The following is a 56,631-nucleotide window of genomic DNA, read 5'->3' as shown; positions in this document are numbered from 1 at the left end:
AGACTAAAAAAACAGGCGCTGCCCTTTTCAGGTGTAGCGCCTGTTTTTCTTCAATTTGAGTCATTGAGTTGTTCAGCGATTCTCTCGATCAACGGGCGATAATCCACTTGCTCGTAATCTTCCACATTGACTTCGATAAGCGCTCCTAACTGAAAGTCATCGTAACGGCGATCAGTGATGATTTGCCGAAACGCTTCTTTGGTTATATGGTTGGTTGCAGCTTGTCTATCTTCCAGTACATCCCCGTAATGGTACCGTTCCATGATAAAACTCAAATGGCGGTCATCCGCTCGATCACGTAAGTAACGTCTTTCCCATAAGGTTTCAAAAGAAGCTGTCAAACGTATGGTCAAGCAGTCATAGCCATAGCTTTGGGCGAGAAAAGTCAGCAATGGCTTCTGTTTTTCACTAAAAGGGTATTCCGAGACCACCAAGCGTTTTCCTAAAGACATGTACAAGCCCAATGCCTGATAGTAAAAAGGCCAAACATACTGCTTTTCGATCTGGGCTTTTTCTGCCAATGAATCAAAGCCGAGGGATTCGGCATAGCACTCTTTGATTTCATCTGGCGTAAGAGCGAAAAGATCAGGAAAACGTTTCTTCAACAGATTCAGTAAATAACTTTTTCCAGTTCCAGGGCTGCCTGCTAATAAAACAAGCATCTTTTTGCGTACCATCTATTTGCCGATCGCAGTCGGCGCTTTCGTATTCATGAAAAGGCCGATCTTGTGCTTGACGATTTCTTTGATGGCTTCATTGGATGGGATCACGTTGTGGCGCAAAGATTTGTTGACTTCCGTTGCCCCAAAATTTTCTTTCGCAATCTTCGTCCAATTGACCAACAATTCAGTACCTACATTAAACTTGCGAATGCCGTTATTGATCAATTCAGGATAATCTTCTTCTTTGACGCCAGTTCCTCCATGAATGACTAGCGGCACGTCGACGACTGCATGGATCTCCTTCAATAACTCAACATTCACTTCGGTTTTGGAGCGGAATTGACCGTGATTGGTTCCGATAGCGATGGCTAGCGCATCGACGCCAGTAGCAGCGACAAACTCTACCGCATCTTCTGGGCGTGTGAAGACTTTATCGTCTTCTTCCACATGAATGCCTTCTTCTGTGCCGCCGATCGTTCCTAGTTCTCCTTCGACGGACACCCCATGGGCATGAGCGTATTCTACGACTGCGCGCGTTTTCAAAATGTTTTCTTTGAAGGGCAAATGCGAGCCATCATACATCACCGAGCTATAGCCGCTATCAATCGCCGCTTTGATCTCATCGAAATCTCTGGCATGATCCAAATGCAAGACAGCATCTACTAGCTCGTGATCGGCAATCGTTTTGACGACATTGACCAAGACATCATAGCCGATGTATTTCGCCGTATCGATACTTGTTTGAATGATGATGGGTGCCCCCATCTCTTTGGCTGCCCGCAGCATACTTGGCAGCATTTCTAAATTATGGGTATTAAAAGCCCCCACTGTAAAATTCAATGCTTCTGCTGTTTTCGTTACTTCTTTTAATGTTGTATACATCCTTGATTCCACCTCGTCTAGTTTAATTGCCGCTGATCGTAAGTTGTTTGGCGATTTGCCGCATTTCTTCCATTTTGTCCATGTAATAGTCGATCTTTGCATCGTCGCCGTTTCGTGCGGCGGCGGCACGCTGAGCATTGTAAAGGGACATCAGTTTTTTGTAGCCGTCCCCGATCGATTTTTTCGCCTGCAAGCTTTTTTCCAATGCGTCGATCGCTTCTTCTGTGCGGGAAAGTTTTGCCTGCGCCAAGCCTAACGCTTCATACAATTTTGCTTGTTCGTCGATGTCAGTTTCTGCTTGCAACTGACTTTCTAGATTTGCAATAAGCGCTTCTGCCTCTTGGCTTTCTTCAGCGGTCAAAGGAACCGCTGGTGTTTCTGTGGGCTTTTTTTCTTTTTTGAAAAAAGAGAACATAGGTCTTCCTCCTAGCGATTAAAAGTTTTTCAATAAGGGACTGATGATCCAAGCATATAGCAAGGCTGCCGTAACGGTATCCACATCAGTTGCCGTAGCGTTAACAAAGCCCATTTGATTGAAGATCGTTACAAGTAGGGCTGGCAGTAACGTAATGAAGAAGCCGTGAAAGATCCCTCCGATGATCGCCCCTCGACGTCCACCGACCGCATTGCCGAAGATCCCAGCGGTACCGCCTGCAAAGAAGTTCGTCAGCATCCCTGGCAAGATCATCGCCAAGCCAAAGACTGGTAAAACGAACATGGCGATGACTGTCCCAATCGTTGTAGTAATGAAGCCTAAAATAACTGCATTTGGGCTATATGGGAAGAACACTGGGCAATCGAGTGCTGGTTTTGCATCAGGCACCAATTTCATGGCGATCCCACGAAACGCAGGGACGATCTCGCCTAAGAGCAACCGAACGCCTGCTAACAAAACATAGACCCCAACCACGAATTGAATGGCTTGTAAGAAGGCATACATGATGTAATTTTGATCACCAGAGAGCGTAGAAGCAAAGGTTTCTCCAGCAAACAAGACCGTCACGATATACAGTGGAACCATCACGACCATGACAGAAAGATAGGTATCTTGTAAAAATTCAAAAGAACGTGGCAGTTTGATGTCTTCGATCGATTTTTTCTTCTCGCCTCTTTCTCCAAACAGATAGGCAACGCCTGCTTCAAAGAGGTAGCCGATCGTACAGAAATGTCCGAGTGCAATGTCGTCTGACCCAGTGACTTTGCGGATGATGGGCTGAGCCATCGCTGGCATCGCTACGGCAAAGATCGCCCCAATCAACCCACCGACAAGAATCAAGACAACGCCGCGTAAACCAGCGAAATAGCCAAAGACCGTCGTCATGGTCGCCATCCATAAAATGGCTTGACCCGTTAAGAAGATATATTTCCATTTTGTAAAGCGTGCCAATAAAATATTAAAAACAAAGATGGCTAAAAATGTCAGCGCTATGTCCCGACCCAAGCCCAACTCATTCATCGCTTGCCCGTTGATGGCTTCGATGGAAGGAATTATGCCTTGCATGTCGAATCCTTCTGTGAAAATCTCGCCGAAATAGGTCAAACTACCGACGATGATGCTAGAACCAGCGCTTAAAACCTGGAAGCCCAATAGCGTCTTCAAACTTCCTGAAATGACTTGACCTGCTGACTTTTTCTGAAGCAGCAGCCCTAACATCGCGATCAAAGCGATCGTGATCGATGCCTGCGTTAAAATATTATCAATGATAAAATTGATGATGCCCATTTTTTCAAACTCCCTTCGTCATGCCTCTTCCTTACAGTGCGCCTTTTTCCTTTAATACTGGGGTGATTTTTTCTTCGATTTCTGGTTTTGAAACGATGTTGCGTAAATAAATGATTGCGGTTGTCGGGTCCAAGGCAAACTTTTCAAATTGCGTTCGGAAATTCTCTGCCGTAATGATGATGTCTGGTTTCATTGATACCGCTGATGAGATATCGACATGATCCAATTTCGCCTCCACTCCTAATTTCGTTAAGACATCTTCTGTTGACATCTGAGCCGCAAAGCTGCTGCCAAGACCTGCACCGCATACGAATAAGATCGATAATTTGTTCATGATTTTTTCCCCTTTTCTTGTTTTTTATGAAAATAGCAATGATTGAAACGCTTCAATCGTAGAGCAAGCCAGCAACTGCGTGACTTTTTCTTCATCATTGATCAGTTCGATCAATTCCTTCATGATGGCAAGATGAGAGTAGGAGTCCACCGCAGCCAAGCAAAAAATGATTTTGACGGGGTCCATTTCTGGGTTCCCAAATGCGACTGGCGGCGCCAAGGTGAGGACACTCACACCCAACTGCTGGGCGCCATCTTCTGGTCGTGCATGCGCCAACGCCAAATGTTTGCCAATGACGATATAAGGCCCGTATTCCTCCACCGCCGCAACCATTGCCTCGATATAGCGTTTTTCGATGATCTGTTCTTTTACTAGCGGCTGCGCAGAGCGTTCAATGGCTTCTTCCCAATTTTGAACAGGAACGTTTAATTGAATATGATTAGCGGATAAAACATCTTTTAACATTGGCTGAATCTCCCTTGCATTAATGGCTAATTGATTTTGTTCAAACAAGTGTGTCAATTTGCGATAGGCGGCAGCATCGACTGTCCCGCCGCTTTCTTCAATCACTGTAAGCAACTGATTGAAGAACAGCGTGGCATTTTTTTGGTCAAAGGCGATCCGCTTGAATTGTTCATTGTTGTTTAAGAAACGGCGGATCACTTGGTGATTTTCTTCATTGATGATCGGTGGGATCAGTAATACCGGCTTTTCTCGATAATCGATCTCATAGGTTGAAAAAACCAGATCCACATCGAATTTCGTAATCAAATTGACTTCTTGTGAATTCAAGACTGCCGCAACTTCTACTTCTGGAAACTTCTCCTTGAGGCTGGCTGCCAGCAGATTGCCGGTTGCCATTCCATGGTTACAGACGACGACCGCCTTATAGCTCGTAATGAGCTCGTGGTTCAATGAACTTAGGGCTGTAGAAAAATGGATCACGAGAAATGTCAGTTCATCTTCTGATAGTGGTTGACCGACGATCTCTTCGATCGTGGGGGCGAAGCCCTTGACGGCTTGGTAGATTTGTCCATAATTTTTGCGAACAGTCTCTTTGATCGGATTGGGTACTTGAATGCCGCTCTTGGCTCGAACGATCAGCGCTGCCATATGTTTATACAATCCCTCTAACAGCTCTTCTTCCTTTTTACTAAAAGGGATCTTGGTTTGGCATTCGACAAATTGGATCAGCTGCAGCGACAAAAGTTGCGCATGTGCCCATTCGATGGAATTGGACAAATCTTTAAAGTTCAGTGACTCGATGATGAAAGAAAGATAGTTGACTTCGATTTCTGGTGGCTCGATCGAAAAGGTTTCAGCGATCGCCTGGATATAGGCTGATCCTTGGAGCTGATTGCTAGAAGTAGACCAGTTCATGCGAGTGATAAATTCCTTCATTCTGATACGCATCAGCCAAATGGCGGTAAACAATAAGATTTGGCTGCTATACAACTCATTTTGATTTGGCGGCAACACTGCTTGCATCACTAGTTGGATCTGTTTGATTTCTTTTTGCGGCAAATAGCGATAAAGCAATTTCGTAAAGACTAAATCTGGGGTCTGTTTATCAAGTGGCAACCTACCGATCCGCTGATTGATGATGTCAAAAATCATCGTCCGAATCGCTCGTTCCGATCCATTCAACCGCAGTCCTTTTTTTCCTAGGCTGATGATCTCAATGCCATATTTATTGATGTCCGCCCGCAAACGGCGCATGTCTTCATCCATGCTACTTTTCGATATCTGGTACGCTTCTTCTTTTTTATTCAACACCAGGATCTCTTTTGAAAATGTCAGATGCAGCAGCAGATCAAAACGACGCTCTTCACGGGTCATATATTCCGACTGTTGTGCGTGTAATGCCTGCCAAACGATGGCTTGCTGTTTCGAGGTCAGTTTCAAAAGGATGCCCTTTCCTCGAAGAGTTTGGATCGGTCCGATGTGTAAGTCAGCAAGAAACGTGTTGATCTCATTCAAATCATTGCGGATCGTCCGCCCACTGGCTGCAGTCTCTTCTGCCAGTTGCTCGATGGATAGTGGATAATCAGTCACTAACAGGCGATGCAAAACATCTACGATTCGTTTTTTCACAACTTTCTCTCCTTCTCTGATTTGAGTATATGATTTCGCTTACAACAAAAAAAGTAGATGTTTCTGCCACTTTAGTTTGCAAAAATGTAAACGCTTCTATTTCAAAATAGGAACCTTTGCTCGATTATTTCATATTTCCCTTATTTTTCCTATCCGATGGAGATAACGTTTAGATAGAGAATCAAAGGCAAAAAAAGCAAGAGCTACAGCTCTTGCTTATCGATGATGGTGCATTATTCTATTGTGTTTGATCCGTCGTGTCTTCTGGTTTGTTTCCCAGTGCTTGCTCCATTTGCTTTACTGCCCAATCCATTAGAAAGATCAACAGCATTGCCAGCACGCTGCCGATCAATGCCCCTGAAAAACGCAATGGGATCAATTTCAGCGGCGTAAAACTAGTACCGATGGTCATTAACAGCAGGACTTGCGGGTTGGTAAAAAAATTAGCAACGGTATAATTGACTGGCATAAAAAACTCCGTCAATATGTTTAGAATGATCAATACCACTGCGATCGCTTCAAGGGGCATATGCAAGGACATCAATAAGAAACCCAGCAGCAGCCCCACGATTCCTCCCAGTACCCTGCCGATCGTGCGATTTTTGATTTTTTCCATATGTTCTCCTGCCAAGACGGCAGCAGCAGAAATCAAGATCCAATAGCCGTTGCTGTCCCGCAACAGATAGGCAATGTAGGTCGCAATGAACAATATCAAAGAAAAGTGCAGCGCCTTGATGACCATTTCTGGTTGCTGAGATAATGCTAGCGAATATTTCTCGTGCAAGCTCAGTTGTTGAAAGGCCGTTTTTTCTTCTTTCAACGGCAGCTGTTCAGCCAACGAAATCACCAGTCCAGCAAGCAGCGAGCCTGCGATGCCATAAAGCAAATAGGAACTGTGGTGCAAGATCTCTCCAAGGTGCGCTGCGTGAAAATTAAAGCCGGTGGCATAAAGCATCAACACGAAGAAATAGTCGGGCTTGGGGATCCGCATCACTTTTGACAACAAAAACGCCGAAAACGACAACGCACCGATGATAAAAGGCGCGCTCCAAGGAATCAGTGCTGTCCCAGCGCCTAAAATAAATGCCAACAGCAGCGCAGCGCCGTGGGTCAAAATGGCGCGTAGATTATAAAAAAGGGACCGATGTTGAAAAGCCAAGTAGGAAAAAGCCCCCATCGCCCCCACAGAACTTATCAAAGGGTCCTGAACGAGGATCCCTATAAACAAAGGAACCGCCATCGCAAACCCTGATCCTAACGGACGCAAGACTTTTCGTTTGTCTTTCATGCAATTCCTCCTATCAAAAAATATGTACGATGATACAGCCGTTTTATAAGCAACGTCCTAAACTAGTATACGAAGCAAAAGATGAATATGCAAATTTTTTTCAGAAACTTTGTGAAATTCTCGCAACGATGTCCTTGATCAACTCAATCGCTCATAGAAAACCGTTCATTCATAAAAAAGCAGCAAAAAGAGAAGCATTCGCTTGGCAACTGATTGCAAGCGAATGCTTCTAGCGATTCCTTCTCTCCCTTTAGACAACCCTTATTTCACTGAAGCGCTGGTGACCGCATCTGCTGCAGGTGCGTCATGAGTACTGGCACTAGTGACCGCATCGGTCGGTTCTTGGTGCACAGAAGCACTGGAAATGGCGTCTTCATTGCCGACAAGTTTTTGACCGGTTTGTTGCAAATACCATTCGATGATTGGCTTGAAATCAAGGATGTATTCGTTGATCCCCGCATATTCACCGTTTTCATCGTGCATCGCTTGATAATTGTGGACGATGTATTTTTCTGGCACCTGTTTCGGCACATGGACCCGAACCGCGTCGGTCGCCCCACTGCGCAGCTGTTGGATCACCCACTCAACATTTTTGAAGGATTTTTCAGGATGGCATTTTGCTAATGGATTACCGACTTGTCCTGGCACACGTGCTGCCAGCATATTTTGGGCTTCTTCCCGCAGATTGTAATACAAGAATTGGTTGTTGCTATCGGCAAATGTCAATTCCATCGGCATCGAATCTAAGAAGTAATTGATCTGATCGACTGTCAGCAAGCCGCGATTTAGTTTGACGTAGGTATTGCCAGAAACGGCACCGACTGCTTCAGCGGCTTTTTCCAGCCATTGATCATCATACATATCCACTCCTTCCACGGTGGTTGCGATTTTCCCTGTGGCGTAGAGGTCTTCGGGCGGCAATTGTTTGGGACCCGCTAAAGCAGAAACGACTTTGATAAATTGCAAGAAGCTGTTGATCGTCGCATCTAAAAAAGCAACCGTTCGGGCATCGATCAAATCACCGGCTTCATCGAAAGCTTCTTTGGCTTTGCCCAACAAAAACTCATTTCCTGGCATCACTAAAGCATTGACTCCCGGTGCGTCCAAAATCTGGCGCAGATGCAGCTGGGCCCTTGAAGTTCCTTGATCATAGTATGAGGCACCCACGATCATCACTGGTTTGTTTTCCAGAGGATGGATCTTGAATGAAAGCCATTCTAGCAAGCTTTTCAGTCCTGCCGTCACGGTATGGTTGTGCTCAGGTGTAGCAATGATCACACCGTCTGCCATCAATAATTGCCGATTCAAACGCTGGATGGCTGGGCTTTGGGTTTGATCTTCCTCTTGATTAAAGAGAGGAAAGTCTTTGATCTCTACAAGTTCTAACGTGAATTCCTTTTTGTATTGCTTTTTGATAAAGTTCAGCAGCTGACGATTGGTGGAGACTTCAGCGGCTGATCCGACGATTCCGATCAATTTCATTGTCTTTACGCTCCTATCTTTTGCGGTTAGATGGTTTCCCATGAAAATTCAGCAGCTTCTTTTTGATTGGCGGCATGGGCGTGCTGCAACTGGCTGGTAATTTTTACAAATAAAAGAAAATCGTTGAACAGTCCTTGCAGTTTTTGGGTCTGCTCTTCATCGATCAAGTTGCCTTGCTCGTCAAACGCTTGCAGCGAATGACCTAATAGAAATTCAGAGCTAGGCATGATCCGTGCTTTTAACTCTGGAGAATCCAAAATCTGTCTTAGATGGGCTTGCGCACGAGAAGAACCTAACGTCCCATAAGAAGCACCAGTGATCATCACTGGCTTGTCAACAAACGGGAAAATTCCATAGGACAACCAGTTCAGAGCATTGATCAACGCTGCGGGTACGGCATGATCGTATTCTGGTGTGCTGATGATCACACCGTCTGCTGCCGCGATTTTTTCGGCAAGCTGGGTTACTTGTACGGGCAACTCTTTTGATTTTGGTTTGTTGAACATTGGAAGATCTTTGATCTCGACTAGTTCGATCTCTGCCTCATTGGCAAACATTTTTTTCATAAACTGCAACAACGTGCGATTGGTGGAACGAGTGGCATTGGTTCCCACGAATCCGATAAATTTCATCCTGTCTCTTCCTTTCTGGTTGGGCTATCTTAAAAGTCTTGCCTGAATGCCTTTAGAGGCAATGACTTCATTTTCTTTGGTTACGATGATTCCTTCGATTTCTGGCTGCTGCTGAATCTCTTGTAAAACAACTGGAATGGGCTTGCCAAACAAGCGCGAAGTCCAGATTTCCCCCAGTAACGATGTCGCTGCAACGATCGTGATGCTCAAATACCCACATTCGATGGGAAAGCCACTCTGAGGATCAATCAAATGATGATACGTTCCTTCAGCGGTGGTCAAGACCCGCTCATAGATCCCCGAAGTGACGACGGTTTGGTCCTTAATTGGCAAAATGCCCAAGGTGTCTGCCCGACCGCCTTTGGGATCTCGGATCCCGATCCGCCAATGCCCGTCCGAATGATTTGGTGCAGCGCCGAAACAGACAATATTTCCGCCTAAGTTGATCAATCCATACGCTGCTCCACGGGCTTGGCAATGGGTGCGTAACTTATCAGCGATGTAGCCTTTTGCTAATGCTCCGAGGTCGATCCTCATTCCAGCTTTTTTCAAAAAAACCTTGCCTGCTGCCAATTGGATCTGTTGCGGGTCTGTTAGCGCAAGCAATTCTTTGACCTGCGTCTTTGATACGATGCGGGCATCTTCAAACCCGATGCGCCATGCTTGGACCAGTGGACCGATGGCAATATTCAGCTGACTGTGGGGAGCGCAGCTATGATGTTTGCCGATTTCGATCAGCTGGTACAATTCTGGATCAAGCACAAGCCACTTTTGTCCTGCCAACTGATTCAGCTGATTCAATTCCGATCGCGGATCATTGGCACTAAAGCGATGGTCGTATCCTTTCAGCTGGTTCTCCAGCTCGTCCAGTACACTTTCTGGTTTTGTATGAGCGACTTTTAACTCAATGGACGTGCCCATCCGCTGAATCGTGCGAGCGGCTTCTCTCACTGCTGCCTTCATAAAATCCCTTCTCCTCAAAACGATGTATCTCAAATTATGTTAGTTTTTTCACAATTAAAGAATACTCCCGATATATTTTTTTGTCAACACGATTATATATTTTTTTATATAAAGAAAATCAAAAAAAGCAGTCCCTTCGTCAAAAGGACTGCTAGTTATCAAGCATTTGCGCAACAAATCTTTTTTGTCGAAAATATATTTTTATTCGATCGTTTCATCGACCGCTTTTAAATGCGCCAGTAATTTTACATTTTTATTGATTTTGGCATACGCTCGTGCATCGTGTAACATTTCCAAAATCGTTTCTTTCGGCTGTTGTTCACGAATGGCATTTTCGGTCAGTTGGGCTGCCGCGCGAGCCAAGTAGTAGGTCAAATGATTGTCGGAACAAATCGCCAACACATAATTCAACAAGGTATCACTAGTTTCCAAATCATCGACTTTCGCATAAAAGACGCCGCAATGAAAGACGATGTTCAACACCCGCCACGTGTCTTCGATCGTTTTGATCGGATAGGTATAAATTTTCTCAAAGACCTTCGTCACATAAAACTCGGCCTTTGCCCATTCCTCTTCTCTGGCATACACCAAACCGATCCCAGTATACGCTAAGAGATCAAACAATTCCTCCGCCGTTTCATTCATCAATAACTGATCGAATTGAAACAAGACATCGGTAATCGCCGCTTCATTAAAAATCATTTCAAAGCCTTTTAAATAATCATATTGCGCTTTTAATGCTGGTTCATCGATCAGCTTCACTTCGATTTGACTTAGCAATGCAGCCAACTGTTCATACTCGCTCGTGATCAAGTAGAATTCGGCTTTTGCCAATTCTTCCTTGATTTTGGTCGTTGCGACATTCATGGAAGAAAACAAGTCGACCAATGGCAAGCCGATCCGATTACACAATTTGATCAAAATTTTGAGGGACGGTGCCTGCCCGTTGTTTTCAAATTTACTCAAAGTGGCTTGCGTACAGATTCCTTCCGAAAGTTCTTGCTGCGAGAAGCCCGCCTGTTTCCTCGCCTCAATAAATCGTTCAACATTCATCGCCTTGCTCCCTCCCATTGTCGATAAGACACTTGTTTTTTTCGTAAGCTGTCCTCAACTGCTGGGTCAGCTTGTCACAGATGCTGCGTTTTTCTTGGAAAAGTCACCTTTTGCGATGGCTTTGTCCGTACAATAGTGTCCTTTGCCATGGGTCTCACGGACTTCCGCCAATTTTTCTTGGATCATCTCGAGGATCACCATGAGGTTGTCTTCATTGGCAACAAAGTCCAATTGATCCCCATCAATTTGCATTTTCGGACAAACGTCAAAGTTTTCATACCATTCATCGTACCGCTGATTCAACTCTTTGTAATAGTCGTACAATGTCGGATCGTTGGTAATTTGTTCATAGGAACGACCACGTTTGTTGATCCGTTCAATCATTGTATCCAAGGAAACCTTGATATGAACCATTAGATCTGGGTGCTTCAACGGCGCTGATTCTTCCAATTCCCGCAACATCGTGTTCAACAGGTTATCGTATTGTTCGACTTCCATCGGTGCGATTCGACCTAGATCCGCATTTAGATGAAACATCAAACTATCCTCATAGATGGAGCGGTCAATGACATTGTCATCATTGGACAAAGCTTCCCGCATCCCTAAAAAGCTTTTGTTTAAGAAAAAAATCTGCAATAAAAAGGCGTATCGCTCTGGATTGGAATAAAACAATGGCAGAACATCGTTGTCCTCCACGTTTTCATAGAAAGGCTTCGACGCCATTTCCTTCGATAAAAAATCAGTCAAACTGCTTTTTCCTGCCCCGATCGTTCCTGCGATTAATAACACATTCATCATCCTTTATTAAATATAGTCACCGACAAATGCTCGGTGCGCCATCTCTTCAAAATCATACGCTGTTCGTGCCGCCAGATCAGTCAAATACGCTTGCACCGACTCCGTCAACATCAGATTGACCGCCGCGGCTTTTTCCTGAAAAGTGATCACTGGTTTATTTCGTAGGTTTGCTGCGCCGATTTCAAAGGCTGTTCCCGGATCGGTGATCCCTTCATGGTCATCCAAAACGGCAACGACGACATCGGCTCGTGTCAATTCCAGCATGTCTTTTCGAAAATTTCTCTTGCCCGTTCTGGTGTATTGGGTTCAGATGAACCTTCTTGGTACAAGCGCAGCGAATAGACCGCCAAGGGCTGCGGGTTTTCAGCTAAACTGCGTTCTACCTGTTTGAGTCGGGCGACTTGTTCGTTTGAAAAAAACGGTCCCGCTAAATAGACATGCTTCATCCTGCCAAGCACTCCTTTCCTGACCCCTTCGCAGCCAATCGTTGGATCAACGACTCAACGTCAGATAGGAAAAAGAGCGTTTCAGACAGTTCAGCCCAAGCAAAGCTGGAAGCTTCAACCATTTTTAGCAGCGGCTTTAGTCCATCAGTTAAGCTTTCGGTCATCAACACACCGATCGGCTTGCCTGACAATGGCCCAAGAGTCGTAAAAGAGCATACTGATGACAACTCCTCTAGTGTACCAAATCCACCAGGTAATACAAGGTAGGCATCGCTCATTTCCAGCAATTGTTGCGTTTGTTCCTCCCTCGTATCCGTATAGAACTCAGTATAGGTGCTTGATCCAGTGACGATTGGCGGCAAATCTTCTGCAAAGGAACCTGATGGATAGATCCCTGTCACTGCGCCTTCTTTCTCAAAGACCCCTTTCACGATCTCCCTCATCAAGCCAGCTAAAGGGCCGCAATAAACCAACTCGATGTGATTTTTTGCCAAGGCATTGCCGATGGCACGAGCGGTCTTTGCCAACTTTTTCTCATTTTCTAAACGGGTGCCGCAACATACAGTTACTCTCAAAAACAACAGCTCCTTCTTCACTACACCTGCTATTTTACACAATCTCTCAAAAAAGTAAATACTATATATTGTGCTTCATTTAGACAAAAACCGTTATATTCACTATATATTGTATATAGTCGTTAGCGTCTTTTCGCTTTTCCTCAAACGTTACAAACCTTGAAAATAGCAGAAAAGAAAAAGTAGAATCAGCTTTCATCGATTGTCTCAGCCCTCTTTCATCCCACATAAAAAAACACGACGCAGCTAGGCTCGTGTTTTTTTATCCATCACTTTTTTTCTCTTGTTCAAGCAAAATTCAGCAAAATACTGCATAAAAAATTTATTTTTCGTCAGTGGCTGCTTTCAGTTTTTTCAACTCCTCTTGCTCGACAAAAAAGGTCACTTCTCCTGTTTCTAAATCGACGGATGCTTTGACTTCAACCCCTTTTGGGAAAAACTTGCTGGCATCGGTCTCGATTTTCAAACGCATCGTTCCATCTTTCAATCCAGCACCATAGGTCATCGTACGAAAGTTCTTTTTCATTCCTGCTCGCTCCTTTTTTAATAGCTCATCGACACTGCACCCATAAAGGGTACTCAGTTTTAATAAATTCAAACTGTCTGGGACCGTCTTGCCGGTTTCCCAATTTGAGATCGATGTGCGGGTCACTAAAATTTTTGTTGCTACTTCTTCTTGGCTCATTTGCTGTGTGACTCGATGGTTCTTTAGTGCTTCCCCAATCGTCATCTTGGCCTCCTTCTCCTACCTTAACGCAGACCTGCTGTGATTTCTGCTCAAATCCATTGATATTAAAGCATTGTCAAACAGTTTTGACAGGATTTTCTTAAACAAACTCTCCGTGATAGCGGTTTTCTTTCTATCATAGATGAAAAAAGAACAAATGACTAGAAAATGATCTTCTCATTTTTAAGGAAACATTTGGCGAACGACTACGTCTTTTGTGACAGAATGTTTCCAAACTACTTCTTGCCCTTCAACGTGAAGGAATAAAAAGCAGCATCTGCTCTAGTATACGAAATGAATGATCCCCTCATTTCTCTAAGCAAAGAAGATCCGCCAAAGCACAAAGGGCGCTATCGGTCGCTTCATCGTCGATGGCTGCTTGCAGATAAAAAAACAGCTGCAGATTTTCTCTGCAGCTGCTGTCTCTATTTTCTTCCTTTTTCCGATTACTGAGAAACATTGGGGCGGCTCAGTCCATCTCTGGGACAAAGCTTAATTCCCAGTGGATAATGCCCGTATAGCTTGTTGCTTGCGGCGTAGCGTTGACAGGAACTTCCAGCATCACACTTTGATCCATTGTTTCTCCATCACCAAAGCGTTGGATCCATGTCCCGCTGCCTTGTCCCTCTTCTGCTTTTGCCAAGATTTGTCTGCCTGTATTTAATTCACGGCTTTCCCAGTAGGTTGGGGTGCTGGATGTATTCGAACTTGTCGTTGCCATGCGGATGTTGTTGAGTAAGAGTTGTACTCCCCGCAGCTGATGGCCTTCCTCACTGACAAACCCTGCTTCATCTAGCCGTGCGCTCAGTGTCCAGCCGGTGGACTCCTCACGCCGATCCGAGATTTGAACATAATTTGGACGTTCTCCACCAGCAGGATCATCCTCTGCATTCCGCAGTTTTTGTGGCAGTGCTGGATAATAGGCTTGACTCGAACGAATCGGCACGTGTCCGAAATCAAATTGCGAGATAAAGTCGATACTGATCAACCCTTGGTTTTCAGGAAGCGTCGGACGATTATCTGGATCAACATCTACATCAGGATTCAGAGGATCTCGAGGATCGACACCGTCTACGATGACGGAGGTCTCATCGCGTCGTCCATTTAAAAATGCCGTTGCCGTTACAACTTCTTGCCCGCGGAAATAATCAAAGTCATCAAATTGGGAGAGATCAAATTCAAAGGAGCCATCTTCTTCGGCAATGACATGGAACCATTCCGTTTCGCCCTCAGCATTTACAACAGTATCTAAGGTTGGTTCTGGTAAACTCAGATCCCTACTGAAACGAACGTAAGCGCCGGGACTGGTTTCTCCCGTGATCGTATAGGAATTGCGTTGAGAGCGATCATTGGTCAGAGGATCAAGCACGATCTCGACAGGAGGAATATTCTCAAACAAGAGACGTTGCGCTCTTGGCGTAAAGTTCGCTCTAGCATGTTCTGCTATATTGGGATCTAATGCGCTAACCGTATTAGCCGGTATTCCTGCTCCGTTAATATTCGCGTTCAACCTCAAGATATTCTCCCAATCAAAATTAGGATTCTCGTTTGTATTTCCAGGGATCCATTGCTTAATCGACTGATTACTTACATTTAGTATTGCATTTCGAATCACGTGTGCCGTACTTGAGGTGATTGATCTAGTCTTTTGTAAATTTACCCTTGCAGCATCATCTATATTGATCGTTGAGTTATTCGTATTATTATTGGTCGAAAACATAATTAAGCTTTGACTTGCTGAGAGACTGTCTGACTTAATATCTAGGGCAGCATCTTCATCAATATTAATTTGTCCAGATGCGTGAAAAAAAATAGCATGGCTAGCAGAATTATTTTGGTTGACTGCTTCGATATCAAGCGTACTCCCTTTTCTGAGATTAATACTACTACCATGACCAGGTGGCATAGAAATGATATTGGTCGTATCATTGTTAGCAGCAGTATTACGTCCAGAATTGGAAATTTTTAATGTGCTTTCCTCTAGTAGATTGATATGAGTAGTCTGAGCCGGAACCCAACCATTAGTTGAAATAGCAGGAAAATTGCTTTTAGGCGTCAAATCAAGGGTCGCACCTTTACCTACGGTTAAGACAGGACTATATCTAAAGAATATATTTGCCCCCCATGCTTCACCTTGTCCTGTACCATTTGCAATGATTGTAACCTCCGCATCGTCTCCAATCGTAAACGTTGGATTGGGACTATAGCGAAACCAAACATTTCCTGCATTGATTGTCGAAAGGTGAACTTTAGCCCCCTCTAAAACTTCCAAATAACCGACTTCAAAATTCGCTTGGTTGGTCGCATTAATATTCCAATTACCACGTCCTAATCCTGCATCATAAGGATTCCTTTGTACAGAAGAAACATTCCCCGATAAAACAGCTGTCGATTGATACCCATGGAATACTTGATTGCCGACATGATTGACATTATGGTACCGTATCGTCGCTGCTCTTTGATTATCAGCTTGTAAGTCGTTATATTGTATAGGTCCATAGTAATTTCCACTATACATCTCAATATTCTGGAGGGTAATGTCCCAAGGCGTCTCTGGATGTGCTGTAATATTATTAAAACAAACCGACACTGACCGAAAATCGATTGTGTGTCCTTGTCCTTCGATGATTAATGTTCGAGAAATCCTTGGTGAATTGAGATAGAGGTAGGTAGCTATTCCAGAGGGATTTTGATTTCCAAACCAGTCAGTCATTGTAACGTTACTCAATCCTTCTGCAGGGCGATCAGGAGAGTCAAAGTTCTCGGTCAAAGTTATATACTTAACCGTTCGGGTTTGGATTGCTAAGATAAACTCTTGCCAATTAGCGACATATCGCTTAGGATTCTCCGAATCATCGTCATCATTGGGAAGTGCTCCCTCTTTTGGCTCTGTTTGGTCAGGATCGGTTGTATCTTTCTGCTCTTCGTTCTCGGGTTCTGCTTCCTCTCGATCGCTTTCTTGCGCTTCTTCCTGACTTTCCTCACCTTCTGCTGGTGAACCTTGGATTTCTACTGCCAACCGTTCTTCTCCTACCAGTACTTCGTAAGTTCCTTCTTCTTCAAAGATTATCGGCAAAAGCCAATTGCTCTGAGGTGTTTCGCTAAGCAGCTGTCACTGGTCGGCTTCCATCTGTTCAATCGTCATTCCTTCGGGAAACAAGGAGGGCTCGATCACTGCCTCTGGCGGCAGAACCACCGCCACTTCGGTTACTGGCTGATGTGCCACGATTTCGATGGGGATTTCCTCCCCTAAATAGCCTTGCTTGTTGCTTGTTAAAAATTGAAAATCAACATTTTTTAAATCAGCCATTTCTTCCGATGAAGAAAGCTCATCCTCTTCTCGTTCTTGCTCCTGCAGCGCATACAATGGCGCAATAAAAGTATCTCGTAAGAAGGGAAAACTCAACGGAATACTCACTAGCCCAATCACTAGGAGCAGCAATTTTAGCGGCTTCTTTTTCATTTTGTTGATCTCCTCCTTTCTTCCATTTTCTATGGATTCATGGCTTATGCCTTTGATTCTATTAATTGCGTTTGGCTTGTACAGCAATCAAGTATGCCTGCAAAGCAACTAGAACGCACAGCCTGCTCAATACTTGAAGTCAATATAAGGTTTCCTTATTTAGAATACTCAGTCCAGCTCTGGGACAAAGCTTAATTCCCAATGAATGATGCCCGTATAGCTTGTTGCTTGCGGCGCAGCGTTGACAGGAACTTCCAGCATCACGCTTTGATCCATTGTTTCTCGATCCCCAAAGCGTTGGACCCATGTTCCGCTGCCTTGTCCCTCATCTGCTTTTGCCAAGATTTGTCTGCCCGTATTTAATTCACGGCTTTCCCAGTAGGTGGGCGCACGGGAGGTATTCGAACCTGTCGTTGCCATACGAATATTATTGAGTAGGAGCTGGACTCCCCGCAGCTGATGGCCTTCCTCACTGACAAACCCCGCTTCATCCATCCGCGCGCTCAGTGTCCAGCCGGTGGGCTCCTCACGCCGATCCGAGATTTGAACGTAATTTGGGCGTTCTCCACCAGCCAAATCATCCTCTGCATTCCGCAGTTTTTGCGGCAGTGCTGGATAATAGGCTTGACTCGAACGAATCGGCACGTGCCCGAAATCAAATTGCGAGATAAAGTCGATACCGATCAACCCTTGGTTTTCAGGAAGCGTCGGGCGATTTTCTGGATCAACATCTACATCAGGATTCAGAGGGTCTCGAGGATTGATGCCTTCAACGATAATGGAGGTCTCATCGCGTCGTCCATTTAAAAATACCTTTGCCGTTACAACTTCTTGCCCACGGAAATAGTCAAAGTCGTCAAATTGGGAGAGATCAAATTCAAACGTGCCATCTACTCTGGCATTGACATGGAACCATTCTGTATCGCCGCCTCCCGTTTCAATGGGGCCGATCACTGGTTCTGGCATGCTGAAGTCTCTGCTAAAACGTACGTAAGCACCAGGATCAGTTTCTCCTGTGATCGTATAGGAATTTCGTTGAGAGCGATTATTAGATAGAGGATCCAGCGTTACTTCGATAGGAGAAATCTTTTCTAATAAGAGCCGTTGCACTCTTGCCGAAAATCTATCTAAGGCCTCTGCTTCTATAGTGGGATCTAATACGCTAACCGAGATATCGCCTCTATTCGGTACTCCTGCTTCATTAACACGAGCAAACAACGGCACAATATTATCCCATTCAAAATCAGGTTCTTCTATTCGGGTTCTAAGATTCCACCGCTTAATCGACTGATTATTTACAGTTATTGCTGCATTACGGATCAAGGAAGAATTCCCTGTATCAGGACCAATTTTCTCTAAATTCACTCTTGCAGCATCATTAATAGTGATAGTTGAATTAAAGTGCCCGAATGAGATCAAACTATGCGCCAGTGTCCTGCTATCGGAACGAATATCAAAGGTAGCATCTTCATCAATAGTAATATGTCCAGATACAGGAAAATAAATAATATGGCTAGCAGAATGAAGTTGATTGACTGCTTCGATAGCAAGCGTACTCCCTTTTCTGAGATGAATACTACTGCCAGGACCAGGTGGCATAGAAATAATATTGGTCCAATCATTGTTACTATTACTAATACGTCCAGAATTGAAGATTTTTAATGTGCTTTCCTCCAATAGATTGATCTGAGTAGTCTGAGCTGGCAGCAAACCACTAGTTGAAATAGCAGGAGAATTGCTTTTAGGTGCCAAATCAAGGGCCGCACCTTTACCTACGGTTAAGATAGGACTATATCTAAAGAATATATTTGCTCCCCACGCTTCACCTTGTCCTGTACCATTTGCAATGATCGTAACCTCCGCATCGTCTCCAATCGTAAATGTTGGATTTGAACTATGAGGAAACCAAATATTTCCTGAATCGATTGTTGAAAGGTGAACTTTAGCCCCCTCAAGAACGTCCAAATAACCGACTTCAAAATTCGCTTGATCGGTAGCATTAATGAGCCATTCACCACGCCCAAGAGCTGCATCATAAGAATCCTTTTGAATAGAAGAAACACTTCCTGATAAAATAGCTGTCGATTGAAACCCATGAAACAATTGATTGCCGACATGATTGACATTATGGTACCGTATCGTTGCCGCCGCCTGATTGTCCGTTTCTAAGTCGTTATATTGTATAGGTCCAAAGTCATTTCCACTATACAGCTCAATATTCTGGAGGGTAATGTCCCAAGGGGTATCTGGATTGACTGTCATGTCATTAAAACCAACCGATACTGACCGAAAATCGATTGTATGTCCTCGTCCGTCGATAATTAAAGGGCGCGAAATCTCGGCTGAATTGAGATAAAGGTAAGAAGCTTCTCCATTGGGGTTTTGATCCCCAAACCAATCAATCATTTCAACGTTACTCAATCCTTCTGCAGGGCGATCAGGAGAGTCAAAGCTCTCGGTCAAAGCGATATAATTAACCGTTCGGGTTTGGATAGCTAAGAGAAGCTCTTGCCAATTAGTGACCTCTCGGCTTGACTCCTCCGTGACTTCTAACAGGTAGAGATTGCCTGGATCATCGGCATCATAGGGAAATGCTCCTCCTGGCTCTGTTTGATGCGCGTTTCCTTTTTGCTCTTCATTCTCGCGTTCTACTCCCTCTCCCTTGCTTTCTTCGGTTTCTTCCCCACTTTCCTCTGGTGAACCTTGGCTCTCTAGTGCCAGCCGTTCTTCTCCTACCATGACTTCGTGGCTTCCTTCTGCAAAAGTTAACGGCAAGAGCCAATTGCTTTGAGGGGGTTCGCTAAGCAGACGCCACTGGTCAGCTTCCACCTGTTCAACCGTCCTTCCTTCGGGAAACAAGGAGGGCTCGATCGCTGCTTCTGGGGGCAAAACCACAGCCGCTTCAGTTACTGGCTGCTGCGCCACGATTTCGATAGGGATTTCCTCCCCTAAATAGCCTTGCTTACCGCTTGTTAAAAATTGAAAATCAGCGTCTTTCAAATCAGCCATTTCTTCCGTTAATGAGTGCTCGTCTTCTGCTTGCAGCGCATACAAGGGCGCAATAAAAGCATCTCGCAAGAAGGGAAAACGCAACGGAATACTCACTAGCCCGATCACCAGGAGCAGCAATTTTAGCGGCTTCTTTTTCATTACGCTGCTCCCCTCCTTTCTTTCATTTTCTATGGTTTAATGGCTTACGCCTTTGATTCTGTTTGTTGTGTTTAGCTGGTGCGTCAGAGATTCGTTCAAACTAACAAGACAACACACCAACGAAGCGCATAAAGCAGCAAAACAGTGTGTTTCTTAGGTAAAGCGTCAAAGAAACTACGCATTGGCGTCGCTTCGAACATTTGGTTTTAAAAGAAAAAACCAGCGCTTCCTTATTTATAATTGCTGAAAATAAGTCATAATCCACGATTGTCTCTTTAAGTATAAGGGACAGCTCCGCAGAGCAAAAATCAGGATATTCATCAGTCAAGGAAATCCTTGCATGGGCGGCATTCCCTATTTCTAGATCAGGAAGGTTCATTGAAGCGAAAACGTCCCACTGTCGGTTTCAGAAAATCAAAGCGCATACCCTTCGACCTCGTTGCTCCTATACAAAAAAACAACCGTCAAAAGCAGTCAGACTGCCTTTGACGGACGTGTTCTTTCAGTGATTCACTTTTTTTGTGACAACCACCATAGGGGCGAAAAATCGCTTAGCGGTGGATCGTCACCTCTTTTTTGACTTCCACAGTGATGCGGCCATTTTTGATGACCATCAAACGTTCAGGTATATCGATCAGCACATCGGCTTTTCTCTGAGTATCTAAAAGAATCAAATCTGCGCGGTTGCCAACAGCGATTCCATAGTCTTTGATATTTAATGCTTTGGCGGTATTGGTCGTAATCATTGGCAAGACCGTCGGCAAGTCATCGGCGCCGCCTAAGTGTGCCACTGGTACAGCCAACATAGCGATTTGGATCAAATCCCCATTGCCATAGGGCGTAAAGGCGTTTCGGATATTGTTGCTGCCTAAGCAGATATTCACACCAGCATCACGTAATTTGCGAATCGGCGTCACGGCACGGCGAACGTTGTAGGCATCGTTTCTAGCACCTAAGTGCAAGTCGGTCGCAGGCAACGGCATCACATTGATTTGGGCTTTGACCATCAAATCGATGACTTCTGCCAGCTGATCCGGTTCCATGGCGTGCAGCGCAGTCAAATGTCCTACTGATACCCGGCCTTGGTAGCCTTCTGCGATGGTTTTTTCACACAGGTAGACGATCGATGTATCGTCTGCTTCGTCAGCAAAATCTTGATGCAAGTCAATGTCTTTGTCAAATCGTTTGGCGATCTCAAAGATCAAGTCGATGTGTTCATTGGCTGGCGCATCATTGTAAGGAATGCCGCCAACGACATCGGCGCCTTTTTCCATCGCTTCGATCATCATTTTATCCGTCCCTGGGGCTTTAAAAATCCCTTCTTGCGGAAAGGCAACGACCTGAATATCGATCAAGTCGCGGTATTCTTCTTTTAAGCGCATGATGGTGTCAAATCCAGTGAAGCCTTGTGCTGGATCAAATTCGGCATGGGTGCGCACAGCAGTCGTGCCATGTACGATCAGCATTTCTAATGCGCGTTTCGCCCGATCATAAATGTCTTCTTCGGTAAAGGTCGGTTTCAGCTTTGCCGTAACTTGGATCGCTTCTTGCAACGTACCTGAATTATTGGGCTCACGATCGGCGATCAAGGCTTTGTCTAAGTGGATATGGCTTTCGATCAATCCAGGGATCACCACTTTGCCTTTCGCCTCAATCGTTGTTGCTGCTGATTCTTCAATGTTGGGTGCAACTGCGGTGATTTTTCCTTCTGAAATTGCAATGTCTACTAATTCTGCATCGTCTTCAAGACGTGCTTGCTTGATCAATAAATCCATGTTTTCCTCCTATCCATCAGCCAAACACTAAGCCGATGACTAATAATAATACGGCTGCTAAACTCAACCACTTCACGTTTCCTTTGACTACATCCAGAATCGGAATTTGGAAACCAGAAGATAAAGCTTGCATCGTAATGTTGACGAAACTCATTTGACTGCCGAGGCCAACCCCCATCGTTACAAAGCCAAGAGCTAAGACTGGGAAGCCTAATGAAACGGCAACTGGTAGCACGAGTGTTAAAACGGAGCCGACATAGGCACCTGCGGGAATCCCAATCAAGACACCCGTCAAGATCGCCACGGGAACGACGATCGCTGCGGGGGCATTTTGTGCCGCACCGGCAATTACAGCAAACGTCCCCGTTTCAGCGATTACGTTGATGAAGGCTAAAAAGATCCCCACTTGGAACAAGCGGGTCAAAATATACGTGGATCCGTCCACCATCGCTTCCACCGATTGATTCATCGAAAAGTCGGTACAAACAAAAATCAACGCCAACGTGACCACCATATAAACTAGCGGTGTAAAGAGGACAAAGCCGATCAGGTCATTGATCAACGGACCAAAGATGACCGCAAAAAGCAAGAAGATCGCAGGCAGTGTCGTTTTGAACAATTCACCATTGCTTTTGTTTTCATACTCTTGGTTGGCAGATTCTTTGAAGCCCAAATGACGACGCTTGGTTCCGAAGAATGCCAATAAAATCGCCAAACCAACGAATAGCAACCAAAATGGGCGCATTTGATCGACATAAGAAGCGACACTAAAACCGCCTAGTTCAGACACGATACTAGATTCCAAAGAGGCAGGAGACGTCGTAAAGGAGACCGCTGCCGCTAACGACATCGCTGCGATCAATTCGGGTACCACCCCAACTGCCGCAAATGCTAACGGTGCGATCACCATCGCACTCCCGCCGCCGATCCCAGACATATAAGTCGCTGCTGCCAATAAGATGACAATAAAACCAGCCACATATTCCACTTTTCCTTTGGTCCCTCTTTTGGCTAAGGTTAAGGCCGCCGTATAACTGCCCGCTTTGAAGACCGCCATCGCTACAGCGGAATTGATGATTGGCACCGTAATACTCAACATCGTCGGAATAGCTTCCAACAGTTGCGAATTGGCTTCAGCTAAACTGATCCCGCCAATAATCATCGCCAAGATCCCAGCAATCAAGCCAGCAATGATCATATCTACTTTTTTAAAGAGCAAAACCAGCACTAACACTAATGGAATCAGTACTAGAAATGCTTTGACTCCTGTTGGTGCGACGATCTCATTGATCGCTTCTGCCGCAAACACTGTTCTTTCTGAAAAGATAAAAAGAATGAGAGCCATAAACAGTGAGACGAACGTTCCTTTTTTTTTCATCACATTTCTCCTAACTTATATGAACCTTCATATAATAAATGTTGTGTTGCTATGGGGTGTTGCCGATTGATTTTTCCGCTGATTTTTCTCTGGTGTTTCCCACCTTCTTTCCTCGAAGAAAGGAATAAAGCAAAAGACACCTGCTTTTTCGACCTTTTTCGCCACTTTTTCTTTCTCTATTATAATTCTTATTGTTAACGCTTTCTTTGGACATTATTCTAAAATAAATCTACGTTTTTTATCCAATTGGCTAAAAGTGCAGAAAAAAACGCGGCTTGTGAAGAAAAGAGCCTTCATTTGATCCTTTTGCCCTTTTCTCGGAGCCTCGCTTTTTTTAGTGATCTTCTGTTTATGATCGTTTTTTTCCTCGGTTTGTCCAGCGTTTCAGCCGATAAAAAAGCATCAGTTGTTTGCGCGCTCGCTTGATCCGCTGGTAGCGCTTTGGCTGCTTCTTGTAAAATGCTTGATGGTAGTTTTCCGCTGGCCAAAACTGCGTGGCCTTGCGGATCTCGGTCACGATGGGTTGCTGATAATAACCAGATTGGGCTAGCTCCTTTTTGGCTTCTTGCGCAAGCACTTCCTGTTCAGCAGTCGTATAGAAAATGATTGGGCGATAAAAATTGCCGCGATCTTGAAATTGTCCGAAAGCATCTGTCGGGTCAGTCACTTGCCAGTACAACTGCAACAAGTCCTGATAGGTGATGATTTTGGGATCAAAAATGATCTCTACCGCTTCGACATGCCCTGTTGTTCCGCTTAGTACTTGATCATACGTCGGATTCGGGACTGTTCCCCCGGTATACCCCGACAAGACGGAAAGAATGCCCGGCTGGTCTTCAAAAGGCTCTACCATACACCAAAAGCAGCCGCCAGCAAAAATAGCCACTTCTTGTGCTTTTTCACCTGTTTCGTTCGGCTCCACGGAAACTTCTGCTGGTTGGACTTTGCCTGTATCTTCATTCATTGCCTTTTTCGGTGCTGACTGGCTGATTGTTTGATAGAACTCTGCGACATTCGGGGTCAGATTGTTTCTCAGTGCCAAAGGACGCAACGACGCTTCTAGTTTTTCCAAAACCCGCTTGATCTGTTGGTCTTCAAGGCTATTTGACGATTCTTTTTCGTGTTTGCCTGCTTTTTGTTTGGTCGCCAGCTGGGTTTCCAGTGTATTTTTTGCTTGCACCAGTTGTTCTCGTTCCCACTGTCTCGTGCCAGGATGCAAGATCAAATTATAGATTTCTGACAGCCACGCCATCGTTGTTTGCTTCATCACCATTGCCCCTTTGCCTCATGAAGGAGCGGCTCTCGCTCCTTGTTTGGTTGCACTGTACCATAGTTTCGCCGATTCGCCCAATTTGATGCCCAAAAAAACGTTCGAGAGAAATCCTCGAACGTTTTTGGCTTTTGTATGGGTTGGTGCGTAATTGGTTCGCATGCATCCTTTGAGGAACCAGCTCAGTATCATTGGTGGGTACGCAACTGGGCATTCATTTTTTTTAGAAACATTGAAGCGGAATGAGATAGGATCGCCAATTTCAAAGAGTGATCAAGAACCACTCAATGCAAATGAACCTTTGCCTTTGTTAGTAAATACGCAATTTTTCTACAATCCGTTTAAATAGTCAGCGGTTTTCATCACCGTAGAGAAGGTTTCCAACGCCGATAAAAACGCTCGTTGAACAGCTTCCGCAGGAATTTCGTGTGCTTCAAATGTTAATGCTTTCGTTGCCGTGGCATCAGAAATCAGTATGGGCTGATAACCGAGTTCTTTACTAGCTCTTGTGGTTGAATCGATGCACATATGCGTCATCATCCCAGTGATGATAACTTGTTGAACACCTAAAGAGTCTAACGTCTCTTTTAAATTTGTTTCAATGAAGGAGTTAGGAAAGTGCTTTTCGATAATAATAGAAGAATGCGTTGTTTTTAACTGTTCATGCAGCAGCACACCTTTGGTCCCTCGTTCAAAAAAATCAGCTGCTTCTTGATCGTTGATGTGTTGGATATAGATGATCGGGAGTTGCTTTTCGATAAAAGACGCTTCTAGTTTATTTATGTTTGCAAGCGCCTGTTCAGGGGAATGAAGGGCCATTCTTCCTTCTTTAAAATAGTCATTTTGGACATCAATAATTACTAAAGCTTTTTTCATAGAATCACCATTTCTTTTCTTATTTGTTATAATCCAGTATAAATACATATGACCCTACAACAAAGCGTCTCTTGAAAAAGATAAAGTCAATTTACTTTCATTATGAAAGGAGGAACCCTTATGGACATCATCGATGAACAAATCCTAGCTATCCTGAAACACAACAGCAAATTATCGAACAAAGAAATCGGCGAAATGGTCCACCTGACGGGACAAGCCGTGGGCAATCGGATCTTGAAATTGCAAGATGAGGGAATCATTCAACGATTTAGTATTGTAGTAAACTACCCAAGTACGCAATACATCCGGTTTTTTATGGATTCAAATCGCTATACAGCTTTTGAAGCCTTCGTGAATCAATACAAAGAAATTGAGGTCTTTCATAAAGTTTCAGGTCAAGCTTGTTATCTCTTGGTCAGTCATTTTACAGTTGTAACCTTCCCTTTATTTATAGAGAGTCTCTCAAAGTGGGGCAGGTATAGTGTAGAAACCTTTGTGGCTGACAAACTCAATCATGGGGATGTTTGATGTTAGCCGCTGTGGGCTAGTCCTACAGCCATTAGATTCCTTGATAAATTTATCGAAGACTCAATTGTCGAAATTTTTGCAATGATGCCCAGCAGTAGCGTGCCGAATTCAACCATCGCCAAGCATAAAGTATTAAGACTGCTAGTGCAAACACAAAAGCGCCCCCCGTTGCCTTGTTTATAAAAGCATCGTTCAGGATCACGGGAATAGAGCTAGTATCTCAAAGATTGTACGGTGTATAATGTTACGAGACAAAGCGTTTATAGAATAAAAGAAAACAGCATGGTCAACATCGATTAGATGAGCATGCTGTTTTTATTTACTTACTTTTTGAAATACTGTTCTAACTTTCATCAATAACTCATCAACCAAGTGCTCATGCGCTTTTTCCAAAAAAACACACGCTCTGGCTTCATAATCAATTGTCGTTAATTGATCCAACAATACTTTTCCTGTTGTCTTCATTCCATAGTCTGGATCAATACTTACATATAACGGATAGTTTCTACTTGTACTAGAAATCGGAGCAACGGTGGCAACGTTACTATAATCTGCAATCATGTCATGACTTAAAACAATATAGGGTCTTTTTCCCGTTTGTTCATGTCCAGAACGAGGAGCTGTATCCAATAACAAAATATCCCCTTGTCTAGGTTTTCTTACCATTTTTCATTCCCTACTGCTTCACCTAAATGTTGAATTTCCACATGATTTCTCTCAGCAGTGTAATTTTCAAATAACTCTTCAATCGTTAACTCGTTTTCTAAATTTGCTGCTTCGATGATTAGCCGTTTATGTCCGTTTACTTCTTCTTGTATTATCTTCACTTTGTCATCAGTATGAATGCCAAGATACTCCATAATGTACTTTGGCAATCTAAGACCGTTACTATTGCCCCATTTTTTTATAGGTAACATTTCCATGAGCAACACCTCTTTCTGTATATACATAGTATAACATATATCACGACGGAGTATATACATAATTATCCTTTTTGGTCGATTCACCTAAATTCCATTAAAAAGAATCGTTCTCAAAAGTGGACTCTGCTGTGCTAATAAAAATTTGTAGTATGCCGAAATGTCAAATTGCAGGACAATGACTGACATAAACGATTTGATTATAACCACGTTGATACGCTCTTTAGGTATTAACAATATTTAGATGCAAGTAAGTAGTAAACAACAGGGATTGCTGTCCCTCCCCTACTTATTCCCTCATGTGTTCTATATTCGATAGCATAGCTAGTTCGAAAAAATAGTTAACTTTCCCACTAATCAGGAAGCCAATAATTTCTTCAATTGGAATACCTGCAAAACCGTCACCCATGGCTTTATCAGAAAATTCTGGGTCGTTTACTTTATCCGAATTTATCACTTACATGTACACCTAATTTAAATTTTTCTCTAATTAAAAAAAATGAGAAAACAATAACTCCCACTATAGACTATTTTTTTCACGGTAATACCTCAAGTGGGGATTACCATCCATATTTCGGAAAATAGAAGTAGAGGTAATTAAATTTCAAATTTATTAGGTTTTCTTTATTTATTCGAGTGGATATCACGGGTAGTTTTTTATTTTCCCTGTGATATAATAAACTTGCGAAACGATAGAAAGTTTATAGCACTGCAGCACAAAGGCGCTCCCTAACCGCGACGAAAGGGAGCGCCTTGTTTATGCTAGTTGCGACTGCTAGCATGTGAGTTGGATAGCAACTTGCTTAGTTGTCGTCTTTGTCTTTCTCATCCAACCAGTGAGAAAATAGTTCGATGACTATACCAACAATAATTGGTGCGACAACCAACGATAGATAAATCATATACACTACACCCTACACAGGGGGAGTAGAAAGTATTCATGTTACGGAAATTACACACAGTTATTTTTCAAAGACATTAAGTGATGATGACGTTTCTTCCTTTTGCAAGGTCATGATGACTGGACCTTCTTTGGTGATGGCGATCGAATGTTCATATTGGGCACAATAACTGCCGTCGATCGTGCGTGCTGTCCAGCCGTTCGGGTCCATCTTCATGCGCCAAGTGCCGGTCGTGATCATCGGTTCGATAGTGATCGTCATGCCTTCTTTCAACCGAATTCCTTTGCCAGGTAACCCGAAATGAGGAAAGAATGGTTCTTCATGAATGGTTGGGCCAATGCCGTGAGCAATAAAGTCCCGCACGACACCATACCCTTTTTCTTCAGCGAAGCTTTGGATCGCATAACCAATATCGCCAACTCGGTTACCGACCTGTGCTTGCTCGATGCCTCTCATCAAGGCTTCTTTCGTGACTTCCATCAGCGCTCGATGTTCTGGCGAAATCTCTCCTACCGCATACGTCCAACAGCTGTCAGAGATTGCCCCTTTGTAATCGACACAAAAATCGACTTTGACGACATCGCCTGATTTTAAAACATATTCTGAAGGGAAACCATGACAAATCTCTTCATTGACACTGATACACGTCGCAAATTCATAGCCTTCAAACCCGATTTGCGCGGCTGTTGCCCCTGCAGCTTCTATCTGTTGATGGACAAAGGCGTTGATTTGGTTCGTAGTGATACCGGGAACGATTTTTTCCCGTAGCTGTTCGTGAATACTTGCCAAGATACGACCAGAAGTTTTCATTTGTTCGATCTCTCGTGGGGATTTTAATGTGATCAATAGATGATCTCCTTTCCTTAAATAGCCATTACCCTGTTTCTTTTAATAATACACCTCATCTAGAAATAAGCCATGAGAAGGCACTGTTTCACCAGCTGCTTGTCGTACTTTATCGGCTAACACTTGATCGATCACTTCTGGTGGCAGTGTGCCATCGCCAATGGCAATCAGTGTGCCTGTCAAGATTCGGACCATTTTATGCAAAAAGCCGTTGCCTTTGAAGGTAAACCGCAATAGGTCGCCTTCTGGTGTGATGGTGATTTCATCGATCGTGCGCACCGTTGATTTTTTTGATTTTTTCAATGCAGAAAAGCCGATAAAATCATGGGTGCCGATCAACTTCTCAGCCGCTTGCTGCATTTTTTCCAAATCAAGGGGCTGCGGGCAATGAAAACTAGTATTGCGAGCAAAGACCGATGGGATCGCGTTGTTCCAAACATAATAGCTGTATTGCTTGCCTTTGGCGTGATAGCGTGCATGGAAGCGCTCAGGCACTTCTTCAATCTTGTTGACGACGATGTCTTGCGGCAAATAGCGGTTAAAGAACTGCTGCATCTCTGGCAAACTCATTTGATGGGTCGTCTTGAAATTCGCCACTTGTCCTCGAGCATGCGTGCCCGCATCGGTTCTACCAGAACCCACAATCTCAATTTCTTCTCCCGTCAATAATTTGATGACCCCTTCAACTTTTTCTTGGATCGTTTTTTCAGAATCTCCTAGTCGTTGCCACCCTAAGTAGCGCTTGCCGTCATATTCAATCGTTAATTTGATATTTCGCATGGTTGTTGCTCCTTTTTACCGATACTATCGGTGGATAGTTTTTTTCTATTATATTGCTTTAGGTATTTACTTATGATACGGCGCCCCCGTATTGATTCGATACGCACGATAGATTTGCTCCAATAAGATCAGTTTCATGAGTTGGTGCGGATAGGTCATTTTGCCAAAGGAGATTTTGGCATCACTGCGGGTCATGACTTCTTGGCTTAAGCCTAGGGAGCCGCCGATGACGAAGGTCAGTTGGCTTTTTCCTTGGATACCGAGTTGATCGATTTGTTTGGCGAAGGCTTCGCTGGTAGGGTTGGTGCCTTCGATCGCTAAGACAAAGACATATTCGGTGTCTTTGATTTTGGCTAAAATGCGCTGCCCTTCTTTTTCTTTGATCTGCAGTATTTGGGCTTCACTCAAGGTTTCTGGTGCTTTTTCATCCGGTACTTCGACAAACTCAAGCTTTGCGTATGCCCCCAATCGTTTGGCGTACTCGTTGATTCCTTGAACGAGGTACTTTTCTTTTAATTTTCCTACTGTGACGATTTTGATTTTCATAGGTTCCTCCTCGTTATCCCCTTATTTTATGAAAATGTGGACAATGCTATCCACAACCTTTTACACACTTTGACTTTCTTTGAAATCCTTCTATCTTATCTATAAAACAGCGACACTTCAAGGGTTTCTTCATCCACCCAACCAAAGCTTTCAAGTTTGTCCACACACTGTGGATAAACAGACCTTCGCTTCTCCCCAGTTTTGCCTGCTATTTTTATTCAAAAATGAACGGGTTTTGCGAAGAAAATTTCATCGTTTGAAACAGATTCTTACGCAACTTCTTCATATTTTTTTCAAAATCTCTTAGTAGACTAATCTCAGATAGAAGGAATATACTGATTATAACGAATTATTCATTAAGGGGGAAATAGTAATGGCAAGAAAATATGTCACACCAGGCAAGAAAACTTCTCCTGGTTTATTAAAACGATTAGGTATTGGGATTTTAGGCGGTATGGTCGGCGGTTTATTGACCTTCGGCGGTCTGTATCTGGCAATGGGTTCCTCTTTGACTTCAACACCAGAAACCACGACCAACAGCGGGGTCCAAGATTCTAACGGACAAACCCAAGTATCCAATGTAAAACTTGATGTGACTAGCGATGTCACTGAGGCAGTTGAAAAAGTACAAGATTCTGTCGTTTCCATCATTAATCTACAACAAAGTCAAAGCAACGATTGGAACAGCCTCTTTGGTCAGCAAGGCGGACAAAGTGAAGGCGATAGCCAAAGCGATGACGACAGTGCTTTAGAAGCTTCTTCTGAAGGGAGTGGGGTCATCTACAAAATCGATGGCGACGATGCCTATGTTGTAACCAACAACCACGTCGTAGAAGGTCAAGACGGTTTAGAAGTTGTTTTAGCAGACGGTACGAAAGTCAAAGCTGAATTGGTCGGTACTGACGCTTACACAGACTTAGCTGTATTGAAAATCTCTTCAGAGCATGTGAAGACTGCCGCAACATTTGGTGATTCAAGTGCCTTGAAAGTCGGCGAACCAGCCATCGCGATCGGTTCTCCTCTAGGCTCTGACTACGCAAACTCTGTGACACAAGGGATCGTTTCTTCCTTGAATCGTCAAGTAACAAGCCAAAACGAATCTGGTGGTACGATCAGCATCAATGCGATCCAAACGGATGCTGCGATTAACCCAGGGAACTCTGGTGGTCCACTGATCAACGTTGATGGCCAAGTGATTGGGATCAACTCAAGTAAAATCGCCAGCACCTCGGGCTCTGCTTCAGGTGTTAGTGTCGAAGGGATGGGCTTTGCGATCCCAAGTAACGATGTCGTTGAAATCATCAATCAACTAGAAGCAGACGGCAAAGTGGTTCGCCCTGCACTAGGGATCCAAACGATCGATTTAGGTTCCATCACATCACAACAACAAGAACAAATCTTGAAAGTTCCTTCATCCGTAACTTCTGGCGTTGTGATTTACTCAGTCAACAATGCAACACCAGCAGAACAAGCAGGATTGCAACAATATGACGTTATCACGAAGATCGATGATACAGAAGTCAGCACAACAACGGATCTGCAATCTGCGTTGTACAAACACAAAGTCGGTGACACGATCACTGTAACCTTCTATCGTGGCGATGAAGAAAAAACGGCAGAAGTAAAACTTTCCGTTGATACGTCGATCAACGAACAATCAACAGACAGCAGCAACTAATCATCAAAACCAATCGAAACAATCAAAAAATGAACTGCCGCAAAAACAGGAAGCGGCAGTTCATTTTTTTAGGCTTTACCGACTGGAAAAGCTTCACCTACAACGGCATCTTGAGGCAGCTCAAGGATGCCTTTTTTCATTGGTGCACCTTCTAAATGCAGTTCTTTAGCAGAGCAGATCATTCCAAAGCTTTCTACGCCACGAAGCGTCCCCGGCCAAATCATCAAGCCATCTGGCATCATTGCCCCAGGCTTTGCGACAACGACTTTCAAGCCTTTACGGATATTGGCAGCACCACAGACGATTTGCAAGACTTCCCCATCTCCAACTTCTGTTTCCGTGATAGACAGATGGTCGCTGTCTGGATGTTCCACACAAGATTTCACATAGCCAACGACGATTTTTGGTTCTGTATCTTCTGGCAGTTCTTCGCTGAATCCTGCTTCTTTGATCATGGTGTTCAATTGTTGGATTTGTTCTTTCGTCAACGTCACTTGGCCACGGCCTTCGATCGTCATCACTTCTGAGATCGCAAAAAAGTTCCAGCCGACGATCGTGCCTTCTTCATTTTTGATTTGGGCAACATTGCCTTTGCGTTCGACGGTTTGTTCTAATCCTTTATCATCTGCTGTGATGGCAAGCAGTGTATCACTGACATATTCTTTGTTATAAGCAAAAATCACGTTTTTTCCTCCTTAGGTACTTACACATTCCGCCCATAATCTTAACAAATTTTTCGGCATCCGTCATGGAATTTCTTTGTTTTCCTTGAAATTCTACTTATTTTCAAAGACAAAAAACGCCTGAGAACCAACTTCTGCTGGCTGGCTTAGGTTGAGAATTGGCGAAGGAGCAGAACTCGCGGCTTCTCAAGAACTTGCTGGTAGAACTACGCTCTACGAAAGAAGGCAACAACAATAAATTTTCCAAAAAACGGATACAGAAAAAAACTAAGAACCAGCTTCAGCTTATTAGCTAAGACGCTGCTTTGCTAACAAGCCGATAAACGCTAGTTCTAAAAAACTTCTGTTTGGCACTATTACCTAAGAAACAAGACAACAGCGACAGATATCTTCCCTCAAAACGAGCACAAAAAAACCTAAGAACCAGCTGCAACTCATTAGCGAAAGACAATGCTTTGCTAACAAGTGAAACATCGCTGGTTCTCAGGAACTTTCTTTTAACCCTTGTCTTCTTTTGCTGCCATCTTCTTTAAGGAAAAGAACTCGGCAACGACAAGCTTATTTTTTCAAAAATGACCTTACGCTTTGGTTTCTTCAGGTGATACGATCAGCACGTCGCACCGGGCTTCACGGATAACGAAGCTGGCGACACTCCCCATCATGAAGCGTTCCACGGCATTCAGCCCAGTTTGCCCCACCATGATCAAATCGATGTCGTATTGGTCTGGTAATTGAGTGGCAAGAGCGTCTTTGATGGAGCCGTAAGCGACGATGCCTTCTACTAGATCAAAATCTACTGATTTTGCATAAGCTTTGCAGTCGTCGATCAGATTTTTCGCCGTGTCTTTTTCTTGTTCCAAGATGGAACTATCCAAAGGTGCATAGCCCATCATGGTCGGCACTTGCTGATCGATGATCGTTGCGGCATAGACCTTCCCTTGATTTCGACGAGCGACTTCCACTGCTTTTTTGAAGGCAGACATCGCTTGATCTGAACCGTCGATCCCTACTAAAATGTTTTGATATCTTTGTGCTTCCATCTTTTTCCCCTCCTATGCTGATTGTACGCTGGTTAAAAAGGCTTCGATCTCTTCTTTGGTTTTGCGATCCTTGTTGACTAACCGTCCCAGCTCCTTGCCGTCTTCGATAACGACGAGGCTAGGAATCCCAAAAATGTTCCATTCAACCGCTACATCCATGTATTCATCACGGTCGACTTCGATAAATTGAAGCTCTGGAAAGTCCGCTTCGATCTCAGGCAATTGCGGTTTGATGTATCGGCAATCGCCACACCAATCGGCGGTGAAAAAGAAGACATTTTTGCCTTTCTCCACATATGTTGCTAACTCTGCTAAATCTTTTGGAATAATCAAATACTCACCACTTTCTTTTCTTTCAGTATACACCTTTCTTTCAGGGACTACCAACTGACATGCTGATCTTGCAAAGCCCTGCAGAAAAAAAGAGACAACAGATGGCTGTCTCTTTGCTTTCGTTCATTCTCGCTTATTGTCCTGCCAAGATCGTATCAACAGTGGAACGATCCAAACCTTTCAAGACTTGAATCACCATTTCCCGTGCCGCTTCATAATCAGCGATACTGAATAATGTTTGGTGAGTATGGATGTAACGTCCAGGAACACCGATGACTGAACTTGGGATCCCTTCATTTGCCATGTGTGCCGCACCAGCATCGGTACCGCCTTTTGAAACAAAGTATTGGTACGGAATGTTGTTGCTTTCTGCTGTATCCAACAAGAATTCTTTCATCCGTGGCAACATGATCATGCCTGGATCATAGATTCGCATCAAAGTCCCTGCCCCTAGATGACCAAAGGTACCATTTTTGGTGACTGTGTCATCTGCTGGCGAGCAATCGACCGCAAAGAACAAGTCGGGTTTGAATTTCGTCACAGACGGACGAGAACCTCGTAAGCCGACTTCTTCTTGAACATTGGCACCAGCAATCAGCGTATGGCCTAACGTTTCCTCTTTCAAGGCTTCAAGTGCTTCTAATACGACTGCACAGCCGTAACGGTTATCCCAAGCTTTCGAGATGATGTTTTTCCCATTGGCTGTTTTGATGGTTTCCACTTGTGGGACGATCGTATCGCCAGGACGTACACCAAAGCTTTCTGCTTCTTCTTTTGATTCAAACCCAGCATCAAACAAAATATCTGTGACTTCGACATTTTTTTGACCGCTGCTTCCTCGCAACAAATGTGGCGGTACTGAAGAAGAAACACATGGATAATCGCCTTTCGCTGTTTTCAATGTAAAGCGTTGAGCAGAAACCACATAAGGGTTCCATCCGCCTAAAGGAGTGACTTTGAATAAGCCGCGATCGGTGATCGTCGTCAATAAGAAACCAACTTCATCCATGTGAGCAGCTACCATCACTCGTGGTGCATCTGCTTCTTGGTGGTGACGCAAACCGAAGATGCCGCCTAAGCCGTCTTGTTGGATCTCGTCCACCAAGGGGGTCATCGCTTCACGCATATACGCCCGCACGTCGTGTTCAAACCCGCTGGTTCCTTGTAACTCCGTTAGTTCTTTGATGCGTTGAAATGTTTTTTCTTCCATGATCATTCGAGAAACACGTATCGGTTGTTTGCTGCCCTAAAGAAACAAAGCTGCTTTTTTTGAAAAAGCAACGCTTGCTGTTGCTGTGTTTTCCAGCAATTTTTGGGTGAAACAACGGATGTGCTCTCTTCCTCCTTATTCCTACTGATATTCTTTATTATAGCGCAAATTTCTATTGTTGGTTATTTTTCTTATAGAATATTTCTAAACTATGGTAAACTATTGTTAAGAGAACCTGTGCTTTCACCGAGATCAAAACATTCGGGAAAACTTACTTTAGGAGGGACATTAGATGGAGAATGAGCATCCATTGCATTATTTTAAAAATGGACTGACCATCGGTTTAGGTCTTGGCTTTGCAGGAGGGATTTTTTCAACGATCTGGTTGAAGAAAAGGCAAGCCATGAATGCCGATGATGTCTTAGACAATATAAAAGCAGCATTTATCAAAGAAGGACCGATCGAAGGTTCTTGGATCAATTTCGAAAAACAACCTTTGCGCAAATTTGCGATCACTTCCCAAGGTTATACTGGCGGCATCACCCGCACCGAAGACGGGCAGCTTGTCACCTATGAATTTTTGGCAGATGCTCATACAGGTACCGTCTTAGATATCCAACGAGCAATCGTGGAATAATCACTGCACTTACGACCAGCTTCTTAAGAGGCTGGTCTTTTTTCTTTTTAAGCAGCGCTTTTACTGGAGCAAGGTCGCAAGATCCAATACCACGACTTCATCGATGCTGCCGCCTTTTTGCCGATACGCCCATGCCCCACTTTCAAACAAGCAGTACAGCTGTCCTTTTTGTACCACGATCTGTTCAAGGTAATGGGGAAACTTGATGCGCCGCAACGCATGTTTGCGGGTCAGCACCGTTGCATCCTTTGAAAAGACCCATAGCTCCGCCGACCCTGGTCCAAAGGAACGTGCCAGCAACATGTATTCAGTGGTAAAGGCGATACTTTGGACTTTCGTGGTGGTGACCCTTCTCTTACGCGGCTTGATGCGAGGAGGCGTTTTGCGACCGCTGTCTGAAAGAACAGGCAGCGGATAATTCGCCACCACGCCTCCTTGTTTCAAGGCAAAGGTCCCTGAGACAAGTTCACCGCTATCGGCTGCCAAATAGGAGCTGTGAGTGATGCCTGCCAATTCGATGACTTGCTGATAAGCGATAGGCTGATTGGTTGCCAAGGAATCATCTTCCAGCAGTGCTTGTAGAGAAACACACGCCACGCGCCCCATTCCTTTCCCTGTAATGGTTAGCCACAGCATTTGCGTTGCTCGATCAAAGACTAGCCCACCGACATGGGGGCGTTTTGGCAGAACCACCGTTTTCAGATGCCGCCCGCTCGTTCTTTCTATTATATAAAGCTGTGAGTGATGTTCCTGCTGCGAACAATACGCTGAGATGAACAAATAGTCCTCTGAAACGGCCAACCCTTGTGGGGTCATTGCCTGACATTGATCTGCATGCTTGTGCAGCCTCGTTTCTGCTTTCGCCGTTGCCTTCGTTGCCACTGCGGCAGTGGCTTCTTTTAAACCAGGAACAAAAAGGACTGCTTCCCTTTTTGCCCCGGCTGCCAGCCACGCTTGCCGCACGCTGGGATAACGCTTCAGCTGGGCTGCCAGTGCTTGGTTGTGGCGTGTATGTCGTTGCTTTTTCAGCCAGTACACCACAAAAAGGCCAACCGCAAACACGCCCAAAAGCAGCAAGCTCTCTGTTTGTCTCATTGATTGGCCTCCTTGATGAATTCCCTCTTGTCGGTTGATTTACCAACCGCTTATTGTTTGTCTATTCGTAATACTGCTTAGACTACTTGAACTTCAACATCAATGTTGCCGCGAGTGGCCCGAGAATACGGACAAAAATCGTGGGCTTCTTCTGCAATTTTCTCTGCCTCGGCTTTTTCAACGCCTGGTAACGATACCTCTAAAATCACGCCGATTTGGTAACTACCGTCCTCATGCTGATACAAAGACACTCTTGCTTTAACTTCGGATTCGGATTCGATGTTATGCTCTTTCAGCATATGCTGTACGGCACCGTTGAAGCATGAAGCATAGCCAGCGGCAAATAATTGCTCTGGATTGGTCCCTTCACTATGAAGACCTGGCTTGTCGATTTTCAGGTGAAAACTACCGTTTGGTGCTTCGACCTCTCCGACACGTCCGCCTCGATTGATCATCGCTGTTTCATATTGCTTTTTCATTGAACCTCTTCCTTTCTTTTTTTGACCTACTTCAAGTGTAACGACAATTTTCTAATCTGACAAAAGGATTGCTTATGCATCCTTTTAAAAAACAAAAAAGGCAAACCCAGAAACTCTGGATTTGCCTGTCTATTCAAGGTAGTTCCTACCCGAAATAAATGAATGAAAACAATTGCTGAATGGACTAGCCGTTTGAACGTCCTAAGAAGAATGAAACAACAGCAACTACAATAACCGCACCAATAATTGATGGGACGATTGCCATTCCAGCAAGTGATGGACCCCAAGAACCTAAGATCGCTTGTCCAATAGCTGAACCTACTAAACCTGCAACGATGTTGGCGATCCAACCCATTGATCCACCTTTATTTGTGATAGCTCCGGCGATCAAACCGATAATAGCTCCTACGATTAATACCCATAACCAATGCATATTTTTCTCCTTCTTTCTTTTAAGTAGTTATTACACATATTATGTTACGCTTAATCCCCGTTTTAGACAAAAGATTTGCACTCAATTTGCAAAAATAATTTTCAAACCTTGTTATATTAACGTTTATCAGCACTTCTTAATTATCGTTGTAAGAGCTTTAATTCGTTTTTTTTAGTATTGGTGCATTTTTTGAAATCGTTTTATTTTGTATTTTGCATCTTATCCGCTAAACTGAGGGAGAACCACTCTTATTTTGTCAGATAATTGGCACTTTTCACTCCTCGATCAGTCCTAGGACTGCTATCTTTTCAGTACATCAGCTATTTTTCATTGGGGGACGTTTCAATCGTTTTCGATTGGAAACGTTTTTTTGAACAAAATCATTCAATAAAGGAGAGGAACAAAATGAACAAAAAAATAGGGTATTCAATTTTGCCTTTGGCGGCAGTGATGTTAGGGGTCGCTGGCTGCGGCAGTGGTGACAGTGCCAGCGACAGCAAGCAGATTCGTATGTTCGTTTCTGGAGATACCAGTGAAGGCGGCGCTTATTCGAAAATGGCGGAAAAATACAAGGAAGAAACTGGTGTGACTGTCGAAGTCACCGACGTGCCTTATGCAGACTTGCTGACAAAAATCACCAAAGCTGTTCAAGCGGATGATGCGCCAGAGGTCGTGCGGGTTTCAACCGTTCAACCTGACTGGAATGACTATCTGATGGATCTATCGGACATCGCCAGTGAGGCAAAAACATTGGAATCGATGACGATCAAAGATGAAGCAGATGTCGTCAAAGCACTCCCTTCTGATGTCACTGCCACTGGGTTGTTTATCAATACGGATTTGTTTGACGAAGCTGGTGTGACCTACCCCACTTCGGAAGAGGACATTTGGACTTGGGATGAATTTTTAACCGCGATCAATGAAGTCGTTGAAAAAACCGATGCCAAATACGGCATGGTCATGGACGCGTCGGATCACCGTTTACGGGCTTTCACCTATCAATACGGGGGACAAGATTTCTTTTTAGATGACAGCGGTGATTCTTACACGACCGATGATGCTACGAAAGCGGCTTTGCAAAAATTTGTTGATTTGAACAATGACGAAGTGATGCCAAAATCGGTTTGGACCTCTGGAGAAGATGCTTCTGCTATGTTCAAGAGCGGCCGTGTTCCAGCTTACTTTTCTGGCAGCTGGCAGATCGTTGATTTTTCTACCAACATCAGCAACTTTAACTGGCAATCCACCTATTCTCCTTATGAAGAGACCCGCGCGGTCAATATGGGCGGCAACTTCATCACTGGCTTCAACAATAGTAAAAACAGTGAAGAAGGCGAAAAATTCATCAAATGGTTGTACGAAGAAGAAAATTACAAACAGCTTTGTACCTATGCTGGTTACTTACCTGCGGTGGAAGATTTGACGGTCGACTATGAACAAGGCCAGGATGCTTATGAAATCTACAACCAAGAGATCGCAGCCGCTGCTCAACCAATCAGCAGCAAGCAAACTACCGATCAAGTGACGATGAGTATGAAAGGCTACACTGGATTGACAGCGGCTTACCGTGATGCCATCGTGCAAGTATTAAATGATGAAATCACATTAGATGAGGCAATCGACAAGACGATCAAGGATTACAATGATGGGTTTTTGAAGAAATAAACAGACGTTCAACCACAAAGAACCCATAGTCTGGCTTTTTGCAGACTGCGGGTTCTTTGTTGCTGATACGATCGTCGGAGGAGGAATTTTCTGTGAGTACTTTACAAAAAAACAAATGGCCGTTGCTATTCACTGGTGCAAGCATCATTTTGTTCATTATCTTCTTTTTGATTCCAGCACTCTTAGGACTTTATTACTCGTTAACCGACTATAAAGGCTTTGCGACAGCCAATTTTATCGGCTTGGCGAATTATCAAGAATTGTTTCAAGACGCCAGCTTTTATAAAGCACTATTTCGTACATTTCGTTATGTGATCATTCTGGTCCCAAGTATCTATGTCGTTTCTCTCGCCGTCGCTTTGATGTTGAACAGTCAGCTGGCGAAAGGCAAATTTTTCGCAAAGATCATTTTTTTCTTACCATGGACCATCTCTGGGATCATCGCTGGGGTTATCTGGAAATGGCTGTTTGGTGAAAACTTTGGCTTTATCAACTTTATTCTAGAGCAAGCAGGACAACAAACTGTCCCGTGGTTTACCGACTCGAATGCTGCCTTTTCTGTCATTATTTTGGCTGCCATCTGGGGCGGGACTGCCTTTAACATGCTGCAATTTACTGCAGCTTTGAAAAATATCCCTCGCTCATTGTATGAAGCTGCCGAGATCGACGGCGCCAGCTTTGGGCATAAATTACGCTACATCACCTTGCCTATGCTGCGGCCGACTTCCTTTATGGTCATCTTATTGGCTTCGATCGGCGCTATGAAAGAGTTCGCCCTCGTGCAATCGCTGACCAATGGTGGTCCAGGAACCGACAACATGTTGATCGTGCAATATATCTATACGACTGGGTTTGACAAAATGCGGGTCGGCTATGCCAGTGCTGCCTCCATGGTACTTTTTGTGATTCTTTTACTGTTAGGCTTAGCACAAATGAAGATTGGAGGCGGCAAGAATGACATCTAAGACCATCAAAACCAAACGACCTGTCACAAGAAAGTCAGCGATGTTTTTTTTAACGTTGGCACTGATCATCACTTCCCTGCTGTACCTTTTTCCACTGCTTTGGTTCTTATTGAGTGCCTTTAAACCAGGGACCGAACTATTTGCTTATCCCTTGAAAATCATTCCTGAAAATCCAACCATTCAAAACTTTATTGATGCTTGGACAACATTGGATTTCTTTCGTTACTTCAATAATACGTTGATTTCAGCGGTGGTCACCACTTTATTGACGATCCTAGTCAGCGCCGCCTGTGGCTATGCCTTTGCAAAATACGATGCGAAATGGCTGCGTTTTTTCTTCATCTGTATCATCGCCACCACCATGCTGCCGACAGAAGTTATCATGAACCCAACGTTTTCTGTCATTCGTTCACTAGGATTATATGATAACTTGCTGGGGATCATCATCCCTTCCATCAATACAGCAACAGGTATCTTTATGTTTCGGACCTTTTTCGTCTCCGTTCCTGACGATCTGATTGAATCAGCCCGCATCGATGGTGCTTCGGATGGGATGATCTTTTTGAAAATCATGCTGCCGATTGCCCGACCAATCATTATGACACTGGGGATCTTTTCCTTCCAGTGGCGGTGGAATGATTATATCTGGCCCTTGATCGTCTTGAATGATCCGAAAAAATACACCTTGCAAGTGGCGATCCGCAGCTTGGTGGGCGCGGAAAATATCAATTGGACGATTTTGATCGCTGCCTCGGTAATTTCCATTTTGCCTTTGCTGCTGGTCTTCCTCGCCTTTCAGCGCTGGATTCTCGACAGCAATTTAGACAGTGGACTAAAATAAAAAAAGTGCCGACTGCTTCGTCGCACCTTTCTCCTTTTATGGATGAACGGTGCCACAGAGCAGCGGCGCTTTTTATTTTGAAAAGTCTTTTCGTGACAAGTAGACGGCGGTTAAAATGCCGACTAAAATAGCCAAGCCAAAGACGACGATCGTACCGATCGCATTGTCTTTTCCTGGGAGTCCCCCGGTGTTGATCCCCCATAGCCCCGCGATCAAGGACGGCACTGCCACCACTAATGCCGCAGAGTCTAAGTATTTCATCAAATGGTTTAGATTGTTGTCCATCATATCGGAGAACAAGCCACCGATGGTTTCTAGCAAGTCGCGATAGATAGTGACCATTTTCATGGCAAATTTCTGCCGCAGCTTGATGTCATAAACGAGTGCTTCATTATCCAAACGATCCAAAAATTCTTTGCGATCCATCAATCGATCGACAGTATGGTTTTGGTCCCGCAAGGTGTGATCAAGATAGACCATATCTCGTTCGGTATCGGCTAAATTGAACAATTCCTTGTTTTCCGTCGTTTTACGGGCTGCTTGATCCAAATCATCGATTTGCTTCTTCATCTCCTGCAAACCTTTGATGTAATGGGTGTAGATCATCAACGTGGCGTAAGCAACAATATCTTCATACCGCTGGATATCTTGCTCATGCTTTTCGATCAATCGTTTGATCAGATTGGATTGTTCAGATACGTAGGTGATCAACAGATCCTTGGTGTAGATAAAAGTCACAGGCTCAAGTCGGTCTTCGATCCGATCCTCAGTCGCTTCCGATAAATCGATCAAGGTATAAAGAATCGGATGATGAAACTTGGTATTACGGAGGTATTCCAACCGTGACACTTCTTCTGGATCGTTCGCTCCCATAAAAATATCTTCGGGCAGTTGATACTTATCTAACAAGTGTCGTTGTTCCTCTGGATCTGTGCCAGAAACCACTAGCCAATTGTAATCCTCCTCCGAAGATTTCCTTATTTTTCGGTCTTCCATTTTGTAATACTGAAACATGGTGACTCGCTCCTTTTCTAATTCTCTCTTAATTTAACTATCTAACGCTTACGGCTTTTTGTCAAAATAAATGGCTTTTCTTTTCGATGCTTTTTTCATTCGGGAGAAAGTGCATTTTGTTAGACGAACGTTTCGATTCATGAGAAACTTTTTATGGGCCCAATAAAAAATTTTTAGGAGGAATCGTATGTTTCGTCATCAGAAAGAATTGCAGTTTGAAGCTAAGCCAGAAAAACCAAATCCGTTAGTTGCGAAATACCTTCAAGAATTAATCGGTGGACAATATGGAGAGATGAGTGTTGCCATGCAATACTTATTCCAAGGATGGAGCTGCCGTGGGGAAGAAAAATACAAAGACATGTTAATGGATATCGCTACTGAAGAGCTTGGACACGTTGAAATGTTAGCAACGATGGTTGCACGTCTACTGGAAGGTGCACCTGTGGAAGATCAAGAAGCGGCTATGAAAAAAGACCCAACGATCGGTGCGATCATTTCTGGAATGAATCCGCAACATTCCATCGTTGCAGGCTTAGGACCACGTCCTGCTGATAGCGTCGGCAATCCATGGTCAGGTGCGTATATCATTGCTAGTGGCAACTTACTTGCTGATTTCCGTGCCAACTTAAATGCGGAATCACAAGGTCGTCTGCAAGTAGCACGCATCTATGAAATGATCGATGACCGTGGGGTCAAAGACTTACTTTCAGTTTTATTAGCACGTGATAGCTACCACCAAAATCTCTGGGCAGCTGCCGTGAAAGAATTGGAAGAAAACGAAGGCTCAATTTTAGTGCCGACTACCTTTGACCGCAAAAACGAACGCTTAGATATCGCTTATGATTTCTATAACTTCTCAGAAGGCGACCAAAGTAAAGAAGGCTCTTGGGCGAAAGGCAAAGCCCTTGATGGTGAAGGCGAATACCAATGGCTAGACGAACCAAAAGTCGAAGGAAAAGCGCCAAAACTCGATCAAGTCACACCAAAAATGTATGGCACACCGCCTGAAAAATAATTTGATCAAAAAGAGCAATTGTTTCTGAAACAGAAACCGTTGCTCTTTTTTCTTTGTCTGTTTGAGCAAGTTGGTTACGTTCCTGTCAAAAAAGCGTTAGAGTAGAATGTAGAAAAGAAAAGGAGGAATCATTTTATGAAAGCACCTTTACTGACATTAAACGACGGCAATTTACGCCCCGCATTGGGCATCGGTACCTATCAGATCCGTGGTGGCGAAGGATTGAGCCAGCTGCAAGCAGCGATCGCCGACGGGTATCGCTTGATCGATTCTTCAACCAATTATGACAATGAAGGCATTGTCGGCAAAGCGATCCGTCGCTCGGGTATCCCACGTTCAGAATTTTATATCACCTCAAAATTACCAGGAAAATACCATGGCTATGATGATGCCTTAACCAGCATTCAAGAATCCCTTGCTCGCATGGGGCTCGACTACTTCGATGCCTTTTTGATCCACTGGCCATTACCAAAACGCGGCAAATATGTCGAAGCTTGGCAAGCCTTAGTGACCGCCCAAAAATTAGGCTTGATCCGTTCCATCGGCGTTTCCAATTTTGAACCAGAACATTTGGATGCCATCATTGAAGCAACTGGTGTGACTCCTGCATTAAATCAAATTGAGATCCATCCTTACTGGGTCCAAGAACGGATGGTCGCAGAAAACAAAAAGCGCGGCATCGTAACGGAAGCTTGGAGCCCATTAGGTCGTGGCAGCGATGCCCTGAAAGAACCACTGATCACTGAATTAGCTGAGAAATACCAAAAATCAGCTGGTCAAATCATCTTGCGCTGGCATGTGGATCGTGGCATTTTGCCCCTTCCAAAATCAAGAAACCTCGCCCATCAACGAGAAAATCTTGCAATCTTCGACTTTGAACTGACTGAAGATGAAATCAATCAAATCAATCAGTTAAACAAAGCAGACGGCCGCATCGATGGTCAAGACCCAAATGAGTATGAAGAATTTGAATAAACAATGATACCTAAAAAACATCATCTGCTACTCCTTGATCGACGGAGCAACAGATGATGTTTTAATATCAATAATAAACGAATTTGCTTCCCTACTTACAGCTGATAATGGATCGCTTCTTGGTACTTTTCAAACAGGGACTGGTTCAATTCATCCCCGCCGTCTAGGTTCGCTGAGTAAAAAATCGGCGGATAGTCGACACCGGCTTCTTTTAGTTTTTGGCAAACTTCAACGATGATCGCATTTAAGATCGTTGCGCCGACTACGGTGGATGTGGGGCCGACTTTTTGTTCGACGTCAGGAATCGTACACGCTGCATCGCCAATCTCCCCATGATTGTCGATGACGATATCCGCCGTTTCAAACAAACGCAAGCCTGAAGTATGGCGGCTGGTGACTGTTTTTGAATAGGTAAGATTCGTTAATGCGATGATCTTGACCCCCTTTTCTTTGGCATGAAGCGCCATATCGATGATAACTGGGTTTCGCCCAGACACCGAATGCAAGATCAGCACATCACCTGCTGTAAAGGGTTGGGTCGCCGCCAAGGCACTACCGTAGCCTTCTAAGCGCTCCATTTTACTAGTGAAGGTGATTGGGCTGCGATCAAGCATCAGTTCTCTTCCAAAGATCGCGTTGATGGTCATCATGCCGCCTGCTCGATAATACATCTCTTCGGCTAAGATCCCAGCGTGACTTGCGCCAAAAATGTAGATGGCTTTTTTGGTCAAGTTGGCTTGCGTCAGTAATTCAATGGCTTGCTCAATCGCTGGTGCTTCTTTTTCTTCTACAATAGACAATAGTTCTTTTGCTTTTTCAAAGTATTGAAACATTTAAAACCCTCCAAACAGCTTGCCGATCAATTCACCAAGGATGCCCCATAGAGATAAATCGTTCCCACCGAAAATCAAGATCCAGTTTTGAATCGTCGTTGAGAACATCGCTGCAGAGATCCCAACGAGTGCTACCATAACGACAGAAGCTGTGATCGTACCAATAATGGCACCTCGCAAGCCCCCTTGCCCTTCGCCGATCACCGCAGCACCGCCACATTCAAAGAAGCTGGTGATAACTAAAGGAACGATCAAAATGCCAAAGACGTTGGTCGTATTGGCAATGACCACTAAAATCGTTGAGGTGATCATCGCCACGATAAAGCCGATGATTACAGCATTTGGACGATAGTTGAACAAGATTGGTACATCAAAAGCTGGTTTCGCTCCAGGAACGACTTTTTCTGCGATCCCTTGAAAGGCGGGAATGATTTGGTTGATCAATAGACGTACCCCATACAACATGATCAATAATCCTGCACCGAAGTTCAAGCCAGCATCAACCGCAAACATCACCAAGTTGCCCCCTTCAGGAACTAATACGGGCGCAATCAAACCGATAACGATATTCATCAAAAACATCACTAACGCGCCAGTAATCGATATTTCACGGAAAAACGAGAGATTTTCTGGCACTTTCAAATCTTCCGTCGATTTTTCTTTGTTTCCGACCCGTTTTGCAACAAAGCCTGAAACCAATGACAAGATCCCCGTTGGATGACCGATCAAGAATGAATCATCGCCTGTGGCATCCCACACATATTTACGCATGATCCATGGCATGAAGGACCAGTAACAAGCAGATAGAACCGCCCCTAAAATCAACAATGGGATTCCGGTAAGTCCGCCTTCAACGCCCCCAGCGACGATGACGAACGGGAACCACCACAACATGTGACCGGTGAGGAAAATCGTCTTCACAGGTGTAAAGCGAGCAATCAATAAATGAATGACAAGTCCGAAAAACATCGCTAAACCTACTGTTCCGCCGTATTCTGCCGTAAAGGTGATGTCAGAGAGCCCATCTGACACAGCAACGCCTAATTGGGTTTGAACCGCTGCATTGATCGGTGCGATCGTTCCCACCAACATATTTACCCCAGCCGTCAATGCCACCATCCCGAAGGAAGCTGTTAAGGTTCCTTTAACGACTTCTGCAAAAGGTTTTCTTTGTACCAATAACCCAATCATGGCAATGATCCCCAGTAGGACTGGCGGATTTTTTAAAATATAATCCGTGACAAAATTCATGATTATCCCTCTCTTTCAGCTAAAAATTTTTCCATTTGCTGTTTGACTTCTTCTTTATCCATATACTTTTTGATTGGATAAACGGGTGCTTTCACGGATGCTTTTAACTCATTCAATAATTCATTACTCGTAAAATAAACATCTGCTGGTGTCGCTTTTGCCGTCGATAAATCAGTATTCTCGGCAGTTGCCGTCAACCCTAACTCTTTGATTACCTTGTCGATCGTCATCTTCAATACCATTGAGCTTCCTACACCAAATCCACATACTGCTAAAATTTTCATATCCTTTTCCTCCTATTGGAATAATTGACAAATTTGTTCCCAATCGCCATTTAATATCACGTTGTATTTTTCTTCATCCATAAAGATCGCCATGATCTCTTTCAAGCTTTCTAGATGGCTTTGACTATCTGCGGCGGCTAAGACAAGAAATATCCGCACCGGTTTGCCCTCAAGATCGATGGGCTGTTTCGTTACTAAAAGGCTCATACTTTGTTCCAAAACCCCTTCTCCAGGACGGGCATGCATCAGCGCAAAGTAATCCGCCAACACCATGTAAGGACCATTTTCTTCCACACTTTGAATCATCGCTTCGATGTAAGCTGACGTAATCAGCGCTTCATCCAGCAAGGGCTGGCTGGCTAATTTTACGGCTGAGCGCCAATCTGTCACTGTCTCATCCGTTTGTATATGCTTTTCAGGCAAAGAATCCTTCACTTTCATTCTGATTTAACCTCCAACATTTTTGATAGGAACCATTCTTTGTTTTCGATTCCTTGCATGATCAATTTCATCATTGGTTCCACCTTTTGCGTCTCATCCTCTCGGATCATCAATAAAATAATGATGTCGGCTTTTTGGTTGCCCCATTCTACTGGCTGATCCAAAAGCAAAATCGAGATGGCTGTTTTTTCGACATAATTTGGATTGCCATGAGGGATGGCAAAGCCATTATCTAAATAGGTTGATTGTAGCTGCTCTCTTTCAATGACGGATTGCTGAAACTGCGCTTTTCGTTTTTCATCACTAAAAGGGGTTTGTTCGATCAGAAAATTGATGGCTTCTGTTTTGCTGGCAAATCGCTCGAAAAAGACGGTTGGCTGGATCATCGATTGGGCTTGAAGAAGTAAACCATTTTGATCGACCACCGCCTCATTATCGATGACTAAATCGATGTAGTGATTCATGATCCGCTTCATGTCGCGATTGGTCACCATAGGCGAGATCCGCACCACAGGTTTTTGAATCCCGACAAGATCGATGGTTGAAATAATAAAATCGATCGCCGAGATGTCCATCTGCTTTAATTTTTCAACTGAAACGGTTTCGATACTGTCGATCTCTGGCAGAATGCGACGAATTTTCGCAGAGACAAACGAGCTAGTGCCGACGCCATTGGGACAGACAAAAATGATTTTATTCATGCGGCGCATTCGCTCGATCGCTGCTTGAAAATGGATTGTGACAAATCCGATCTCATCATCAGAGATCCCCACTTGATACGCTTTCAAAAAATCATGGAGCGAGAACCAGACCACGCCATACAAGGCAGGATAGTTTTGCTTGATTTCCTCTAACAAAGGGTTGACGACTGTGGTTTGCGCTTCGATCCGCAACAGCAGTTGATACAGATGGATCGTCACATCTTCTTCCAATCGATTGTCTTGGGTCAAGTCGGTGCCTAAGCCTTCGCTGATTTTTTGAATCAAGTTGCGCACTTTTCCCCGAAAGACGAAAGGAACTTTTTCACTTTTCATAAAAAATTTCAAGCCGCTACCGACAATCAGGTAGGTTAGATATTGCACTTCTTTTGGTGAAAATTGATAAATGTGCTGTTCTTCGATTTCTTTCAGTAGCTCATAGACTAACGGATATTTGTCGAACTCCAAAAACAGTTTCCCCACTTGGCGATTTTCTTCAATCACTAAGTTTTCCGCATGACTCGCCCGTTCGATCAGCAGCACGATGGAAAGGACGATACTTTGGATGTAGCTGTCGGGCATTTCCACTTGTTTTTCCATTAACGCTCGACGAAACGCCTGATTTACTTCCTGGTATTTCGCAGGTTCCACCAACAAGGAAAACGCCGCTGGTTGATCCAGCATCATTAAGCAAAAGCGTTTGAGCACCCGATGGATCTGGGATTCACTTCCTTCAAAAAATGTACCTGAATTATCAAATCTCAGGCGCAAGCTTTCTTTTTGAAACAGTTCTTTTAAATAAGAAATATCTTTTGCAATACTGCTGCGGGAAACGAAATAATCCTCTGCTAACTGCTGATAGCTGAGGTGCTCGCCAGCAATCAACCGTTTAAAAATCAAAATCCTTCGTTCCGATGTCCCCGAATAATTCATTTTCATACGCTCACCCTCTACCTCTATTTTATTGCTACTGTACCAAATTAGAAGGCTAATTGTTAGATTAAAGAATGATTAAAAGGAGTGTACACTTTGATTTTCAATGCTCCTGCAGGCATTTTATAACAATTTCAAGGCGCTTTTTTTCACAATCTGCCGCCTTTCTCTTATAATTAAGCTAGGATTTATATAGGAGGAGATAACATGAAATGGCGTGGGGGTAGACAAAGCAGAAATGTCGATGATCGAACGGGGCGATCATCTGGCTCAGGCGGGATGCTGGCTGCTGGTGGCGGGATCGGTACGGTGATCATCGCTGTTTTATTTTTCCTGTTTAGCGGTGGTGATTTAAATTCGCTGCCGGATGTCTTGGGTGGCAGCGGTCAAGCAGCCAATTACCAGACAGAAAATGTGGGCACCAGTGAGTACACGGAGGAAAAAGAGTTTTCCGCAGTCGTATTCGGCTATTTAGAAGATTATTGGCAAGACGTTTTTCAAGAGCGGCAAGAAACCTATCAAGACCCGACACTCGTATTATTTACGGGAAGCGTGCAGTCGGCATGCGGCTATGCCACGTCACAGGTTGGTCCGTTTTATTGCCCAGCAGATGAGAATGTGTACCTTGATCTTAGCTTTGCCAATGAGCTTTCCGATAAATATGGCGCAAGCGGCGACTTCGCAATGGCCTATGTCATCGCCCATGAAGTCGGTCATCATGTGCAAAATGAGCTGGGGATCACCCAACAATTGGACAAAATCCGCCAGCAAGTTTCAGAAAAGGAATACAATCAGTACAGCGTTCGTTTGGAACTGCAAGCTGACTACTTAGCTGGTACTTTTGCGAAATACTTGCAAGGCGAAACCTATCAAGGACAACCGATCTTAGAAGCTGGCGACATTCAAGAAGCAATCACAGCTGCCAATGCCATCGGGGATGATACGCTGCAAAAAGAATACCAAGGCTATGTTGTTCCAGATAGTTTTACGCACGGCACATCGCAGCAACGCGTGGACTGGTTTAACCGTGGCTATCGTTATGGTGACTTAGCACATGGCGACACCTTTAATGTCGATAGCCTTGACTTGAGCAAGTAGCTTCAATTAAAAAATCACTCCGAAACAGCATGAACCGCCTGCTGCTTCGGAGTGATTTTAGGTTCTTGTTGCCCCTTCAAGCCTTTTGGTGAAGGGACGCTTTACGCTTTCTTAACTTTCGCAATGATTTTTTCGCAAAAACGTGCCTGCTTCGTCATACTTTTTTCACATTTCGAGACTATTATATAAGCATACCAACAAACAACCCTAACACTTTTTCATTTTTACTCCTTTGCCTGTCAGTCCCCGCTGACAGGCTCTTTTTTGTCTTTTGATTGATATACTCAGACCTGCAAGTCTTTACGCTCATAACGGGAAAAGGTGCCAAAGAAACAGATGATACCGATCAGCAGTACCCAAAGGACTGATGTCGCGCCGTTATCCATGAGTTGGACGGGTAATGCCATCCGCACAGGTGAAAGTCCTGCCAGCCATTCCAATTTATCGTAGAGTTCCCCCACGATGTCGAGCAAATACAGACCGAACACGCAGCCTAAGCCGACGCTGGCGGTTTGTTTGCTGGAACGCAAGATCGTGGATAAAAAGAAACCTAGACAGAGGAAAAAGACTAAGACACCGTACTCGGCAACGAAGATTTTGCTGATTTCTTCTATAAAAGCGGACAGGTCATCTTCAGGTAGTTTGAACAAAGCAAATGAGGCCAGACTACTGCCATAAGCAATCAGCAAAAAGCCAGTCAGCAACAACAATCGAGCGAGGAACTTCCACCCAACGATTTCTCTGCGGCTAATAGGCTGAGCGTATAAATACTCGATCGTTCCTTCTGATTCTTCAGTGATCAGACTGTTCAAGCCTAAAAGCATCCCATAAATACACGCAGCGATAAATAAGTATTGAAAGTAGTACCCGAAAAAGCCTGTCGGGGAAACCAAGCTTGAGGGTCCTGTCAGTTGGATGTTAAAGATGCCTAGTAATTCTGGGCTGAAAGAGCCCAACATCTGGTCTAACGACGTTTTCATTTCTGGCGTGATCATTTGAGGATAGATAGCCGTAAATGCAAAAATGATTGCTGCAAAAAGGATCGCCCAGACTAGCCAGCCTTTGAAGGTATTTTTAAGATCGATTTTCATTAAAGTCATTTTTGAGAACCTCCTTCATACAGGAGCATAAATTGCTGTTCAAGGGTTGGGTGTTCGATCGTGAACTCTTTAATGGCAGGATTGGTTAAAAAATGTGCCAGCTGATTCATGTCCCCTTGATAGAAAAAACGCAAGCTGTGTGATTCCTGAGCAAGAACCTGTACGTTTTCCAAGCCGGCTAATGAGAGGCTACCCTCATTCGTGAGCGTTACAACTTTGCCGAAATTTTCTTCCTCACTCAGTTCTTTCACGGTGATGATCTGTCCTTCACGAATAAAGGCGGTCCGATGGGCATAGGTCTGAATTTCATGCAAATCATGGCTAGATAGAAAAATCGTCATCCCCTGTTTGTTTCTTCTAAGGAGCTCTTCAAACAGCCGTTTTTGGATCAAGGGATCTAAGCCATTGGTCGGCTCATCTAAAATCAACATTCTCGGTTGTGCAATCAAGGCGCTCGCAAGCCCGACTTTTTTCTTGTTCCCTAAAGAAAGTTCTGCGATCGATTTGTTTGGATCAATTTGAAAAAGCTCCATCAACTCCTGAATCTCTTTTTTTGGCTGCTTGACTTGATGAAAATCCGCCGTAAATGCCAGTAGTTCTGCTGTCGTCATTTTTGAATAAAACCGTACATCACTGGAAACATACCCAGTAAACGTTTTGATCTCTTTGGCTGCTTGTTGGCAATCTCGTCCAAAAATCGCCGCCTGTCCTGCATCTGGTTTGATAAAATTCAACAATACTTTGATGGTCGTTGATTTTCCCGCACCATTTGGTCCAATAAAGCCAAAAATCTCTCCTTCTGCCACTTGCAATGATACGTTCTCGATGGCGTACTTCTTGTTGTATTGTTTGCTTAGTCCGTTGATCGTAATGGCATCCATCCTGTCCCCTCCTTGTACTGCTTTGATGCCATCAGTGTAGCCTTATTTGGCGTTTCCGTCAATCAAAGATCTAAAAGGCTTCCGCTGGAATGTTTTACGAAAATCATCAACAGATTGACACACTTCTATTGCTTTCTCTTCCTATTTTTTTCACATTTTCCCGTTACTATAAATACATACCAACAAACAACCCTAACACTTTTTCATTTTTACTCCTATCCCGCCAGTCCCCGCTGGCGGGCTCCTTTTTTTTGCGGCAAAAAAACGCAGACCTAGCAGCAACTGACTTTAGCAAATGTAGCACTCGCTAAAGTCAATTGACTGACTATCCTGCGTTTTTTGGCTCGATCATTTCTGGGACGGATGAATCAATTCTGAATCATCCGTCCCACTTTCATTATTGACAATGCGTCCGTTTTTTTAGTTTTCATGGGGTGATTTGTTAACGAAACGGATTGTAGAAACGTCCGCCATTAAGTACCATCAAGGACAATCCGAGCGCCACGATCAAGCAAACGACAGCAATCGCCAAAAGATCTTTGCCTTGGATCGGCTTAGCTTTCAGCCAGGTACGCTGCTTATGTTTGCCAAACCTTCTTAGCTCCATGGCAGCAGAAATATGGTCGATCCGTTCCAAGCTGGAAAAAATCAAAGGAATCGCGATCGCGACATTGCCTGCCACTCGCTTGCGCAAAGGTGCTTTTTTAGAAAGCTCCACGCCCCGTGCTTGCTGCGCTTTGGCAATGGTCCGAAAATCATCTTGAATATCGGGAATGTAACGCAAAGCCAGTGCGACTGCATAGGCGATCTTGTAGGAAATCCCGATGCGGTTGATGCTGGACGCTAACTCACTAGGATTGGTGGTAAACAGGAAAATCAATCCTGGCGGAATCGTGACAAAATATTTGATCAATAGATTCAACTCATAAAACACTTGCTCTTGGGTCAATGTATACCGACCGATCCCTTCGAAAATCACGTGGCGCGTACCGTAGATCTCCACCCCGTATTCTGGTGCGAAAAGATAGACCGCCACCAAATTCAAAAGCGAAAAGAAGATGATAAATTTTAATACAAAAGCGATATCTCGGTAGCGAATTCCAGCACTGGCAAATAGAAAGACCGAAAACAATGCCAGTCCAATGAGAAAGCGCGTATCATAAGAAATCATCCCGATGACGGATAGCAGCAAAAAACAAATCAGTTTTGCAGCACCGCTTAATTGGTGAATCCACGTTTTGCGGTCAAGATAGCCGATTAGATTACTCTCCATCGTGTCCCTCCTTCTCGCTGGCAATGAAGGCGGCAGTAAAAGCGGCGGGATCTGTCAGCTGGTTAAGGGTCGCCAGTGTATACAAGCTGGTTTCTTTGAGGTTTGCGGCACTCACCACTTGTTTGTCTGCTAAGACAACTTCTGGCGGAGCGTCCAGCAAAATCGTTCCTTTTGTCAAAACGATCGTCCGCTGTGTATACTCCAACATCAAATGCATATCGTGGGTGATCATAACGATCGTTAATCCCCGCTGGTTCAACTCCTGTAAAAATTGCATCATTTCGGTGTAATGGCGATAGTCTTGTCCCGCTGTCGGCTCATCCAATAAAATGAGTTCAGGATCTAAGACGAGGATCGCTGCAATGGCGGCTCGGCGTTTTTGCCCATGACTTAGTGCCGACAATGGCCATGAACGAAACGGATAAAGACCACAAATTTTCAAGGTCTGATGAACTTTTTCTGTAATTTCAGCCTCTGGAACGTTTCGGTTGCGCAAGCCTAAGGCAACTTCGTCAAACAGGAAGTTTTTTGACAGCATTTGATTGCTGTTTTGCAACACATACCCGATTTTTTGCGCTCGTTCTTTGATGGAATCATTGCCCATGTTCGTTCCTTGCCAAAGCAACTTGCCAGAAGTCGGAGTTAAAAAGCCGGTAATCAAATGGGACAAGGTCGATTTTCCTGCGCCATTATGCCCGACCAAACTAATCATTTCTCCTTGATGGATGGTAAAATCCAGTGCTTGCAAAATGGGTTTGCCCACTTGGTAGGAAAACGATAGATTCTTCGCTTCCAACAACGGCGGCTGATGGCTAGGAAGCGCCGGTTTCGGAAATTTTTCTTGAAACTGAGTCAGTTTTTCGGCAATCTCAGGTGATGCAAATGCTTCTACCGCGACCAAATCAGCAGCGTCGGTCACGGGAACCCCCGCTTTTTTTAAAGCAGCTAAATACAGCGGTTCACGAATGCCGACTTGCTGCAGCATATCCGTTTTTAATAGTTCATTCGGTGTACTGTCGGCAAGGATGCGGCCTTCTTCCATCACGATGATGCGATCGACAGCTGCGGCTAACACTTCTTCTAAGCGATGTTCAATGATGATGGTGGTAAAACGCTTCTCTTGATACAGCTGGTCGATCATTTTGATGGCTTCCACACCTGTTTGCGGATCCAAGTTGGCTAGCGGCTCATCAAACAGTAGAATCGGTGTTTCATCGATCAAAACACCTGCCATTGAAACACGTTGCTTTTGGCCACCCGATAATTCCTGCGGTTTTTTCGCCAAATGATCCATTAAGTCAGTCTTTTCTGCCCAAAAACGCAGCGCCTCTTGCATCACTGCTTGACTGCGCTGATCGTTTTCCAATGAAAACACGATATCTTCTGCTACGGTCAAGCCTACAAATTGGCTATCGGTGTCTTGCAGCACCGTGCCGACGGTCAAAGACAGCTCATAGATGGAAGCTTGCCCAAAGGCATTGGTACCGATTGTCAATTCTCCAGTACTACTGCCTTTGTCGTTTTGCGGGATCAAACCGTTCAAACATTTTCCTAATGTACTTTTGCCAGAACCGCTGGCACCGACGATCAGGACTTTTTCTCCTTCATAGATCGTTAGATCGATGTTTTTCAAGGTCGGTTCCGCTTGTGCATCATATTGGAAAGAAAAATTCGTAAATTGAATGATTTTTTGTTTCATTTTTAGCCTTCACACATTTCTTTGGTTAGGATTCCTTACTCAAGCTGCCTTTTTTGGTTTTGGTTTGGGCATAGGCTTTTAGCAGGATCACTCCGATTATCCCAGTTACGACTGCATTGGTCAATCCCGCAATGACTCCTTGCGTAAAGACTTTGTTCGCTGGTTCGCCATAGATCAAAATATCCCCGATCGGGGCAATGATCACCCAGACGACCAAATTTGCGATCGTTTCACCGATCAAGAAGGTCCGAATTTCTTTAGCGCCAAAGGTTCCTTGCTGGATTGGAATCCAACGAGTCAAAAGTCCAAAGAACACCCCTAAGATCCCAGAGGCGGCGATCCAAGACCACCATGGACCATAAGTCGTTAAATCTCCTAGAGCATGACCGATAAAACCTGCTAAACCAGCCACGATCGGACCGTAGACAACGCCTAATAGCGCCAAGAAAGGATAGGCTGTGGCGATATCTGTATTTGGGAAACCCGTCGGAATCGTGACGAAACGTTTTAAGACGAAAAAGACCGCAGCACCGATACCGATTGCAACAATGTGTTTTACTGTAAATTTTGATTGATTCATTTTTCATTTCTCCTTTTTTTAAGGGTAATTTTCCAATTCGTGCCAGTCCCTATTTTATAGGTTTCAGCAAATGAAGCCAAGTTGAGCCCTAAACCGATATTCAGCAAGGAATTGACATATAAGACGGGTTCTTGTTCTGCCACTTGCGCAAAGGAGCGTCCGAAACGCACTTCTTCTTGATAACGCAGGGTATCTTGGTAGTAGATACTGACGAGCAGCGACTCATTGTATTGGACCTGCCATTGCTTAAAGAACGTGTGGGGAATATTCGTCCACAACGAACCAAAGCGGATATCGAGAATATCGATCGTCCCTGTGATCGTTTCAGCTGTTTGGCTTGGCTTTTCAATGGCAAAAACTTGGATCGCTTCTTTAGGTTCAGGTGTTCCTAGCTCTTCAAAGCTGATGGCGCCGCTGGCGAGCCGAGCGGCATTATACATATAAACATCCCGACCATGAAACGTATGGCTTTCGGCTGATCCTGCCAAGCGCTCAGTTGCCTCATTGATCACCCGAAGTTCAGCGATTCCGATATAAGTCGCTAAATAGGTCAGGGTGCCGTTATCTGGTGTCAAAACCAACTGCCCGGTCGCCAGCTTGGCAACCACACTTCGTCGATCAGACCCTACGCCAGGATCGACCACTGAAACAAAGACGGTTCCTGCTGGCCAATAGGTGACGCTTTGTAGCAGGCGATAGCTGGCGTCATGAATGTTGTATGGCTCGATCTCATGAGTCAAATCCGCAATGACCAGCTCTGGTGCCACTTGATAGGCTACCCCGTACATCGCATTGACCGCTCCATCTTGCAAACCAAAATCGGTTTGAACCACTAATTTGTGCATTTTCTCTCCTCCCAACAACCTTTCTCCTTTTCAACAAAACCTTCGCATGAAACAGCTGACCCTACAGACACAAAAAAAGCCCTTAGCCAAAGCTAAGGGCATCACCTGCGGTACCACCTTAATCTGTAAAACCTTCACAGGCCTCACCTCATTCAGTACCCGAAAACACTCGGAGACTGTCGCTTGTTAACGGGGCAACCGTATTTTCCTAATTAGTCAGAAAATCCGCTCCAAAGTCATTTTCAAATCATTTGTTGTCGTTCCTTCTCACCTGCTGGAACTCTCTGCTAGACAACGCCCGTGATTCTACTTTCTTTTTCATCGCGTTTGCATTTTGTTTCATTAAAATTATCAAAGCTTGTGCCTTTTGTCAATTCTCTTTTAAGAAAAAATTCAAACAGAAGCCATAATTTGTCAAAAGATTCACGCAATTTCTAAATTTCACTCGAAAATTCTTCATATTTTCTCGGTATGATACCTGTATACCAACAAACAACCCTAACACTTTTTCATTTTTACTCCTTCCCGCCAGTCCCCGCTGGCGGGCTCCTTTTTGCCT

General features: G+C 44.2%; 60 protein-coding genes, 1 pseudogene and 1 other annotated feature (1 of these 62 only partly in view). Of the genes and pseudogenes, 10 read left to right on the top strand and 51 right to left on the bottom strand.

Annotation, left to right across the window (positions count from 1 at the left end; genetic code table 11):
• On the top strand, positions 1 to 7 hold the 3' end of the coding sequence (locus tag ACI3E5_RS06530) for a DUF389 domain-containing protein (RefSeq protein WP_226818218.1). 998 nt of this gene lie to the left of the window's left edge; only the last 7 of its 1,005 coding nucleotides appear in the window; its start codon lies off the left edge, out of view; it ends in the stop codon at positions 5 to 7.
• Between the two features lie 43 nt (positions 8 to 50).
• Here ACI3E5_RS06530 and ACI3E5_RS06525 read toward each other — a convergent pair whose 3' ends face one another.
• The 24 genes from ACI3E5_RS06525 to ACI3E5_RS06410 form a co-directional block, all read right to left on the bottom strand.
• Complete coding sequence (locus ACI3E5_RS06525; RefSeq protein ID WP_096741468.1) at positions 51 to 677, bottom strand: P-loop nucleotide/nucleoside kinase family protein; 627 nt, start codon at positions 675 to 677, stop codon at positions 51 to 53.
• The gene (locus tag ACI3E5_RS06520) at positions 678 to 1,544 is read right to left on the bottom strand and encodes a class II fructose-bisphosphate aldolase (protein ID WP_010747730.1); all 867 of its coding nucleotides are present in this window, start codon (positions 1,542 to 1,544) and stop codon (positions 678 to 680) included.
• 22 nt (positions 1,545 to 1,566) lie between these two features.
• On the bottom strand, positions 1,567 to 1,959 hold the full coding sequence (locus ACI3E5_RS06515) for a hypothetical protein (protein WP_005225457.1): 393 nt from the start codon (positions 1,957 to 1,959) through the stop codon (positions 1,567 to 1,569).
• 18 nt (positions 1,960 to 1,977) lie between these two features.
• Entirely contained in the window at positions 1,978 to 3,267 is a 1,290-nt protein-coding gene (locus tag ACI3E5_RS06510; protein ID WP_008379073.1) for a PTS sugar transporter subunit IIC, read from the bottom strand.
• Between the two features lie 31 nt (positions 3,268 to 3,298).
• Complete coding sequence (locus ACI3E5_RS06505) at positions 3,299 to 3,601, bottom strand: PTS sugar transporter subunit IIB (RefSeq protein WP_074932245.1); 303 nt, start codon at positions 3,599 to 3,601, stop codon at positions 3,299 to 3,301.
• A gap of 24 nt (positions 3,602 to 3,625) precedes the next feature.
• Entirely contained in the window at positions 3,626 to 5,695 is a 2,070-nt protein-coding gene (locus tag ACI3E5_RS06500; RefSeq protein ID WP_142972844.1) for a BglG family transcription antiterminator, read from the bottom strand.
• Between the two features lie 238 nt (positions 5,696 to 5,933).
• Positions 5,934 to 6,983, bottom strand: coding sequence for an FUSC family protein (locus ACI3E5_RS06495; RefSeq protein ID WP_005234658.1), 1,050 nt, complete (start codon positions 6,981 to 6,983; stop codon positions 5,934 to 5,936).
• A 261-nt stretch (positions 6,984 to 7,244) separates the two neighbouring features.
• Positions 7,245 to 8,465 carry an NAD(P)H-dependent oxidoreductase gene (locus tag ACI3E5_RS06490; RefSeq protein WP_042890446.1) on the bottom strand — a complete coding sequence of 407 codons (1,221 nt, stop codon included), beginning with the start codon at positions 8,463 to 8,465 and terminating at the stop codon, positions 7,245 to 7,247.
• Between the two features lie 26 nt (positions 8,466 to 8,491).
• Positions 8,492 to 9,097 (bottom strand): NADPH-dependent FMN reductase, encoded by a 606-nt coding sequence (locus ACI3E5_RS06485; RefSeq protein ID WP_142962484.1) that lies wholly within the window; start codon positions 9,095 to 9,097, stop codon positions 8,492 to 8,494.
• A gap of 24 nt (positions 9,098 to 9,121) precedes the next feature.
• Positions 9,122 to 10,060, bottom strand: coding sequence for an FAD:protein FMN transferase (locus tag ACI3E5_RS06480; RefSeq protein ID WP_262119098.1), 939 nt, complete (start codon positions 10,058 to 10,060; stop codon positions 9,122 to 9,124).
• 201 nt (positions 10,061 to 10,261) lie between these two features.
• Positions 10,262 to 11,113 carry a helix-turn-helix domain-containing protein gene (locus ACI3E5_RS06475; protein ID WP_262119097.1) on the bottom strand — a complete coding sequence of 284 codons (852 nt, stop codon included), beginning with the start codon at positions 11,111 to 11,113 and terminating at the stop codon, positions 10,262 to 10,264.
• A 66-nt stretch (positions 11,114 to 11,179) separates the two neighbouring features.
• Positions 11,180 to 11,902, bottom strand: coding sequence for a deoxynucleoside kinase (locus ACI3E5_RS06470; RefSeq protein WP_194185445.1), 723 nt, complete (start codon positions 11,900 to 11,902; stop codon positions 11,180 to 11,182).
• A gap of 15 nt (positions 11,903 to 11,917) precedes the next feature.
• On the bottom strand, positions 11,918 to 12,175 hold the full coding sequence (locus ACI3E5_RS06465) for a nucleoside 2-deoxyribosyltransferase (protein ID WP_262119095.1): 258 nt from the start codon (positions 12,173 to 12,175) through the stop codon (positions 11,918 to 11,920).
• Complete coding sequence (locus tag ACI3E5_RS06460; RefSeq protein ID WP_262119094.1) at positions 12,163 to 12,357, bottom strand: hypothetical protein; 195 nt, start codon at positions 12,355 to 12,357, stop codon at positions 12,163 to 12,165. Before ACI3E5_RS06460 ends, ACI3E5_RS06465 begins: the two co-directional genes overlap by 13 nt.
• Complete coding sequence (locus tag ACI3E5_RS06455; RefSeq protein ID WP_262119093.1) at positions 12,354 to 12,932, bottom strand: LOG family protein; 579 nt, start codon at positions 12,930 to 12,932, stop codon at positions 12,354 to 12,356. The genes ACI3E5_RS06460 and ACI3E5_RS06455 overlap by 4 nt, the downstream gene beginning before the upstream one ends.
• A gap of 322 nt (positions 12,933 to 13,254) precedes the next feature.
• Positions 13,255 to 13,662: a helix-turn-helix domain-containing protein gene (locus ACI3E5_RS06450; RefSeq protein ID WP_015509256.1), complete on the bottom strand. Its 408-nt coding sequence runs from the start codon at positions 13,660 to 13,662 to the stop codon at positions 13,255 to 13,257.
• 304 nt (positions 13,663 to 13,966) lie between these two features.
• The gene (locus ACI3E5_RS06445; RefSeq protein WP_017144328.1) at positions 13,967 to 14,119 is read right to left on the bottom strand and encodes a hypothetical protein; all 153 of its coding nucleotides are present in this window, start codon (positions 14,117 to 14,119) and stop codon (positions 13,967 to 13,969) included.
• A 9-nt stretch (positions 14,120 to 14,128) separates the two neighbouring features.
• Complete coding sequence (locus ACI3E5_RS06440; RefSeq protein ID WP_428207824.1) at positions 14,129 to 16,735, bottom strand: WxL domain-containing protein; 2,607 nt, start codon at positions 16,733 to 16,735, stop codon at positions 14,129 to 14,131.
• Between the two features lie 36 nt (positions 16,736 to 16,771).
• Positions 16,772 to 17,122, bottom strand: a complete 351-nt coding sequence (locus tag ACI3E5_RS06435; RefSeq protein WP_226818222.1) for a hypothetical protein — start codon at positions 17,120 to 17,122, stop codon at positions 16,772 to 16,774.
• 168 nt (positions 17,123 to 17,290) lie between these two features.
• Complete coding sequence (locus ACI3E5_RS06430; RefSeq protein WP_262119090.1) at positions 17,291 to 20,272, bottom strand: WxL domain-containing protein; 2,982 nt, start codon at positions 20,270 to 20,272, stop codon at positions 17,291 to 17,293.
• Positions 20,273 to 20,823: 551 nt separating this feature from the next.
• Entirely contained in the window at positions 20,824 to 22,047 is a 1,224-nt protein-coding gene (locus ACI3E5_RS06425) for an amidohydrolase family protein (RefSeq protein WP_142972843.1), read from the bottom strand.
• A 16-nt stretch (positions 22,048 to 22,063) separates the two neighbouring features.
• Entirely contained in the window at positions 22,064 to 23,425 is a 1,362-nt protein-coding gene (locus ACI3E5_RS06420; protein WP_005225442.1) for a hypothetical protein, read from the bottom strand.
• Positions 23,426 to 23,774: 349 nt separating this feature from the next.
• The gene (gene msrA, locus ACI3E5_RS06415) at positions 23,775 to 24,698 is read right to left on the bottom strand and encodes a peptide-methionine (S)-S-oxide reductase MsrA (protein WP_096741481.1); all 924 of its coding nucleotides are present in this window, start codon (positions 24,696 to 24,698) and stop codon (positions 23,775 to 23,777) included.
• 327 nt (positions 24,699 to 25,025) lie between these two features.
• The gene (locus ACI3E5_RS06410; protein WP_185932311.1) at positions 25,026 to 25,571 is read right to left on the bottom strand and encodes a cysteine hydrolase family protein; all 546 of its coding nucleotides are present in this window, start codon (positions 25,569 to 25,571) and stop codon (positions 25,026 to 25,028) included.
• Positions 25,572 to 25,691: 120 nt separating this feature from the next.
• On the opposite strand from ACI3E5_RS06410, the gene ACI3E5_RS06405 reads away from it, so the two are divergent.
• Entirely contained in the window at positions 25,692 to 26,099 is a 408-nt protein-coding gene (locus tag ACI3E5_RS06405) for an AsnC family transcriptional regulator (protein WP_317720856.1), read from the top strand.
• A gap of 315 nt (positions 26,100 to 26,414) precedes the next feature.
• Here the strand turns inward: ACI3E5_RS06405 and ACI3E5_RS06400 are convergent, their stop codons facing one another.
• The 7 genes from ACI3E5_RS06400 to rlmH all read right to left on the bottom strand — a co-directional run bounded on the left by ACI3E5_RS06400 (position 26,415) and on the right by rlmH (position 30,093).
• On the bottom strand, positions 26,415 to 26,765 hold the full coding sequence (locus tag ACI3E5_RS06400; protein ID WP_096741485.1) for a type II toxin-antitoxin system PemK/MazF family toxin: 351 nt from the start codon (positions 26,763 to 26,765) through the stop codon (positions 26,415 to 26,417).
• The gene (locus tag ACI3E5_RS06395; RefSeq protein ID WP_074932272.1) at positions 26,759 to 27,022 is read right to left on the bottom strand and encodes an AbrB/MazE/SpoVT family DNA-binding domain-containing protein; all 264 of its coding nucleotides are present in this window, start codon (positions 27,020 to 27,022) and stop codon (positions 26,759 to 26,761) included. The genes ACI3E5_RS06400 and ACI3E5_RS06395 overlap by 7 nt, the downstream gene beginning before the upstream one ends.
• A 286-nt stretch (positions 27,023 to 27,308) precedes the next feature.
• Complete coding sequence (locus ACI3E5_RS06390) at positions 27,309 to 27,476, bottom strand: PTS sugar transporter subunit IIA (protein ID WP_123906404.1); 168 nt, start codon at positions 27,474 to 27,476, stop codon at positions 27,309 to 27,311.
• 346 nt (positions 27,477 to 27,822) lie between these two features.
• On the bottom strand, positions 27,823 to 27,921 hold the full coding sequence (locus ACI3E5_RS06385; RefSeq protein ID WP_123906405.1) for a type I toxin-antitoxin system Fst family toxin: 99 nt from the start codon (positions 27,919 to 27,921) through the stop codon (positions 27,823 to 27,825).
• A 60-nt stretch (positions 27,922 to 27,981) separates the two neighbouring features.
• Complete coding sequence (gene map, locus ACI3E5_RS06380; protein WP_142962483.1) at positions 27,982 to 28,767, bottom strand: type I methionyl aminopeptidase; 786 nt, start codon at positions 28,765 to 28,767, stop codon at positions 27,982 to 27,984.
• A 42-nt stretch (positions 28,768 to 28,809) separates the two neighbouring features.
• On the bottom strand, positions 28,810 to 29,547 hold the full coding sequence (gene truA / locus ACI3E5_RS06375; RefSeq protein ID WP_005225435.1) for a tRNA pseudouridine(38-40) synthase TruA: 738 nt from the start codon (positions 29,545 to 29,547) through the stop codon (positions 28,810 to 28,812).
• 66 nt (positions 29,548 to 29,613) lie between these two features.
• Positions 29,614 to 30,093 (bottom strand): 23S rRNA (pseudouridine(1915)-N(3))-methyltransferase RlmH, encoded by a 480-nt coding sequence (gene rlmH, locus ACI3E5_RS06370; RefSeq protein ID WP_428207820.1) that lies wholly within the window; start codon positions 30,091 to 30,093, stop codon positions 29,614 to 29,616.
• Positions 30,094 to 30,466: 373 nt separating this feature from the next.
• Between rlmH and ACI3E5_RS06365 the strand changes: the two genes are divergently transcribed.
• Entirely contained in the window at positions 30,467 to 31,771 is a 1,305-nt protein-coding gene (locus tag ACI3E5_RS06365; RefSeq protein ID WP_015509239.1) for a S1C family serine protease, read from the top strand.
• Positions 31,772 to 31,839: 68 nt separating this feature from the next.
• Here the strand turns inward: ACI3E5_RS06365 and ytpR are convergent, their stop codons facing one another.
• From ytpR to pepA, 4 genes are all read right to left on the bottom strand, one after another.
• Complete coding sequence (ytpR, locus tag ACI3E5_RS06360; protein ID WP_142964304.1) at positions 31,840 to 32,454, bottom strand: YtpR family tRNA-binding protein; 615 nt, start codon at positions 32,452 to 32,454, stop codon at positions 31,840 to 31,842.
• 578 nt (positions 32,455 to 33,032) lie between these two features.
• Positions 33,033 to 33,494 (bottom strand): universal stress protein, encoded by a 462-nt coding sequence (locus ACI3E5_RS06355; protein WP_428207819.1) that lies wholly within the window; start codon positions 33,492 to 33,494, stop codon positions 33,033 to 33,035.
• A 12-nt stretch (positions 33,495 to 33,506) separates the two neighbouring features.
• Positions 33,507 to 33,827 (bottom strand): thioredoxin family protein, encoded by a 321-nt coding sequence (locus tag ACI3E5_RS06350; protein WP_034857755.1) that lies wholly within the window; start codon positions 33,825 to 33,827, stop codon positions 33,507 to 33,509.
• 133 nt (positions 33,828 to 33,960) lie between these two features.
• Positions 33,961 to 35,037 carry a glutamyl aminopeptidase gene (gene pepA, locus ACI3E5_RS06345; RefSeq protein WP_005225427.1) on the bottom strand — a complete coding sequence of 359 codons (1,077 nt, stop codon included), beginning with the start codon at positions 35,035 to 35,037 and terminating at the stop codon, positions 33,961 to 33,963.
• A gap of 292 nt (positions 35,038 to 35,329) precedes the next feature.
• On the opposite strand from pepA, the gene ACI3E5_RS06340 reads away from it, so the two are divergent.
• Entirely contained in the window at positions 35,330 to 35,674 is a 345-nt protein-coding gene (locus ACI3E5_RS06340; RefSeq protein WP_005234590.1) for a peptidase, read from the top strand.
• A gap of 60 nt (positions 35,675 to 35,734) precedes the next feature.
• Here the strand turns inward: ACI3E5_RS06340 and ACI3E5_RS06335 are convergent, their stop codons facing one another.
• The 3 genes from ACI3E5_RS06335 to ACI3E5_RS06325 all read right to left on the bottom strand — a co-directional run bounded on the left by ACI3E5_RS06335 (position 35,735) and on the right by ACI3E5_RS06325 (position 37,681).
• A complete protein-coding gene (locus ACI3E5_RS06335; RefSeq protein WP_262119073.1) occupies positions 35,735 to 36,769 on the bottom strand; it encodes a YncE family protein in 1,035 nt (344 codons plus the stop codon).
• Between the two features lie 77 nt (positions 36,770 to 36,846).
• Complete coding sequence (locus ACI3E5_RS06330; RefSeq protein ID WP_005225423.1) at positions 36,847 to 37,248, bottom strand: Ohr family peroxiredoxin; 402 nt, start codon at positions 37,246 to 37,248, stop codon at positions 36,847 to 36,849.
• 184 nt (positions 37,249 to 37,432) lie between these two features.
• Entirely contained in the window at positions 37,433 to 37,681 is a 249-nt protein-coding gene (locus ACI3E5_RS06325; RefSeq protein WP_005225422.1) for a GlsB/YeaQ/YmgE family stress response membrane protein, read from the bottom strand.
• Positions 37,682 to 38,086: 405 nt separating this feature from the next.
• Between ACI3E5_RS06325 and ACI3E5_RS06320 the strand changes: the two genes are divergently transcribed.
• The 3 genes from ACI3E5_RS06320 (at position 38,087) to ACI3E5_RS06310 (ending at position 41,152) form a co-directional block, all read left to right on the top strand.
• Positions 38,087 to 39,346: an ABC transporter substrate-binding protein gene (locus ACI3E5_RS06320; protein WP_428207818.1), complete on the top strand. Its 1,260-nt coding sequence runs from the start codon at positions 38,087 to 38,089 to the stop codon at positions 39,344 to 39,346.
• 92 nt (positions 39,347 to 39,438) lie between these two features.
• A complete protein-coding gene (locus ACI3E5_RS06315) occupies positions 39,439 to 40,311 on the top strand; it encodes a carbohydrate ABC transporter permease (RefSeq protein WP_010747712.1) in 873 nt (290 codons plus the stop codon).
• A complete protein-coding gene (locus ACI3E5_RS06310) occupies positions 40,301 to 41,152 on the top strand; it encodes a carbohydrate ABC transporter permease (RefSeq protein WP_010747711.1) in 852 nt (283 codons plus the stop codon). The genes ACI3E5_RS06315 and ACI3E5_RS06310 overlap by 11 nt, the downstream gene beginning before the upstream one ends.
• A gap of 72 nt (positions 41,153 to 41,224) precedes the next feature.
• On the opposite strand, the gene ACI3E5_RS06305 is transcribed toward ACI3E5_RS06310, so the two are convergent.
• A complete protein-coding gene (locus tag ACI3E5_RS06305) occupies positions 41,225 to 42,166 on the bottom strand; it encodes a magnesium transporter CorA family protein (RefSeq protein ID WP_144770727.1) in 942 nt (313 codons plus the stop codon).
• Between the two features lie 187 nt (positions 42,167 to 42,353).
• Here ACI3E5_RS06305 and ACI3E5_RS06300 point away from each other — a divergent pair, with 187 nt between their 5' ends.
• The gene (locus ACI3E5_RS06300; RefSeq protein WP_010747709.1) at positions 42,354 to 43,181 is read left to right on the top strand and encodes a manganese catalase; all 828 of its coding nucleotides are present in this window, start codon (positions 42,354 to 42,356) and stop codon (positions 43,179 to 43,181) included.
• 135 nt (positions 43,182 to 43,316) lie between these two features.
• Complete coding sequence (locus ACI3E5_RS06295; protein WP_005225416.1) at positions 43,317 to 44,156, top strand: aldo/keto reductase; 840 nt, start codon at positions 43,317 to 43,319, stop codon at positions 44,154 to 44,156.
• Positions 44,157 to 44,251: 95 nt separating this feature from the next.
• On the opposite strand, the gene ACI3E5_RS06290 is transcribed toward ACI3E5_RS06295, so the two are convergent.
• From ACI3E5_RS06290 to ACI3E5_RS06270, 5 genes are read right to left on the bottom strand one after another with little or no spacing between them, the layout of a single operon-like run.
• Entirely contained in the window at positions 44,252 to 44,989 is a 738-nt protein-coding gene (locus ACI3E5_RS06290) for an SIS domain-containing protein (protein WP_005225415.1), read from the bottom strand.
• Complete coding sequence (ulaA, locus tag ACI3E5_RS06285) at positions 44,990 to 46,240, bottom strand: PTS ascorbate transporter subunit IIC (protein WP_060791761.1); 1,251 nt, start codon at positions 46,238 to 46,240, stop codon at positions 44,990 to 44,992.
• A gap of 2 nt (positions 46,241 to 46,242) precedes the next feature.
• Positions 46,243 to 46,524, bottom strand: a complete 282-nt coding sequence (locus ACI3E5_RS06280; RefSeq protein ID WP_005225413.1) for a PTS sugar transporter subunit IIB — start codon at positions 46,522 to 46,524, stop codon at positions 46,243 to 46,245.
• A 12-nt stretch (positions 46,525 to 46,536) separates the two neighbouring features.
• Positions 46,537 to 46,965 carry a PTS sugar transporter subunit IIA gene (locus ACI3E5_RS06275; RefSeq protein WP_010747707.1) on the bottom strand — a complete coding sequence of 143 codons (429 nt, stop codon included), beginning with the start codon at positions 46,963 to 46,965 and terminating at the stop codon, positions 46,537 to 46,539.
• The gene (locus tag ACI3E5_RS06270; RefSeq protein WP_060791760.1) at positions 46,962 to 48,602 is read right to left on the bottom strand and encodes a BglG family transcription antiterminator; all 1,641 of its coding nucleotides are present in this window, start codon (positions 48,600 to 48,602) and stop codon (positions 46,962 to 46,964) included. Before ACI3E5_RS06270 ends, ACI3E5_RS06275 begins: the two co-directional genes overlap by 4 nt.
• Positions 48,603 to 48,803: 201 nt before the next feature.
• On the opposite strand from ACI3E5_RS06270, the gene ypfJ reads away from it, so the two are divergent.
• A complete protein-coding gene (ypfJ, locus tag ACI3E5_RS06265) occupies positions 48,804 to 49,694 on the top strand; it encodes a KPN_02809 family neutral zinc metallopeptidase (protein WP_010747705.1) in 891 nt (296 codons plus the stop codon).
• A gap of 284 nt (positions 49,695 to 49,978) precedes the next feature.
• Here ypfJ and ACI3E5_RS06260 read toward each other — a convergent pair whose 3' ends face one another.
• From ACI3E5_RS06260 to ACI3E5_RS06230, 7 genes and pseudogenes are all read right to left on the bottom strand, one after another.
• Positions 49,979 to 50,794: a DUF2705 family protein gene (locus tag ACI3E5_RS06260; RefSeq protein ID WP_428207817.1), complete on the bottom strand. Its 816-nt coding sequence runs from the start codon at positions 50,792 to 50,794 to the stop codon at positions 49,979 to 49,981.
• Entirely contained in the window at positions 50,791 to 51,675 is an 885-nt protein-coding gene (locus ACI3E5_RS06255; RefSeq protein WP_081116807.1) for an ABC transporter ATP-binding protein, read from the bottom strand. Before ACI3E5_RS06255 ends, ACI3E5_RS06260 begins: the two co-directional genes overlap by 4 nt.
• A 442-nt stretch (positions 51,676 to 52,117) precedes the next feature.
• Entirely contained in the window at positions 52,118 to 52,948 is an 831-nt protein-coding gene (locus ACI3E5_RS06250) for an energy-coupling factor transporter transmembrane component T family protein (RefSeq protein WP_005225404.1), read from the bottom strand.
• Positions 52,938 to 54,647: an ABC transporter ATP-binding protein gene (locus ACI3E5_RS06245; protein WP_010747702.1), complete on the bottom strand. Its 1,710-nt coding sequence runs from the start codon at positions 54,645 to 54,647 to the stop codon at positions 52,938 to 52,940. The genes ACI3E5_RS06250 and ACI3E5_RS06245 overlap by 11 nt, the downstream gene beginning before the upstream one ends.
• Before the next feature lie 25 nt (positions 54,648 to 54,672).
• Positions 54,673 to 55,227: an ECF-type riboflavin transporter substrate-binding protein gene (locus ACI3E5_RS06240; protein ID WP_005225401.1), complete on the bottom strand. Its 555-nt coding sequence runs from the start codon at positions 55,225 to 55,227 to the stop codon at positions 54,673 to 54,675.
• Positions 55,224 to 56,072, bottom strand: coding sequence for an SAM hydrolase/SAM-dependent halogenase family protein (locus ACI3E5_RS06235; RefSeq protein WP_005225399.1), 849 nt, complete (start codon positions 56,070 to 56,072; stop codon positions 55,224 to 55,226). The genes ACI3E5_RS06240 and ACI3E5_RS06235 overlap by 4 nt, the downstream gene beginning before the upstream one ends.
• Positions 56,073 to 56,163: 91 nt before the next feature.
• Positions 56,164 to 56,403, bottom strand: a binding site (T-box leader).
• Positions 56,404 to 56,442: 39 nt separating this feature from the next.
• A pseudogene (locus ACI3E5_RS06230) lies at positions 56,443 to 56,631 on the bottom strand (hypothetical protein); the annotation flags it as partial.

This window comes from Candidatus Enterococcus avicola (assembly GCF_047470845.1).
Lineage (GTDB): Bacteria > Bacillota > Bacilli > Lactobacillales > Enterococcaceae > Enterococcus_D > Enterococcus_D casseliflavus.
Note: the sequence above shows the minus strand (reverse complement) of the source record. Positions and strands in the feature narration are given on the sequence as shown.

Bases quoted from the DNA above. Each gene is read 5' to 3' on its own strand.
- ACI3E5_RS06290 (WP_005225415.1), bottom strand. From the start codon at position 44,989: ATGTTTCAATACTTTGAAAAAGCAAAAGAACTATTGTCTATTGTAGAA.
- ACI3E5_RS06365 (WP_015509239.1), top strand. From the start codon at position 30,467: ATGGCAAGAAAATATGTCACACCAGGCAAGAAAACTTCTCCTGGTTTA.
- ACI3E5_RS06300 (WP_010747709.1), top strand. From the start codon at position 42,354: ATGTTTCGTCATCAGAAAGAATTGCAGTTTGAAGCTAAGCCAGAAAAA.
- ACI3E5_RS06425 (WP_142972843.1), bottom strand. From the start codon at position 22,047: ATGGATTTATTGATCAAGCAAGCACGTCTTGAAGACGATGCAGAATTA.
- ACI3E5_RS06340 (WP_005234590.1), top strand. From the start codon at position 35,330: ATGGAGAATGAGCATCCATTGCATTATTTTAAAAATGGACTGACCATC.
- ACI3E5_RS06325 (WP_005225422.1), bottom strand. From the start codon at position 37,681: ATGCATTGGTTATGGGTATTAATCGTAGGAGCTATTATCGGTTTGATC.
- ACI3E5_RS06310 (WP_010747711.1), top strand. From the start codon at position 40,301: ATGACATCTAAGACCATCAAAACCAAACGACCTGTCACAAGAAAGTCA.
- ACI3E5_RS06275 (WP_010747707.1), bottom strand. From the start codon at position 46,965: ATGAAAGTGAAGGATTCTTTGCCTGAAAAGCATATACAAACGGATGAG.
- ACI3E5_RS06525 (WP_096741468.1), bottom strand. From the start codon at position 677: ATGGTACGCAAAAAGATGCTTGTTTTATTAGCAGGCAGCCCTGGAACT.
- pepA (WP_005225427.1), bottom strand. From the start codon at position 35,037: ATGGAAGAAAAAACATTTCAACGCATCAAAGAACTAACGGAGTTACAA.
- ACI3E5_RS06480 (WP_262119098.1), bottom strand. From the start codon at position 10,060: ATGAAGGCAGCAGTGAGAGAAGCCGCTCGCACGATTCAGCGGATGGGC.
- ACI3E5_RS06505 (WP_074932245.1), bottom strand. From the start codon at position 3,601: ATGAACAAATTATCGATCTTATTCGTATGCGGTGCAGGTCTTGGCAGC.
- ACI3E5_RS06270 (WP_060791760.1), bottom strand. From the start codon at position 48,602: ATGAAAATGAATTATTCGGGGACATCGGAACGAAGGATTTTGATTTTT.
- rlmH (WP_428207820.1), bottom strand. From the start codon at position 30,093: ATGAAAATCAAAATCGTCACAGTAGGAAAATTAAAAGAAAAGTACCTC.
- truA (WP_005225435.1), bottom strand. From the start codon at position 29,547: ATGCGAAATATCAAATTAACGATTGAATATGACGGCAAGCGCTACTTA.
- ACI3E5_RS06395 (WP_074932272.1), bottom strand. From the start codon at position 27,022: ATGGAAATGTTACCTATAAAAAAATGGGGCAATAGTAACGGTCTTAGA.
- ACI3E5_RS06250 (WP_005225404.1), bottom strand. From the start codon at position 52,948: ATGGAGAGTAATCTAATCGGCTATCTTGACCGCAAAACGTGGATTCAC.
- ACI3E5_RS06510 (WP_008379073.1), bottom strand. From the start codon at position 3,267: ATGGGCATCATCAATTTTATCATTGATAATATTTTAACGCAGGCATCG.
- ACI3E5_RS06515 (WP_005225457.1), bottom strand. From the start codon at position 1,959: ATGTTCTCTTTTTTCAAAAAAGAAAAAAAGCCCACAGAAACACCAGCG.
- ACI3E5_RS06485 (WP_142962484.1), bottom strand. From the start codon at position 9,097: ATGAAATTTATCGGATTCGTGGGAACCAATGCCACTCGTTCCACCAAT.
- ACI3E5_RS06495 (WP_005234658.1), bottom strand. From the start codon at position 6,983: ATGAAAGACAAACGAAAAGTCTTGCGTCCGTTAGGATCAGGGTTTGCG.
- ACI3E5_RS06475 (WP_262119097.1), bottom strand. From the start codon at position 11,113: ATGAATGTTGAACGATTTATTGAGGCGAGGAAACAGGCGGGCTTCTCG.
- ACI3E5_RS06450 (WP_015509256.1), bottom strand. From the start codon at position 13,662: ATGACGATTGGGGAAGCACTAAAGAACCATCGAGTCACACAGCAAATG.
- ACI3E5_RS06435 (WP_226818222.1), bottom strand. From the start codon at position 17,122: ATGAAAAAGAAGCCGCTAAAATTGCTGCTCCTAGTGATTGGGCTAGTG.
- ACI3E5_RS06295 (WP_005225416.1), top strand. From the start codon at position 43,317: ATGAAAGCACCTTTACTGACATTAAACGACGGCAATTTACGCCCCGCA.
- ulaA (WP_060791761.1), bottom strand. From the start codon at position 46,240: ATGAATTTTGTCACGGATTATATTTTAAAAAATCCGCCAGTCCTACTG.
- ACI3E5_RS06430 (WP_262119090.1), bottom strand. From the start codon at position 20,272: ATGAAAAAGAAGCCGCTAAAATTGCTGCTCCTGGTGATCGGGCTAGTG.
- ACI3E5_RS06410 (WP_185932311.1), bottom strand. From the start codon at position 25,571: ATGAAAAAAGCTTTAGTAATTATTGATGTCCAAAATGACTATTTTAAA.
- ypfJ (WP_010747705.1), top strand. From the start codon at position 48,804: ATGAAATGGCGTGGGGGTAGACAAAGCAGAAATGTCGATGATCGAACG.
- ACI3E5_RS06490 (WP_042890446.1), bottom strand. From the start codon at position 8,465: ATGAAATTGATCGGAATCGTCGGATCAGCCGCTGAAGTCTCCACCAAT.
- ACI3E5_RS06245 (WP_010747702.1), bottom strand. From the start codon at position 54,647: ATGAAACAAAAAATCATTCAATTTACGAATTTTTCTTTCCAATATGAT.
- ACI3E5_RS06520 (WP_010747730.1), bottom strand. From the start codon at position 1,544: ATGTATACAACATTAAAAGAAGTAACGAAAACAGCAGAAGCATTGAAT.
- ACI3E5_RS06235 (WP_005225399.1), bottom strand. From the start codon at position 56,072: ATGCACAAATTAGTGGTTCAAACCGATTTTGGTTTGCAAGATGGAGCG.
- msrA (WP_096741481.1), bottom strand. From the start codon at position 24,698: ATGGTGATGAAGCAAACAACGATGGCGTGGCTGTCAGAAATCTATAAT.
- ACI3E5_RS06260 (WP_428207817.1), bottom strand. From the start codon at position 50,794: ATGACTTTAATGAAAATCGATCTTAAAAATACCTTCAAAGGCTGGCTA.
- ACI3E5_RS06460 (WP_262119094.1), bottom strand. From the start codon at position 12,357: ATGAAGCATGTCTATTTAGCGGGACCGTTTTTTTCAAACGAACAAGTC.
- ACI3E5_RS06420 (WP_005225442.1), bottom strand. From the start codon at position 23,425: ATGAAAAAAAAAGGAACGTTCGTCTCACTGTTTATGGCTCTCATTCTT.
- ACI3E5_RS06355 (WP_428207819.1), bottom strand. From the start codon at position 33,494: ATGGAAGCACAAAGATATCAAAACATTTTAGTAGGGATCGACGGTTCA.
- ACI3E5_RS06405 (WP_317720856.1), top strand. From the start codon at position 25,692: ATGGACATCATCGATGAACAAATCCTAGCTATCCTGAAACACAACAGC.
- ACI3E5_RS06385 (WP_123906405.1), bottom strand. From the start codon at position 27,921: ATGATTTATCTATCGTTGGTTGTCGCACCAATTATTGTTGGTATAGTC.
- ACI3E5_RS06280 (WP_005225413.1), bottom strand. From the start codon at position 46,524: ATGAAAATTTTAGCAGTATGTGGATTTGGTGTAGGAAGCTCAATGGTA.
- ACI3E5_RS06255 (WP_081116807.1), bottom strand. From the start codon at position 51,675: ATGGATGCCATTACGATCAACGGACTAAGCAAACAATACAACAAGAAG.
- ACI3E5_RS06400 (WP_096741485.1), bottom strand. From the start codon at position 26,765: ATGGTAAGAAAACCTAGACAAGGGGATATTTTGTTATTGGATACAGCT.
- ACI3E5_RS06465 (WP_262119095.1), bottom strand. From the start codon at position 12,175: ATGCTGGAATTGACACGAGCCGATGTCGTCGTTGCCGTTTTGGATGAC.
- ACI3E5_RS06320 (WP_428207818.1), top strand. From the start codon at position 38,087: ATGAACAAAAAAATAGGGTATTCAATTTTGCCTTTGGCGGCAGTGATG.
- ACI3E5_RS06330 (WP_005225423.1), bottom strand. From the start codon at position 37,248: ATGAAAAAGCAATATGAAACAGCGATGATCAATCGAGGCGGACGTGTC.
- ACI3E5_RS06305 (WP_144770727.1), bottom strand. From the start codon at position 42,166: ATGTTTCAGTATTACAAAATGGAAGACCGAAAAATAAGGAAATCTTCG.
- ACI3E5_RS06445 (WP_017144328.1), bottom strand. From the start codon at position 14,119: ATGTTTCTCAGTAATCGGAAAAAGGAAGAAAATAGAGACAGCAGCTGC.
- ACI3E5_RS06335 (WP_262119073.1), bottom strand. From the start codon at position 36,769: ATGAGACAAACAGAGAGCTTGCTGCTTTTGGGCGTGTTTGCGGTTGGC.
- ACI3E5_RS06240 (WP_005225401.1), bottom strand. From the start codon at position 55,227: ATGAATCAATCAAAATTTACAGTAAAACACATTGTTGCAATCGGTATC.